Below are 57671 nucleotides of genomic sequence, written 5' to 3'. Positions count from 1 at the left end.
CGCATCGGCGCAAAGCGCGAACTGAAGTTCGCGCTGGAGTCCTACTGGAGAGGCGAGACCTCGCGCGATGCGCTCAAGGCACTGGGCGCCGAGTTGCGCCAACGCCACTGGGCCACGCAGCAAGACCTGGACTGGGTGCCCGTGGGTGACTTCGCGTTCTACGACCAGGTACTGGACATGAGCTTTACGCTGGGCAATCTGCCCGAACGGGTGCAAGGCTTCGAAGGCGATACGCTGGACAACTACTTTCGCGTGGCCCGTGGCCGCTCGGCGATCACGACCGAATCCCGCAGTACCGGCCACACCCGCTGCTGCGCTGGCGTCGCCGCGGGCGAGATGACCAAGTGGTTTGACACCAACTACCACTACATCGTGCCCGAGTTCAGCTCGACCACCGAATTCAAGCTTGATCCAGCGCGCCTGCTGGAGCAACTGGCCGAAGCCAGGGCCCAGGGCATAGCAGCCAAACCCGTACTCATCGGCCCCGTCACCTATCTGGCGCTGGGCAAGGCCAAGGACGGCACCAGCAAGCTGGAGCTGCTGCAGCGTCTGCTGCCCGTCTATGCCCAATTGCTGGATGCGCTGGCGACCCAAGGCGTGGAATGGGTGCAGATGGACGAGCCCATCCTGGTGACCGAGCTCGATGCCGACTGGCAACACGCATTCAACACCGCATACCACCACCTCAAAAGCTGCAGGATCAAGCTGCTGCTGGCCACGTATTTCGGTCAGTTGGCTGAAAACAAATATCTGGCAGCGAACCTGCCCGTAGCCGGCCTGCACATCGATGCCATCAACGGACAGGATGATGTGCAACAGTTGCTGGGGCTGCTGCCCGCGCACAAGGTGCTGTCGCTGGGCGTGATCAATGGCCGCAATATCTGGAAAACCGATCTGGCTGCCGTGCTGGACTGGGTGGAGCCGCTGGCCGAACGCCTAGGCGAGCGTCTCTGGATTGCGCCATCGTGCTCCTTGCTGCATGTACCCGTGGATCTGAACAGCGAACAAAAGCTGGATGCCGACATCAAATCATGGCTGGCTTATGCGCAGCAAAAGCTTGATGAGCTGCGCGTGCTGGGCGAGGCTCTGCGCCATGGCCGAGACTGCGTCAAGGCCGAGCTGGCCGACAACGCTGCCGCTCTGGCCACACGCCGTACATCGCCTCGCGTCCACAACCCTGCGGTGCAGGCCGCAGTCAGGCAGATCAGTGCCAGGCTGGGCCAGCGCCAGAGCAGCTACGAAGTACGCGCTGCCGAGCAAGCCCGAGTGCTGAAGCTGCCAGCCTTCCCGACCACCACCATTGGCTCTTTTCCCCAGACGGCAGAGATCCGCCAGGCGCGCAGCGAATTCAAGGCTGGTCGCCTCGACTTCTCCCTCTACCAAGGCGCCATGCGCGCCGAGATTGAACGCTGCGTGCAAGAGCAGGAGACTCTGGGACTGGACGTACTGGTGCATGGCGAGGCTGAACGCAACGACATGGTCGAATACTTTGGCGAGCAACTCGATGGCTATGCCTTCAGTCAGTTCGGCTGGGTGCAGTCCTATGGCTCACGCTGCGTCAAGCCCCCCATCCTGTTCGGCGACATCAACCGCCCCAAGGCGATGACGACGGAATGGATCCAGTACGCCCAATCCTTGACCCGCAAACCCATGAAAGGCATGCTGACAGGCCCGGTCACCATCCTGAACTGGTCATTCGTGCGCGATGACCAGCCACGCTCCACATCCTGCTATCAGCTGGCACTGGCTATTCGCGCAGAAGTGCTGGATCTGGAAAGAGCCGGCGTGCGCGTGATCCAGATCGACGAGGCAGCATTGCGTGAGGGCTTGCCATTGCGTCAATCACAATGGAAGGAATATCTGCACTGGGCCGTGGAAGCGTTTCGCATCAGTGCCAATGGCGTTGCCGATGCAACCCAGATTCACACCCATATGTGCTATTCGGAGTTCAACGACATCATTGCTTCGATTGCAGCCATGGACGCTGATGTGATCACCATAGAGACTGCACGCTCGGACATGGAGTTGCTGGAGGCCTTCGAGCACTTCGATTACCCCAATGAGATCGGCCCGGGCGTCTATGACATCCACTCTCCCAATATTCCCACCAAGGCAGACATCGTGGAGCTCATGCAAAAAGCCGCAAAACGCATTCCCACCGAACGCCTTTGGGTCAACCCCGACTGCGGCCTCAAGACACGTCAGTGGGCTGAAGTGATTCCTGCACTGCAGCACATGGTGGAGGCAGCCAAGACATTGCGTCAGAGCGTAAAGCTGGCCGAGCCCGTCTGAACGCAAGCGTCCCCCGTCCTTTCCGACTCGCCCAAGGCATTGCCCTGGGCTTTTTCATAGCGAAAGGACATCGCCTGCAGCAGCCCGAGTTGCATAGGGTGATGCAGATGTGGCCCTGGTCTCCAAGACTCGCCGGCACATGGGCACCTCAGCCTGCCGATACCAAGCGCACAAAGCAAAAAGCCCTGCAGACTTTCATCTGCAGGGCTTGTGCCACTAGTTTGGAGGCGCGAACCAGAGTCGAACTGGTCTAACCGGATTTGCAATCCGGGGCATAACCGCTTTGCTATCGCGCCGTTATCACAAAAATCTGGAGCGGGAAAACGGGTTCGAACCGTCGACCTATACCTTGGCAAGGTATCGCTCTACCAACTGAGCTATTCCCGCATTCAAAAAGCTTTCACTCTTTGATGCGAACCTGTATTGCTACAGGTTCTGAAAACCTGGAGCGGGAAAACGGGTTCGAACCGTCGACCTATACCTTGGCAAGGTATCGCTCTACCAACTGAGCTATTCCCGCATTCAAAGAGCCTTCACCCTTTGATGCGAACCTGTATTGCTACAGGCTCTGAAAACCTGGAGCGGGAAAACGGGTTCGAACCGTCGACCTATACCTTGGCAAGGTATCGCTCTACCAACTGAGCTATTCCCGCATTCAAAAAGCTTTCACTCTTTGATGCGAACCTGTATTGCTACAGGTTCTGAAAACCTGGAGCGGGAAAACGGGTTCGAACCGTCGACCTATACCTTGGCAAGGTATCGCTCTACCAACTGAGCTATTCCCGCATATCTACCGAAGCCCAACATTGTACAACGTTGTTTGCTGCGATGGATGAATTGTAGCGCAGTTCTGAGCCCTCTCAGAAAAAACGCCACAATTTTCACAAAACAAGCTTAGTGCTTGATGGCCGCCTCTACCGGCTTGACATCAGTGGACGCTACGGCCGCAACAGTTTCCTCAGTCAAAGGATCCGGCACACGCTCCAGAGCCACCTTGAGAACCTGATCGATCCACTTCACAGGAACGATTTCCAGACCGCTCTTCACATTATCGGGAATGTCTTGCAAATCCTTGGCATTCTCTTCAGGAATGAGCACGGTCTTGATGCCACCACGCAGAGCAGCCAGCAGCTTTTCCTTGAGGCCGCCGATCGCAGTGACTTCACCGCGCAAGGTGATTTCACCGGTCATGGCCACATCAGCTCGCACGGGAATGCCAGTGAGAGCCGAGACAAAAGCTGTCGTCATCGCAGCACCGGCGCTGGGGCCATCCTTGGGTGTAGCGCCATCAGGCACGTGCACATGGATGTCCTTTTTCTCGAAGGCTTCATCCTTGATGCCGAGCAGGCGAGCGCGGCTACGCACCACGGTGCGAGCAGCTTCGACCGACTCCTTCATCACATCACCCAGTGAACCGGTACGGGTGATGACCCCCTTGCCTGGCATGGTTGCAGCCTCGATGGTCAGCAGATCCCCTCCGACTTCGGTCCAGGCCAGACCCACAACCTGCCCCACCTGATTGGCATGCTCGGCACGGCCATAGCTGAACTTGCGCACGCCCAGATATTCATTGAGGTTGTCGGCATTCACCTCCACCTTGGGCTGAAGCTTGCCAAGTTGCAAGCCCTTGATCACCTTGCGGCAAATCTTGGACAGCTCGCGCTCAAGCGAACGCACGCCCGCCTCGCGGGTGTAGTAGCGCACGATGTCGCGAATCGCGGCTTCGGTCACTTCCAGCTCGCCATCCTTCACACCGTTGTTGGTGAGTTGCTTGGGCAGCAGGTAGCGCACGGCGATATTGGTCTTTTCGTCTTCGGTATAGCCCGACAGGCGAATCACCTCCATGCGATCCAGCAAGGCCGAAGGAATGTTCATGGAGTTGGAAGTCGCCACAAACATCACATCGGACAGGTCGAAGTCGACCTCCACGTAGTGGTCACCAAACTTGTTGTTCTGCTCAGGATCCAGCACCTCCAGCAGCGCACTCGAAGGATCGCCACGGAAGTCCATACCCAGCTTGTCGATTTCGTCCAGCAGGAACAGAGGATTGCGCGTACCAACCTTCTCCAGGCTCTGCAGCACCTTGCCGGGCATGGCGCCGATATAGGTACGGCGGTGACCGCGAATTTCCGCCTCATCTCGCATGCCGCCCAGTGCCATACGCACGTACTTGCGACCTGTGGCCTTGGCAATGGACTGTCCGAGCGAGGTCTTGCCCACGCCGGGAGGACCCACCAGGCACAGAATCGGAGCCTTGACCTTGTCCACACGCTGCTGCACAGCAAGATACTCAAGAATGCGGTCCTTGACCTTTTCCAGGCCAAAGTGATCTTCGTTCAGCACTTCCTCGGCATTCGCCAGGTTGTGCTTGATCTTGGTCTTCCTGCTCCAGGGTAGACCAGTCAGCACTTCGATGTAGTTGCGCACCACTGAAGCTTCAGCCGACATGGGTGACATCAGCTTGAGCTTCTTGAGCTCGGCCTCAGCCTTTTTGCGGGCCTCGGCTGGCATCTTGGCGAGCTTGATCTTTTTCTCGATCTCCTCGATGTCGGCACCGTCCTCACCTTCGCCCAGCTCCTTTTGAATGGCCTTGACCTGCTCATTCAGATAGAAGTCGCGTTGATTTTTCTCCATCTGGCGCTTCACGCGGCCACGGATGCGCTTGTCGACGTTGAGGATATCGACCTCGCGCTCGAGTTGCTCGAACAAGTTTTCCAGACGCTCCTTGATGTCCACCAGATCCAGCACAGCCTGCTTGCTCTCGAGTTTGAGAGGCAGGTGCGCCGCAATGGTGTCCGTCAGACGACCGGCATCGTCAATGCTGGCGATTGAGGTCAGGATTTCCTGCGGAATTTTCTTGTTGAGTTTGACGTACTGGTCAAACTGCTGGGTCACCGCACGGCGCAAAGCTTCGATTTCACTTTGCTCATGGGCAACGCCGTCGGGCTCCACAGGCGTCACAGATGCCGTGAAGTGAGACTCTTCGTCGGCGACCTGCTTGACCAGCGCGCGCTGCTGGCCCTCCACCAGCACCTTCACGGTGCCGTCGGGCAACTTGAGCATCTGCAAGATGGTGGAGACACAGCCCACATCAAACATGTCTTCCGCTGCAGGCTCGTCCTTGGAGGCCGTCTTCTGCGCCACCAGCATGATGCGGCGGTCGCCTTCCATGGCCAGCTCCAGAGCCTTGATGCTCTTGGCACGCCCCACGAACAGCGGAATCACCATATGCGGAAACACCACCACATCGCGCAGCGGCAGCAGTGGCAGGTCCAGCTCGGTAGAAGGCAAAGGGGTTTGTCCAGACATAGGTATCCTCGGTTTCTCAGCGGAAGATGGTCCGCTTACCGGTGTATTTCAACCCCCGGGGGCAAATTGTTTTTGCCGCCGCAGGGGCATTGCCTTTCAGCCACAGGCGACAAAGCGAGCCGATTGAGAGGTCGCCTTGCACGCAAGCACAGTATCAGGCCTTTTTGGCCGCTTCGCGGTAAACCAGCAGCGGCTCCTTGCCGTCTTCAATGGTGGCTTCTTCCACCACGACCTTTTCCACATTCTCGGCGGTCGGCAGCTCGAACATGGTGCTGATCAGTGCCTGCTCGACGATGGAGCGCAGGCCACGGGCACCGGTCTTGCGAGCCAGGGCCTTGCGGGCGATCGCCTTCAGGGCCGCAGGGCGGATCTCCAACTCCACACCCTCCATGGCCAGCAACTTGCTGTACTGCTTGACCAGCGCATTCTTGGGCTCGGTCAGGATCTGCACCAGCGCCTCTTCGCTGAGTTCGGCCAGCGCCGTCACCACGGGCATACGCCCCACCAGCTCGGGGATGATGCCGAACTTGATCAGATCCTCAGGCTCGATCTCGAGGAACATCTCCGAGATGGAACGCTGCTTCTTGCTCTTGACGGTAGCGCCAAAGCCAATGCCCGAAGCCTCGGTGCGGTTCTCGATGACTTTTTCCAATCCCGCGAACGCGCCGCTGCAGATAAACAGGATATTGGTGGTGTCAATCTGCAGAAAGTCCTGGTTGGGATGCTTGCGTCCACCCTGAGGAGGAATGCTGGCCATCGTGCCTTCAATCAGCTTGAGCAGAGCCTGCTGCACGCCCTCACCCGAGACGTCACGCGTGATGCTGGGGTTGTCCGACTTGCGCGAGATCTTGTCGATTTCATCGATGTAGACAATGCCGCGCTGAGCACGCTCGACGTCGTACTCGCAGCTTTGCAGCAGCTTCTGAATAATGTTCTCGACATCCTCGCCCACATAGCCGGCCTCGGTCAGCGTGGTGGCATCGGCCATCACGAATGGCACATTGAGCTGACGCGCCAGCGTTTGAGCCAGCAAGGTCTTGCCCGAACCCGTGGGACCGATCAGCAAGATATTGCTCTTGCTGAGCTCCACATCGTCCTTGCCTGCCTTGTCCTTGTGGTTCAGGCGCTTGTAGTGGTTGTAGACAGCCACGGCCAGCGTGCGCTTGGCCTGCTCCTGGCCGATCACATAGTTGTCGAGATTGGCCTTGATTTCAGCAGGCGTCGGCAGATCGCCGCGACCTTCCTTGGCATCGGCGGCAGGCTGTTCGTCGCGAATGATCTCATTGCACAAGTCGATGCACTCGTCGCAGATGAACACGGACGGGCCGGCGATCAGCTTCTTGACCTCGTGCTGGCTTTTGCCGCAGAAGGTGCAATACAAATTCTTTTCGGTGGAAGAGCCTTTTTTATCGGCCATGGGGGCTGTGCCTCGTTACGAAAAAACGAAAATTAATGATAACCAAAGACAAGGCGGCGTAGGCCATCAGGGACAAACGCCGCCGAGCAAGTCCTAAGAGCCAGTCAGCAGCTCCCAGGTTTTTCTGTGCAAGCACACGTAAGCCCAATCAGACATTGGACTCGGTGCTATGCATTTCAGGAACGCTTGCTGATTACCTGGTCAACCAGGCCGTATTCCTTAGCCTCATCGGCGGAAAGGAAATAATCACGCTCGGTGTCGTTCTGGATCTTTTCCAGAGGCTGGCCGGTACGCTCGGCAAGTATTTTGTTCAGACGCTCGCGTGTCTTGATGATTTCGCGGGCATGAATTTCGATTTCGGTCGCCTGACCACGTGCACCGCCCAGAGGCTGGTGAATCATGACCTGGGCATTGGGCAGTGCATAGCGCTTGCCCTTGGCTCCGGCCGACAGCAGGAACGCACCCATGCTTGCCGCCATACCGGTGCACAGCGTCGAGACGTCAGGCTTGATGAAATTCATGGTGTCAAAAATCGCCATACCTGCCGTCACGCTGCCGCCGGGGGAGTTGATATAGAAGGAAATATCCTTGTCGGGATTTTCGCTTTCCAGGAACAACAACTGGGCCACCACCAGGTTGGCAGTCTGATCGTTAACCTCGCCCACCAGGAAAATCACGCGCTCCTTGAGCAGACGCGAATAAATGTCATAGGAGCGCTCACCGCGACCCGACTGTTCAATGACCATGGGCACCATGCCCAAACCCAATGTATCCAATGCGCTCATGTTTTCTCCAGTGCTATGCGCCTACTGTAGCCGCATTCTGAAAAGAAAATGGGGCTTGCGCGCAAAAGCACAAGCCCCGCAATTTAACTTATCGGAACTCGCCTAGGGCAAGCACCGATAAAAGATCCAGCCCTTAGGCTTGACCCATCAGCTCGTCGAAGGAAACGGCCTTATCGGTCACCTTGGCCTTGCTCAGAACGAACTCGGTCACGTTGTTTTCGATCACAACGGCTTCCACTTCAGCCAGACGGTTGCGGTCGCCGAAGTACCAGCGCACCACGTCTTCGGGCTTCTCGTAGCTGGATGCCAGCTCTTCCACATGAGCCTTGATCTGCTCGGCAGTGGCTTGCAGGTTGTTGGTCTTGACCAGCTCGGCCACCACCAGGCCCAGGCGCACACGACGCTCGGCTTGGGGCAGGAAGATGTCTTCAGGGATTTCAGCCTTGGCCGCGTCCTTGATGCCGCGCTGTTCCAGCTCGGCGCGTGCGCCTTCCAGCAGGCGGCCCACTTCAGCTTGCACGGAAGCCTTGGGCAGATCCAGCTCGGCCACGGACACCAGGGCATCCATCACGGCTTGCTTGTTGCGGCCCTGAACGCGGAACTTCACTTCGCGCTCCAGGTTCTTCTTGATGTCGTCGCGCAGGGCTTCAACGGAGCCGCCGTCCACACCCAGAGTCTTGACGAACTCTTCATTCACTTCGGGCAGGTTGGGAGCTTCCACCTTCTTGACGGTCACCAGGAAGTCGGCGGTCTTGCCAGCCACATCGGCACCATGGTAGTCAGCGGGGAAGGCCAGGGGGAAAGTCTTGGACTCGCCAGCCTTCATGCCGCGGGTTGCGTCTTCGAATTCCTTGAGCATCTGGCCTTCGCCGACCAGGAACTGGAAGTCTTCAGCCTTGCCGCCGGAGAAAGTCTCGCCGTCGATCTTGCCTTCGAAGTCCACGGTCACGCGGTCGCCGTCCACGGCTGCTTCACCGGCTGCACGCTCGGTAAAGGTGCGACGCTGCTTGCGCAGAATGTCCACGGTCTTGTCGATGGCGGCGTCATCCACGCTGGTGGTCAGCTTTTCCACTTCAGCAGCGGTCAGGTCGCCGATCTTGACTTCGGGCATGACCTCAAACACGGCATCGAATTGTGCCTCGCCTTCGGGAGCGCCATCCTTCTCGGTGATCTTGGGCTGACCAGCAACGCGCAGATCGGCTTCATTCACGGCAGCGGCAAAAGCCTCGCCCACCTTGTCGTTCAGCACTTCGTATTGCACGGAGTAGCCATAACGCTGAGCCACAACGCTCATGGGCACCTTGCCAGGACGGAAGCCATCCATCTTCACAGTGCGCGCTACCTTTTTCAGGCGAGCATCAACTTCAGACTGGATCGCAGACAGGGGCACGCTCAGCGTGATCTTGCGCTCGAGCTTTTCAAGAGTTTCAACGTTAACGGCCATGATTTTTCCTAAGAGGGATGAGGACCGTGCAGATTGCCAAGCAACCCGCACCGTATTGCGCAAAGTCACAGTGCGCGCACACCCAACGACATGCGGCACCACAAATTTCCAGAGCCTGCCCCGGTCATTTGCCCCAGCGTCTGGCACCAGGCATTTGTTCAAATCAGGAACAGGCGAAGCCGACCATTATAACGAGGCGCTGCGCAGGCTCTGCCATCGCCCTACAGGGGTTTGCCTTAAAAGCTGACGCCGCACATACAAAGAAGGGGGCGGGAAAAGAAAAAGCCCGTAACGGCTTGTGGTTACGGGCTTGAGGCAGCAGGGACTGCCAATGTCTGGTGCGCGGAGCCGGACTCGAACCGGCACGGTGTTGCCACCGTCAGGACCTAAACCTGGTGCGTCTACCAATTTCGCCACCCGCGCGGTCAGCAATGCGCAAATTTACGCTTACTGAGGTCAAGACGCAGATTCTAGCCGCAAAACCGGCGCTCTTTCGCGCAAAACAGGCTCAGGCTGTGTCCTTTCTGATGCGAAAAGCTGCCGCATACATGGCGGGCAAGGCCAGCAAGGTCAGCACGGTCGCCACAATCAGACCGCCCATGATGGCCACAGCCATGGGGCCCCAGAACACGCTGCGCGACAGCGGGATCATGGCCAACACGGCAGCCGCCGCAGTCAGCACGATGGGACGCAGCCTGTGAACGGCAGCCTCCACAATCGCATCCCAGGCCGGCACACCCTGGGCACGTCCACTCTCGATCTGATCGATCAGGATGACCGAATTGCGCTGAATCATGCCCATCAAGGCCACGACCCCCAGCAGCGCCACAAAGCCGAAGGGGCGATTCAGCAGCAGCAAGGCCGCCGCCACGCCAGGGATGCCCAAGGGACCGGTGATAAACACCAGCAGCGAGCGGCTGACGCTGCGCAGTTGCAGCATGAGCAGCGTGAAAGTCAGGAACAGCAGCACCGGGACTCCGGCCACGATGGCACCTGAACCCTTGGAGCTTTCCTCCACGGCACCGGCCACTTCGATGCGATAGCCGGTGTCACCGGCAGCATGCCAGCCGGCCTCCATCTTGCGCAGTTGCGGCAACAGCTCGTTGGTCAGCGTGGCACCCTGCAGACCCTCACGCACATCGCCTTGAACGGTAATCGCGAAGTTGCGCTTTTCGCGCCACATCACACCCGGCTCCCAGACCATGACGGGCTTGGCAATCTGCGTGAGCGGAATGGACTGCCCGTTTGCCGTGGTGACATAGACAGCCGCGATATCAGTAATGGCATCACGGTCCTGCTTGGGCGGGCGCATCACGATATCGATCAGCTTGTCGCCTTCGCGAAACTGCCCCACGGTGGTGCCGCTGAAGTTCATGCCCGTGGCTTCGGCGATCGACTGGCTGGTCACACCCAGGGCACGCGCCTTGTCCTGGTCAACCTGCAGGCGTATGACCTTGATGGACTCGTTCCAGTTGTCGTTCACGCCACGCATATCTGCATTGGCCTGCATGAGCGCCTTGACTTCATCGGCGTAGGTGCGCAGCTTGGCAGGGTCCGAGCCCATCACACGGAACTGCACCGGATATTGCACGGGCGGCCCGTTGGGCAGCAGCTTGGAGCGCGCCCGCACCTCGGGGAATTCCTCGGCCATCAGCGCCGGCAACTGTTTGCGGATTTCCTCGCGTGCCTTCAGATCTTTGGCCACCAGAATGAACTGGGATACGTTGTTCTGCGGAAACACCTGGTCCAGCGGAAGATAAAAGCGCGGTGCTCCGGAGCCGATCCATTCGCTGACGGACTCCACACCGTCGAGCTGCAAAAAGCGCTTTTCCACGCGCAGCGTCACTTCCTTGTTGGCCTGCAGGGAAGTGCCCTCGGGGAACCATATATCGACCAGCACTTCGGGCCGGCTGGAGTCGGGGAAGAACTGCTGCTGCACCTTGCCCATGCCCGCCAGGCCCAGCACGAACACCAGCACCGTCGCGCCAATCGTCAGCCAGCGGTGCTGCACACACCAGTTCACTGTACGGCGAAAACGGTTGTAGAACGGCGTATCGAACAGCTCATGCTCACCTGCGTTGGTGTTGATGCCAGCTTCTTCGGCAGACACCTCACCGGACGCCACTTCGGGCGGTAGCTTGGCGGCATGTGGCGGCTTCTTGAGCAGCAGCAGGCCCAGGTAAGGCACGAAGTACACCGAGGCAAACCAGCTGAGCACCAGCGCAATCACCGTCACCGCGAAGATGGCGAAGGTGTATTCGCCTGTCATGGATTTGGCCATACCGATGGGCAGAAAGCCCGCTGCCGTGATCAGCGTGCCAGTCAGCATGGGCTTGGAGGTGATCTCATAGGCAAAGGTGGCGGCACGGTACTTGTCGTAGCCCTCCTCCATCTTGCGCACCATCATCTCCACGGCAATGATGGCGTCGTCCACGAGCAGGCCCAGCGCAATGATGAGCGAGCCCAGCGACACCTTGTGCAGACCGATATTCCAGTACCACATGGCCAGGAAGGTCGCGGCCAGCACCAGGGGAATGGTGATGCCCACCACCAGTCCGGGGCGCGGGTCGATGTACCAGCGCTTCCACAGCGGATGCTGCCCAGGACGCTTGTGCAGACCCAGGCTCAGAAAGCTCACGGCCAACACCACGACCACGGCTTCGACAAGTACCTGGAGAAACTCGCTGACCGAATCCGCCACCGCCTTGGGCTGGTTCTGCATATTGCTCAGCGTCACGCCCACGGGCAGGCTTTTGGCGATGCGCTCCGTAGCCTGCGTCAGCTCCTTGCCCAGGGCAATGATGTCGCCGCCCTTGACCATGGACACCCCCAGGGCCACCGTAGGCTCGCCCTGAAAACGCACCATGACATTGGCCGGATCGGCATAGCCACGGTGCACTTCGGCGATATCGCCCAACCTGAACTGCGCCCCACCCTGGCCGATGATGGGCATGGCACGCAATTGCTCCAGGTCGTTGAACTGGCCCTGCACACGCAACACAATGGTTTCGGCAGGCGTCTGCAAGGTACCGGCCGATGCCACAGCATTTTGCTGGTTGAGCTGATCCAGCACCTGCTTGAGGTTCAGCCCCATCTGCGTGGCGCGGTGCGACAGCTCTACATAGACCTTTTCGTCCTGCACGCCGAACTGCTCGACCTTGGCCACATCGGGCACCTGCAGCAGCTGCTGACGCACATCGTCGGCCAGGGTCTTGAGCTCGGCATAACTGAAGCCCTTGGCCTGCAGCGCATAGATCACGCCATAAACGTCGCCAAAGTCGTCATTGAAGAACGGCCCCTGCACGCCCTGCGGCAGGGTGTAGCGCATGTCCCCCACTTTCTTGCGCACCGTATACCAGAGCTGCGGCACTTCCTTGGGGGGAGAGTAGTCCTTGACTTGGAAGATGACTTGCGACTCGCCAGGTTTGGAATAGCTGCTGATCTTGTCGGCATAAGGCACTTCCTGCAGCGTGCGCTCGATCTTGTCCGTCACCTGCTGAGCCACCTGCTCGGCCGTCGCGCCAGGCCAGTAGGTACGAATGACCATGGCCCGGAAGGTGAACGGAGGGTCCTCATCCTGCCCCAGCTGAAAAAAGGCCGCAAAGCCCAGCAGCATCAGCACGACGATGAAATAGCGTGTCAGCGCCACATGATCGAGCGCCCAGCGGGAAAGATTGAAATGCGCGCCACCGGTCTTTTTGTGTCCAGTGCCGCTCATTTGCCCGACTCCGCAGAAACTGCAGGCTGAGACGCTCCAGATTCAGGAGCATTCTGCGCTTTATCCACCTGCGTTTGGGGTTGATTTGATACAGATTTCTGTGGCGACTTGGCATATTTATCGCGATACACCGTCACCTTCTGGCCAGGGGTCAGCACATGGGCGCCTGTGGCCACCACCTGCATTCCGGGTTGCAGACCCGAGGCAATCACCGCCTCGTTGCCGTCGGCGCTGGCAATCTGCACCGGCTGCAGCTTCACCGAGCTGCTGGCCGCGTCGTACAGCCAAACGGCCGTCCCCTGACCGCTATCGCCCTCCTGGCGCAAGGCCGTGGTTGGCAATTTGATGACCTGGCTGCCAACGGCTTCGCGGCTCACGCCCATGCCCTCGGGCATGACCTGTACGGTGGCGCCCAGTGCGGGCAGGTCCGTTCCCTGCAGGGCGGCCTTGACCACATAGGTGCGCGTGGCCGGATCGGCGCTGGCCGCCACCTCACGCACCAGGGCGTTGATCACGCGCGACTCATCCGACCAGGGCCTCACCTTCACGCCTTGCCCCGGCTTGATAGCGCTACGTCGGTCTTCCGGCACGTTGAACACCGCATCGCGCGCGCCATCCTGGGCAATCCGAACCACGGGTGTGCCGGCCGCAACCACCTGACCGGGTTCGGCCTCCACGCTGGTGACCACGCCATCGGCATCGGCCAGCAACTGGGTGTAGTTCTCCTGATTGGACTGGCTGGAGAGCTGGGCCCGCGCTTGATCGAGCGAGGCCTGGGCCGCCTTCAGATTGGCCTCGTAGCGTTCCATCTCAGCGGCGCTGATGAAGTTCTGTGCACGCAGGGTACGAAAACGCTTGGCATTGGCCTCGGCCAGATCGCGCTGCGTGGTGGCCGAGGCCAGTTGGGCACGAGCGGCATCGGCACTAAGCTGATAGTCACGCGCATCCAGGCGCGCCAGCACCTGTCCAGCCTTCACACGCTGGCCCAGTTCCACCTCGCGCCTGGTGATCTTGCCCGCCACGCGAAAGCCGAGGCGAGACTCCACACGGGCCCGCACATCGCCGGAATATTCCTGGGCAGATTCGATCTGCCCCTCACCCACGGTCACCAGCTTGACTGCGCGCACCGGCTCGGGCGCAGCCTCCTTCTTGGAACAGGCCGACAACATGACAGCAGCCGCCACTATGGACAGCGCAGCCAAGGGCACGGCAGGCCGGCGCGGCAAAGACAACATTGCAAAACGACGAGAAGACAAAACAGCCATGGTGTTCTGGGCTTGTAAAAAATAGGAAAAGCGCAGCCGCCGGGTAGGCCACTGCACCAAAGTCAGCGCTGATTGTGCACGCACGTGCGCTTTTGCGCCGTCTTTTTATGGGCTGCCGCAAGCAGGCAAGCCCACCCGGTCCACAATACGGGCGTGAACCATATGCCCCCAGCAAGCCCCGTCGCCAATGCGCCGGCCAGCATCACCCATTACGAAAATTTTCCCGTCGCCTCCTGGCTATGCCCGCCACGGCTGCGCGCGCCCATCGCCGCCATCTACCACTTTGCACGCACCGCTGACGACCTGGCCGACGAAGGCGAACACTGCGCAGAGAAGCGCCTGGCACAGTTGCAGCAATATGCCGCCGATCTGCAGCAGCTAGGCAGCGCTGGCGAAGCCGCCATGCTGATGCGAACCTCCTGGCCCCATGTCTTTGGCCCCCTGGCAGTTCAGGTTCAGGCCCATCGTCTACCCAAGCCATTGCTGGCAGACCTGCTCAGTGCCTTCGAGCAGGATGTGCGCATGACGGCCGCCCAGAGCCGCTACACCGACATGGCCCAGTTGCTGGATTACTGCCGCCGCTCGGCCAACCCGGTCGGCCGCCTGCTGCTGCATCTGTATGGCGTGGTCAACGCCAAGACACTGATTCAGAGCGACGCCATCTGCACCGCCCTGCAACTCATCAACTTCTGGCAGGATCTGAGCCAGGACTTGCCGCGCCAGCGCCACTACCTGCCGGATGCCGATCTGGCCCGCCACGGCCTTGTGCGCAGTGCCATCAAGCCGGAAGCAGCGGCATTGACACCCGAGCTGCGCTCTTTGCTCGGCGAGCTCAACCGCCAGGCCCGCAGCCTGATGATCCATGGGGCGCCTTTGGTGCATCAGCTACCCGGCCGAACAGGCTGGGAACTGCGCCTGGTCGTGCAAGGCGGTCTGCGCATTCTGGACAGACTGGACGCCATGCAGGGGCGCAACCTCTATCAGCGCATCAAGCTGAGCAAGCTCGATATGGTCGCCATGCTCTGGCGAGCCGTGCGCATGTGATCGAAAAGATAGCCCCGAACTCCTTATAGGCCTGTGCAAGGCGCTATTGAATTTGACATCCAACCAGGTGCATACCGCGCATTTCACTGTTGTGTCGGCCAACCGCCCGCGTCATGGGACAATGCTCCCCCTATGAATCCGGATCAGTACGTCCAAGACAAAGCCGCCTCTTCAGGCAGCAGCTTCTATTACGCCTTTCTCTTCTTGCCCAAGGAGCGCCGCGCCGCCATCACGGCTTTCTATGCCTTCTGCCGCGAAGTGGATGACGTGGTCGACGAGGTCACGGATCCCGGCGTGGCAGCCACCAAGCTGGCCTGGTGGAAGACCGAGGTACACAGGGCATTCACCAGTCAATCCGTCCACCCCGTGATGCAGGCACTGATGCCCCACGCCAAGACCTATGGCATCGAAGAGCGCCATCTGCAGGCCGTCATCGAAGGCTGCCAGATGGATCTGGATCAGACCCGCTATCTGGACTTTGCCGGCTTGCAGCGCTACTGCCACCTGGTCGCCGGCGTGGTCGGCGAGGTCGCCGCCCGCATCTTCGGCCAGACCGAGGAGCGCACCACCGAATACGCCCACACGCTGGGCCAGGCTCTGCAGCTGACCAACATCATCCGCGATGTGGGCGAAGACGCCATGCGCGGACGCATCTACCTGCCCATCAGCGAGCTGCAGCAGTTCGACGTCAAGGCCCACGAGATCAACAAGCGCGAGTACTCGGATCGCTTCACTGCACTGATGCGCTTTCAGGCCGAGCGTGCCCACAGCCTGTATGACAAGGCGCTGGGCCTGCTGCCGGACGCCGATCGTCACGCACAAAAGCCCGGCCTGATGATGGCGAGCATCTATCGCACCCTGCTGCGCGAAATCGAGTCCGAAAACTTCCAGGTGCTGCACCAGCGCATCAGCCTCACGCCGCTGCGCAAGTTCTGGCTGGTCTGGAAAATGCAGGCACTGGGCCGCATGTAAGCGCGCCATGCAAGTTGCCATCATCGGTGGCGGCTGGGCCGGCATGGCTGCCGCAGTACAGCTCTCGCTCAGTGGCCATCGGCCCACGGTTTTCGAAGCCGGCCGCCAGTTGGGTGGCCGGGCCCGCAATCTGGGGCTGCCAGGCGGCACCATCGCCGACAACGGCCAGCACATTCTGATCGGAGCCTATGCCGAATGCCTGAGGCTCATGCGCGTCGTGGGTGCAGCGCCAGAGCATGCCCTGCTGCGCAGGCCACTGGCCATGCGCTACGCCGATGGCAGCGGCCTGTCCTTCCCCAACCTACCAGCGCCGCTGGACGCACTCGTCGGCATTGCCAGCGCCAGCGGCTGGTCACTTCGCGAACGTACCGCCCTGCTGGCGCGCGCCCTGCGCTGGCGAATTCAGGGCTTTCGCTGCGCAGACCAGGCCACCGTGGCCGACATCTGCAACGGTCTGCCAAAGCGCCTGCTCGATGAGTTCATCGAACCTCTGTGCGTATCAGCCCTCAACCTGCCAGCCTCGCAGGCAAGTGGCAGCATCTTCTTGCGTGTGCTGCATGACGCCCTGTTCGCGGGCACAGGCGGCTCGCACTTTATGGTGCCACGCCGCGGCCTTGGCGATCTCTTTCCCGTCCCGGCTGCGCAATGGCTGCAAGGCCGCGGCCATGCGGTGCATACAGCCAGCCGCATTCAGGAGCTGATTCCACATGGCCGGCAATGGCTGCTGCGTGCATCCAACGCGGCACTGACACCAGCGCTTGAGCAATCGCGCTTCGATGCCGTGCTGCTGGCCTGCTCACCTCAGGAAGCGGCCCGCCTGGCCCTGCTGGCTGCCGAAGACCAGCGACTTCCCGCACGCGACGGCGTGCATTACCAGCACTGGGCACAGACCGCGCAGGCGCTGGAGCACACGGCCATTGCCACGGTCTATGCGCGCACCTGCCATCGCCTTGCAGCCGAGTTGCCTTGGCTTGCACTGCAGCCTGACGAGCAGGCTCCAGCCCAGTTTGTGTTTGACCGTGGGCATCTGCAGCCCTCCGATAACGTCCAGCAAGGTCTGATGGCTTTTGTCGTCAGCGACTGCCGCACGGACCGCGAAACACTGGAGCAGCAGGTACTGGATCAAGCCCGTCAACAGTTGGACTGGCAGGACATTCAAGCTGTGCTGACCGTGGTTGAAAAGCGCGCCACATTTGCCTGCAGACCCGACGTGAAGCGCCCTGGCATGGAACTTGGCCATGGCCTCTGGGCTTGCGGCGACTATGTGAATGGGCCCTACCCGGCGACGCTGGAAGGCGCGGTACGTTGCGGACTCGCGGCGGCTGAGGAGCTGGCCCGGATGGACCAAGGCTGAGCAGCTCTAGAGCAAACCCTATCAGCACAATCCTGATGTCTGGATAGTCCATCTGAACCGGGTTTGACAGCGATTTGACAGCCACAGTTGCAACCATGCTCGAAGAGGCAATCTCTCAGCCGCATAAAGCCAAAAGCAACGGAGACAACATGGCATCCACGTTCGACAAATCCACTCGCGAGATTCTAAGCATCTCGCGCCGCCATCTGCTAACCGGTGCCGGAGCCCTGGCCTGCAGCAGCCTGCTGCCTGGCATGGCCCGCGCTGCCGATGACAGCTGGCCCAACCGCCCGATTCGCTTTGTCGTGCCGTTTGCGCCCGGCGGCAGCTCTGAAATCGTGGCCCGCTCCACCGCCGCAGAGCTGTCCAAGACCATCGGTCAGAACGTATTCGTGGACAACAAGCCCGGCGCTGCGGGCAATATCGCCATGCAGGAAGTGGCTCGCGCCGACGACCAGAGCACGGTCATCCTCGGCCATATCGGCACCCTGGCCGTCAACCCCTATATTTTTGACAAGCTGCCCTGGGACCCGAAAAAGGACTTTGTGCCCGTGAGCCTGCTAGCCAAGGTGCCCAGTCTCTATGTGGTGCACCCCGATCTGCCCGTCAAAAACATTGCCGATCTGGTGGCCTATGCCAAGAAGAACCCCGGCAAGCTCAGCTATGGCTCGGCCGGCAACGGCAGCGCAGGTCATCTGGCCTTCGAATATCTGAAGATGACGGCCGACATCTTCATGCTCCACGTGCCTTATCGCGGCACCGGCCCCATGATGACCGACCTGCTCTCGGGCCGTCTTGATGCTGCCTCGGTCGGCGCCGCCGCGCTGCTGCCCTTCATCAAGGCCGGCAAGGTGCGCTGCATCGCCACCGGTTCGACCAAGCGCCTGCCACAGCTGCCTGATGTGCCCACGGTGGCCGAGCAGGGCTTTCCCGGCTTCGAGATGACCCAGTGGTACGGCATGCTTGCCCCTTCCAGCCTGCCTCGCGCCCATGTGGACAAGCTGGCCGCAGAATGCGCCAAAGCCGTCAAGGCACCCGATGCGCTCAAGCGCCTGCAAGGCGACGCGGCCGAACCCATTGGCAGCACGCCAGAACAGTTTGCCCAGTTCATCGCCACCGAGCAGAACCGCTGGCAAAAAGTGCTCAAGCGCGCGCAGGTGAAACCGGGTTGAACCCCGAGGTGCCGCACCTTCCCCCTTCGTTTCGGAAGGGGGGCAAGATCCTCAATGCAGGGCAGACCTTGCTCGATGTCCTGAGTCGGTCAGCCCTTATGGCGCACAGTTCGTGGCGCAGCTCAGTGGCTCTCTATCCACCACTGGATGATGATCTTGGCGATATAGCCAACAAAGCCCACGCCCAGGCCCAGGCAAATCACAAAGGTGCCGAACTTGCCTGCCTTGGACTGACGCGCCAGCTGCAGGATGATGAACACCATGAACAAGATGAAGGCACCCACGCCCCATGTCAGGAAAAAGTGGGCGATCTGCTCTTCCGTATAACCGAATATCACGACAACCAGGTCCTTACAGCCCTTGCCAGGCCCTGGTCGCGCAGCGCTCAGACGGCAGGCGCTATCGCGTCATCCCTGGCAGGGAATGCCGAGGCATCCACCAGGTCTCGATAGGCGTGCCAGCTGGCATGGCCCAGCAAGGGCATCACAACCACCAGCCCCAGCAGATAGCTGCCAAGGCCCAGCAAAGTCAACATCACAATCAGTGCCGCCCACAAGGCCATGGGGCCCGGGTTGGCCAGCACCACGGACCAACTGGTCAGCACGGCCTGGCGCACGGTCACTCGCCTGTCCAGCATCAGCGGCATCGCCACCACGCTGGACGCAAAAATCGGAGCAGCCAGAAAGCTGCCCAAAGCCATCCATTGCACAAACAGCTGACCGTCCCTGGCCAGCACCACATGCGCAATGAAATCCTGCAGGGTCTGCACCCGCACAGGTGACATCACAGTGATCAGCGATGCCGAAATCAGCACCCAGCCCGTGGCCGCCAGCGCCAGCATGGCGCCGAACCTGACCATGCACCAGTACCCGCCCCGCCCCGTGGCATGGCAGCTTTGCCATTGCGTCCAGGTGCGGCGGATCAGACCCCAGTCTGCCACCTCGCCGCGTTCGACGGCCCTGCTGATGGCGTAGAGGCTGGTGGCCACCAGAGGCCCCACCACCAGAAAGCCCGACAAGGCTCCTGCCATCAACCAGAAGCGATTGTGCCCCAGGGTCAGGATGGCTGCACCGATCAGGATCAAGGCCAGACCATGCGCCAGACTGATTAACGGAGCGTTAGAAATGTCCTGCAAGGCTCTGGACAGCCAAACCAGAGGCCGGCTCCAGGCAATGGTTCGCACAGGTGCCAGCGGAGGCGGCGTGAGAAGGCAGGCAGACAGACAGGTAGGCATAGGCGGTCCTTCTTCGCTGACCCGCAAAGCTTTCCCTCGTCCCGGTCAACGATCTGCCAGCCCCTGACACAACTGCCAAAGGCTGGCGACTGTGACGTGGGGTTCAGGACCCACGCAAGGCCATGCTACCTGCCCGCGGTTGAGCCAGACTGCGTGCATACCCGCATCCATGGCGCCCCGGGCATCCAGCTGCGCATCGTCGCCGATGTGCAGCACATGCTCGGGAGCCACGCCGGCCGCATCCGCTGCCGCCTGAAAAAAACGCGTCTCGGGCTTGGCCATGCCGGCTGCGCTGGCAGACAGCGAGGCGCGAAAATGCTCGCCGATACCCACCACATGCACATTCGCATTGCCATTGGACAGGGCCACCACAGGCCAGCGCTGCGAGAGAAACTGCAGCGCTGGCAAGGCATCGTCAAACAGCTCGACGCGCTGGCGAGCCGCAAAGAACTCCTCGAAGGCCGGTTCGGCCAAGGCGGGATCGTCACCGGCCCTGGTCAGCGCCAGTCGGATGGACTCGCGGCGCAGGCCGCTGAGATCGGCCTTCAGATCCGGGCGCAGTGCAACGATTTCATGACGCAAGGCGCGCACCTTGTCCGTATCGCCCAGGTGCTCGGCCGTACCGGGGGCATGCTGCGCGAGCCACTGCAGCAAAATGGCCTCTGCCTTGGCAATCGTGGGCCAGATGGGCCAGAGCGTGTCGTCCAGATCCAGGCTGATGGCGCGAATCTGGCCGCTGTGGCGCAGGCGCTGAAGAGTTTCAATGGCAAGGGCTGTGGTGTCTTGGGATTGCATGCCCGAAGAATAGCGGCCCGGCTAATGCCGCAAAGCGGCTGCGCCTATCCGATTAGCTGACACAATTGCGCCATGCCATCACGCTTTGCGCCCGAACCCCGCTTCCGCCACGATCAATCCGCACGCACCGGCATCCTGCTGTGCAATCTGGGCACGCCGGCCGCGCCCACGGCCGCCGCAGTGCGCCCCTATCTGGCGGAGTTTCTCGGTGACGATCGCGTGGTCGAGATTCCCAAGCTCGCCTGGTGGCCGATTCTGCACGGCATCATCCTGCGCACCCGCCCGGCCAAGTCGGCTGCCAAGTACGCTACCGTCTGGCATGAAAAGGACGGCTCCCCGCTGCTGCACTGGACCACGCGCCAGGCCACTTTGCTGCGCGGCTGGCTGGGCGAACGCGGCCACAATGTGCTGGTGCTGCCGGCCATGCGCTACGGCACGCCGTCCATTGCGGCCCAGTTGGATGCACTCAAGAAAGACGGAGTGACGCGCATCCTGATTCTGCCGCTGTACCCCCAGTACTCGGGCACGACCACGGCCAGCGTGTTCGACGCCGTCTACGACTGGGCCAGGACCCAGCGCCATATTCCCGAGCTGCGTTTCGTCAACCGCTACCACGACCATGCCGGCTATATCGAAGCGCTGGCACAGCGCATCGAAGCACACTGGCGCGGCCACGGCCGCGGGGACAAGCTGGTCATGAGTTTTCATGGCGTGCCCGAGCGCACCTTGCATCTGGGCGACCCCTATCACTGCGAATCGCACAAGACGGCACGCCTGCTGGCCGAACGGCTCAAGCTCGGCAACGAGCAGTATCTGGTGACCTTCCAGTCGCGCTTTGGCAAGGCCAAATGGCTGGAGCCCTATACCGAACCCTCGCTGATTGCCATGGCCCAGGCTGGCACCCGGCGCGTCGATGTGGTCTGCCCCGGCTTTACCAGCGACTGTCTGGAGACGTTGGAGGAAATCAAGCAGGAAGCGCGTGAAGCCTTTTTGCATGCGGGCGGCCAGCAGTTCGAGTACATAGACTGCCTCAACGACAGTGCACCCTGGATCACCGCACTCAGCGATATTGCCCAGCAGCATATGCAAGGCTGGCCCACCGGGCGCGAGGACGACGCCGAGCTCAAGGCCCGCGCCCAGCACGCCAAGGCGGCCGGCGCGCCGCAGTAGGCGGCCATCGAACGAACTGGCACGGCATATGCTGCCTCCGGCAGCATGCATATTCACGCCCGCTCCATTCGCTATTTCGACATGATTCGCCGCTGCGGCTCCATACGCGAGGCCGCGCGCCATCTGCATGTGGCGTCATCGGCGGTCAACCGCCAGCTGCTGCAACTCGAGGATGAAATCGGCAGCCCGCTGTTCGAGCGCCTGAGCTCGGGCCTGCGGCTCACGGCCGCTGGCGAAGTGTTTTCGCGCCATGTGATCACGGTGCTGCAGGACGAGCACCGCCTCAGCACCGAGCTGGAGCAGCTGCGCGGCGTGCGTCGTGGCTCGGTCAGCGTAGCGGCGGTAGAGGGCTTGAATGCCGACCTGATGCCGGCCGTGCTCACGCAGATGCACAGGCGCTATCCCACGATTCAGATTCATGTGCGCACCTGCGGCTCCCAGCAGGCGGCACAGGCCGTGATTCAGGGCGATGCGGACGTAGGCATAGGCTTTTCGGTCAAGCGCCACGACAATCTGCGCCAATGCACCATGGGCCGCTTCGCGCTGGGTGCCATCGTGCCGCCCAAGCACCCGATTGCCCAGCTGGAGCGCGTGGACTTTGCACAATGCGCGGCCTTTCCGCTGATTCTGCCAACGCCCGAACTCTCCATGCACGACTTGCTGCAGCCCTTGCTGGCGCACCACAAGCGTGCATTGCAGGTGTTGCTGGAAACCTCGTCCATCGAGCTGGCCAAGAGTCTTGCCGAACGCGGCGTGGGCATTTTCTTCCAGAGCCGCCTGGGGCTGGAGCGCGAGCTGCGCGAAGGCCGGCTGGTCCATGTGCCGCTGGATACCCCCACCACGCTGTACTCCGAACTTGGCGTCTATGTGCGTGCAGGACGCACGCTGCCATCGGCACTCGACGCCTTCAACCGCATCGCGGCCGATGCCATAGAAAGCCGCGAGGACGAGGAAAGTGTCGCCCTGCGTGAATGGGTGGCACGCACGCAGACCGCCGCTGCGGCGGCTTCCGCCACGAGCTGAGACCACCCTCGGCCTGTGCCTGCACCGGCATTGTGCGCATCGCTTCTCGCGAATGCACCAATGCCGTGCAAAGCTTTACCCATCAGCGCTTAGCGCTCACATTTTTAGATCACCCTGCAGCAAAAGCTGCGCTATCCAGCACGGACTGCGCTTCCTAAACTGACTCCAGTTCTTCAGTTTCTGGACGCCATTTGTGAGCACCTCTGCCCTCCCCCTCATCGACATCAGCGGCCTGCGCAGCCATGACCCTGTGGATCAGCACCTGGTGGCCGAGCAGCTGCGCCAGGCTTGCGAACAGCGCGGCTTCTTCTATATCACAGGCCATGGCATAGACCCGGCGCTGATCAGCAGCCTGTTTGCCGCCAGCCAGCGCTTCTTTGACCTGCCCATGACCGAAAAGCTGGCCGTGGACAAAAAGCTCTCCCGCTGCAATCGCGGCTATGAGCCGCTGCGCGCCCAGACGTTGGAGAGCGGCGCACCACCCGACCTCAAGGAAAGCTTCTACGCGGGCGCCGAGGTCGCGGCCAACGATGCGCGTGTGCTAGCCGGCCGCTTCAATACCGGCCCCAACCAATGGCCCGAAACCCTACCCGACTTCCGCGCCGTGATGCAGAACTATTACCAGGCGGCCTATGGCCTGGGCGCGACCATTGTGCGCGGCCTGGCCTTGTCGCTGGGCGTGCCGGTCAGCCACTTCGACGGCTATCTCAAGGACGCCGCCGCGACCCTGCGCCTGCTGCATTACCCGCCCCAGCCTGCCAATCCCGAACCCGGTGAGAAAGGCTGCGGCGAACACACGGACTTCGGCGGCGTGACCTTGCTGCTGCAGGACGAGGCCGGCGGGCTGCAGGTCTGGGACAAAGACCTCGGCAGCTGGATCGACGCCCCCCCCGTGGCCGGCGCCTTCGTCGTCAACATCGGCGATCTGTTCGCGCGCTGGACCAACGACCGCTATGTCTCCACCTTGCACCGGGTCATCAATGTCTCGGGGCGCGAACGCTACTCCGTACCCTTTTTCTTCACGGGCAATCTGCTGCACAAGGTGGAATGCATTCCCACCTGCCTGGACGAGGGCGAGCAGCCCAAGTACCCGGCCGTCACGGTGGAGCTGCACCAGATCGAATGCTATCGCCGCACCTACGGTTGACGGAGGCCACGATGAAAAGCTCACGCAATATGGTGCTGATCCACGGGGCCTGGCAAGGCAGCTGGGCTTTTGCCGCCTGGACGCCTCTGCTGCAGGCCCGGGGCTGGAAGGTGCTTGCCGTCAATCTGCCGGGCAACGATGCCGCCGCCGAAGATGACAGCTGCGCCAATCTCGACGGCTACACCGCCCATGTGCTGCGCGTGCTGGAGTCGCTGGACGGCCCTGCCGTGGTGGTAGGTCACAGCGGTGGCGGCATGACAGCGTCTCAGGTCGCCCAGGCCGCCCCCGAGCGGGTCAGCGCCCTGGTCTACCTGGCCGGAATGATGCTGCCCAGCGGCATGAGTTATAGCGATGTGATCGCGCAATGCCGCGCTGCCGATCCGGGCTTTGACTACCAGGGCATAGGCCCGCATCTGGCCTGGAACGAGCAGCGCAATGCCAGCAGCGTGCCGCTGGAAGCCGCCATGGCTTTGTTCCTGCATGACTGCCCTCCGACCGCAGCGCTCAAGGCGGCCAGCCGTTTCTGCGTCCAACCCGAAACGGGCCGGGCCATGGTGAATCGGCTCAGTGCCGACCGTTTTGGCCAGGTGCCACGCATCTATGTGGAATGTCGCCAGGACCGCTCCGTGACGCTGCCGCTGCAGCAGCGCATGCAGCAGCTCACGCCGGGCGCCAGGCGTATCAGCCTCGATTGCGGACATGTGCCCCAGCTGGCCTGCCCTCAGGCCCTGAACGACGCCTTGCTGCCTGCTATCAATGAAATTCAGTCAAAACCCTTTATGAGCTTGCGCATGCCGCTCATCAATGTATAGCAACCAATTACCCCGGACTCGTATTCTTCAGGAGTTATTCATGACGCGCCCCACCACCCACTTCAAACGCTCCGCCCTTTTCGCCGTGCTCGTCGCCTGTGGCGCTGCGGCCCAGGCGGCCGACAAGCTCACGGTACAGCTCGACTGGCTGCCCGGGGGCGACAAGTCCTTTGTCTATGTCGGCGTGCAGCAAGGCTTTTTCAAGGACGAAGGTCTGGACGTGAAGATCGTTCCCGGCCGAGGCTCGGCCGATGCCGTGACCAAGGTGGCCTCGGGCTCTGCCGATGTGGGTTTTGGCGGCATTTCGGCGCTGATGATGGCCGCTGCCGAAGGCAGGATTCCCGTCAAGGCCGTGATGTCGCTGTATTCCAAACAGCCCGATGCGCTGTTCACGCGCGCCGACAGCAAGATCAGGAACCTGAAGGACATGGAAGGCAAGACGGTGGCCATGCCCACCTTCTCCTCGTCGAATGCCCTGTGGCCCATCGTGCTGCAGAAGAACGGCGTGGACGCCAGCAAAATCAAGGTCATCAAGTCGGACCCGGCCACGCTGGCTCCCATGCTGGCCCAGGGCCGCGTGGACGCGACCATCAACTGGGTGACGGTGGCTCCGGCCTTCGGCGCCGTGCTCAAACAGGCCGGCAAGGAGCTGTCGGTCCTGCCCTGGACGCAGTTCGGTCTGGACGGCTATGGCTGGTCCGTCATGGCCAGTGACAAGACCATCAAGGAACGCCCCGAAGTGCTCAAGCGCTATGTGCGGGCACTGGGCAAGTCGCTGGAGTTCTCCATCCAGAACCCGCAAAAGGCGGCCGAGTCACTGAAGGCCCAGGTGCCCGAAGCCGACACTGCCGTGGTCAAGGCCGAATTTGAAGCCTCCATCCCGCTGCTCAGGAACGAGATCAGCCAACGCGACGGCCTGGGCAAATTCGAGCCCCGGCTGCTAGCTGCCACCTGGGGCTGGGTGGCCCAGTCCATGAGTTACGACCTCAAAAAGGTCGACCCGGAAACGCTGGTGGATCGCCGCTTTCTGAGTCAGTAAATCCCATGTGAGGGCGGCGCAGCGCCGCCCTCACGCTCCCGCCCTTGTCCTTCCTTGATCGCCTGCCATGCAATACGTAATCGATCTGAACGCGGTCACCCAGACCTTTGTCTCCAGCGATGGCAGCCCTGTCACGGCCCTGCAAGGCGTGGACCTGCATCTGCGCCGCCACGAATTCGTCTCCCTGATCGGCCCCTCGGGCTGCGGCAAGTCCACCATATTGCGCCTGATTGCGGGTCTGATCCGCCCCAGCAGCGGCGAGGTACGCATCTTCGATCTGCCCGTGACCGAACCACGCGACGAGATCGGCATGGTGTTCCAGAAGCCCACGCTGCTGCCCTGGCTCTCGGTGCTGGACAACATCACCTTCCCCATGCGCCACAAATACGGCCATGTGGAAATGAAGGAGGAGGCCCGCGCCCAGCAACTGCTGGAGATGATCGGCCTCAGGGACTTTGGCCACAAGCGGCCCCACGAACTCTCGGGCGGCATGCAGCAGCGCGTCGCGATTGCACGCTCGCTGCTGCATGACCCGGACATCTTGCTGATGGACGAGCCTTTTTCGGCGCTGGACGCACTCACACGCGACGAGATGAGCCTGGAGCTGCTGCGCATCTGGAACGAGCGCCCCAAGACCGTGGTCTTTGTGACCCACTCCATCCAGGAGGCCTTGCTGCTGTCCGACCGCATCGTGGTCATGAGCGCTCGCCCGGGCCGCGTGGCCGACATCATCGATGTGCCGCTGGCACGACCGCGCAGCATGGCCACCCTGGCCGATCCTGTGTTTACCGAAATGGCCAACGAGATTCGTCTCCAGGTCTTCAGCAAACACCCCGCACACGCCTGAAGATCCTCCCGCAGCCCCAAGAGGCCCTCTATGTCTGCCCTCATACAACGCCATGCTTCGCTGCTGGTCTTCCTCGCCGTCCTGCTGTTCTGGGAGGGCACCTGCCGCCTGGCGCATATCCCGGAATACATTTTTCCCGCTCCCAGCCAGATCTGGCTGGCTGCTTCCGAGATGGGGCTGCAGCGCTGGCTGGAGCATGTCACGGCCACCTTGCAGGTCGCGCTCATAGGCTATGCGCTGGCGATCGCGCTGGCCATTCCGCTGGCCATCGCCATCACGCGATCGCAGCTGCTCTCGAAAATCATCATGCCCTGGCTGGTGGTGATCCAGTCCACTCCCATCGTGGCCGTAGCCCCCATCATCGTCGTCACTCTGGGCGCCGGCCTGCTGCCCCGCGTGGTCATCACCACGCTGATTGCCTTTTTCCCGCTGGTGGTTTCCACCGCCCTGGGCCTGGCCTCGGTGCCGACTGAGCTGGTGGAGCTGTCGCGCTCGCTGCGCGCCACCACCAGCCGCCAGTACTGGCAGATTCGCATGCCGTTTGCCGTGCCCTATGTGTTTTCGGCCCTCAAGGTCTCCATCACGCTGGCCATTGTGGGAGCCGTGGTCGCCGAGTTCGTGGCTGCGGAAAAAGGCCTGGGCTATCTGATTCTGTTTGCCACCTCCTCCTTCAAGGTGCCCGTGGCCTTTGCAGCACTGGCACTGCTGGTGCTGTGCAGCCTGCTGCTCTATGGTGGCGTGCAGCAGTTGCACAAGCGCTTCTTTCCCTGGAGCCAGAGCACTCCAGCCTGATCAACACAAGGACCGCCACCATGACAGACAAGAACTTACCCCCTCAGGGCCTGACGCCCTCTGCCGAGCAAATCCAGCGCAATCTGCGTCGCGCCCAGGACGTGGCCCAGCGCGCCACCCAGATGGGCCACCACCCCTTCGGCGCCGTACTGGTGGGCCCCGACCAGGAGACCGTGCTCATGGAGCAGTGCAATATCGACACCGTCAACCACGCGGAATCGACCTTGGCGCGCATGGCGGCCACCAATTACACGGCCGAGTTTCTCTGGAGCTGCACGCTCTACACCAATGTGGAGCCCTGCTGCATGTGCGCCGGCACGGCCTACTGGGCCAATATCGGCCGCATCGTGTTCGGCATGACCGAGCACCGATTGCTGGAGTGCACGGGCAGCCATGGCGAGAATCCGACCATGAGCGTCTCGTCACGCTATGTCTTCGATCATTGCCAGAAGGCCGTGGAGCTGATCGGCCCCGTACCCGAGATGGAGGCCGAGATCGCCGCCCAGCAGCAAGCCTTCTGGGCGCGGCGCTGAGAACCACGCCAGCAGGACGCTGCCATGCTGCTAACCCATCCCTCGTCACCCCAGGCCGCGCAGGCCCTGGCCCGCAAGCTCGGCAATGCCGCCTGCTTCATCGCCGGGGGCACGCTGCTGCAGCAGTCATGGCCCGAGCCTCGTCTGGCCCCGTCGGCCACACATTTCATCAATGTGATGCACTGGCCCGAGATGCAGCAGATCAGCCTCGGCCCGCAATATCTGCACATCGGTGCAGGCATGCGGCTGGAGGCCGTCCGCCGTCACCCCTGGGTGCAGCAGCACGCGCCCGTGCTCGTCAAGGCCCTTGATCAGCTAGGGGCCATGGGAATACGCCGCCTGGGAACCCTGGGCGGCAATATAGGCTGGGGCGAAGGCGACTGCTGCCCGGTATTGCTGGCCATGGATGCGCAGGTCGAGTTGACGGACGGCAACCTGCAGTCGCTGGCGCAGACGCTGAAGCTCATGGACCGGCCCCTGATGCTGTCGTTCCTGCTGCCGCGCAGGGATGTGATGGAGCCCCGGCCTTTGGTATTCGAGAAAGTCGGCTATCGCGCGGCATTCTCCCCCGCGCGCCTGCGCATGGCCTTGCGCTGGAGCGATGCACAAAAGCGCCTGAGCCTGGACCGCATCGCCGTGGCGGCTCCCGGCATTGGCGTGCACCGCCTGCAAGCCACGGAAAAGCTGCTGAGCTATGCGCAGGAGCTGCAGATCCGACCCTCCCTCGGCGATATACGCACCACCTGCGAGCAAAGCCTGCCCCCCGACCTGGCCCGGATCGCCAGCCGCCTGATTGCCGGACATTGCGGGCTGCTGGCCTGAACCGCCATGGAATTTCTCACCACTCATCACATTCGCGATCTTGGCCTGGAGCCTTTGCCGATCCGACCCGACGCCGCAGTCAAGCTCGGCGGCAACCCGGGCTTTCTGAGCGACCGCATTCAGCCAGGTCAGCTGCGCGGAGCGATTCTCGGCAGCCCCCATCCCCATGCACGCATTCTGCGCATCGATACCAGCGCCGCCAAAGCTCTTGCGGGTGTCCATGCCGTGGTCACACATGCCGATATCCCGGGCTTCAAGTACTACGGCCTGCGCAAGGAGGATCGGCCCGTGCTCTGCATCGACAAAGTGCGCCATGTGGGCGACCCGGTCGCCGCCGTTGCGGCCGTGGACATGGAGACGACGCGCCAGGCTCTGGCGCTGATCCGCGTCGAATACGAACTCCTGCCCTCGGTCTGCGACCCGATCGCTGCCCTTGACGGCACGGTGGCCGCCAACCCACAGGTCCATCAGGACGGCAATCTGCTGCATGCCGCCAGCCACCGCCAGGGCGACATGTCTGCGGCCCAGGCAGCCACCGTACACAGGGTGCAGGACAGCTATGTCACGCCGCGCCAGATGCACGCCTTTCTCGAGACCGAAGGCGGGGTGGCCGAGCCAGATGGTGCGGGCGGCCTGCGCCTGTTCTTCGGCGGCCACAACCCTGCGCGCGACAAGCAGGTCATCGCCGATATGCTGGGCCTGGCGCATGACAGGGTGCATGCCGTAGGCTCGCCCGTGGGCGGCTCCTACGGCGGCAAGGACGAGCTGACGATTCAACCCATCGCGGCCCTGCTGGCCTGGAAGACGCAACGCCCCGTGCGGCTGCATCTGACACGTCCGCAATCGGTGGACCTGGGCGTCAAGCGCCATCCCATGCAGATCGCAATGCAGACCGGCTGCGATGCACAGGGCCGGCTTACCTACCACCAGGTGCAGATAGTGGCCGACACCGGAGCCTATGCCACGCATGGCCCCGAGGTGCTGGATGCCGCGCTCGAGCATGCCCCCGGCCCCTACCGGTATCAGGCACTGGACCTCAGTGCCAGGCTGGCCTATACGAACAACGGCATCGCGGGCGCGTTTCGCGGCTTTGGCGCCGTGCAGGTGCAATTTGCACTCGAGCAGCAGATGGACAGGCTGGCTGCGCTGGTCGGCATGACAGCTGACGCGTTTCGCGCCCTCAATCTCGCTGCTCCCGAAGCCCCCGGCCCGCTGGGCCAGCATGTCGTGCCGTTTGACGGCGCCCAACGCGCACTCGATGTCGCCCGCCGGCAAGCGCTGTGGCGCGGGCCGCATCGCTGGGCCAGCGCGGACGGCCGCCATCTGCACGGCGTGGGCCTCACGCTGATCCACCGCAGCGACGGCTTTGGCAAGGGAGGCCCCAGCGACTGCCGCATGGAGCTGGCCCTGGCCGCCGACGGAGCGATCGAGCTGCGCTGTGGCTTTACCGAGCTGGGACAGAACCTGGTCGGGACCATCCAGAGCCTCGGCGCCCGCTATCTGGGCTGCGCTGCCGATGCCATCCGGCCGGTACTGGGCGATACGCGGCTGACGCCCGACTCGGGCCCGGTGGCCGCCTCGCGCGGCACCACACTGGTATGGCGCGCCTTGCAGCAGGCAGTCCAGCCCTGGCAGCAAGCCTTGCTACTGACTGCCGCAAGACTGCGGCCCGATATTCCTCTGCGCTGCGGCGCACGAGGCCTGGAAAGCGATGCAGGCCTGTGCCTCAGCTATGCCGATCTGGCAAAGGCATCGGGCGAACAAGCGCCCTGTATCTCCATCGACCTGCGCGCAGAGGACCCGGAGGGCAACGCGCATGACACCCACTTCGTCTTCGGAGCCTGCGCCGCCATTGCCCAGGTACGCATCGACACCTGGAACGGCATGGTTCAGGTGCAGCGGCTGGTGATGTGCACGGCGCTGGGCCCCGTGGCATCGGCCCAGGGCTATCTGGGCCAGATGGAAGGCGGCGCCCTCATGGGTCTGGCCATGGGCACGCAGGAGGAGCTGGCTTGCCTGGACGGCCGCTACCAGGCGCGCAATCTCGACGGCTATCTGATCCCCACGCTGGCCGATGCCCCTGACATGCAGGTGCTGGCGATCGAGAACCTTCCCGAGGGCGACCCCATAGGCCCGCGCGGAGCCGGCGAGATCAGCGTCAACCTGGCCCTGCCTGCAGTGGCCAATGCTCTGGCCGCCGCACTTCAGCACCCCATCACGCAACTGCCCATGACCCCTGAGCGCGTGATCGCGCTGCTGGAAGCGGGCGCGGAGCCCTTCACACCATGACGACGACCCACATCCCGGATCACGGCGTAAAGCCGCTCGCAGCCAGCGCGAAGGAGGCCCCGGCTTTTGTGCTGCAGCTGAATCTGAACGGCCAGCCGGTCAGCGCCAGCTGCAGCCCCGATACCCGGCTGCTGACCTTGCTGCGCGAGCACTGGAACCTCACCGGAGCCAAGCCTGGCTGCGAAGTGGGACGCTGCGGAGCCTGCATGGTCTGGCTCAATGCGGAGCCCGTGAACGCCTGCCTGCTGATGGCCTATCAGATCCAGGGCCACACCGTGCGCACCATCGAGTCCGTGGCTCAGGACAGCGCCAGCGAACCCGTGCGCGACGCGCTGGCGCGCTGCGGCGGCGTGCAATGCGGCTATTGCACCTCCGGCATGGTCATGAGCATGAGCTGGCTGCACCAGCAGCAGCCCCGTCCCACGGCCGCCGAGGCCGAGGCCCAGATGTGCGGAAACCTTTGCCGCTGTACGGGCTATGGCGGTATCCGGCGTGCTGTGCATGAGCTGTTTCCAGCTGGGCAAATCGCATGATTTTTCTAAATCAATAGCTGCAATCTCTTACCTACAAAGCGATTCATCCACTTTTAACCACATTTATCAGAAACCACGCCGTTGGCTTGCCGGTTCATGACCCCAGGCAATAAGCAGACAAGTTTATCTTGGTTGGCCCTGTCGCGGCAAGACCGGACAATAGAGGCCCTGGGCATAGCCATGCCCCTGACGAATCGGCTTTGCCGACTCCTGCCATGAAAAACTCTCTGACACGCTATGCACTGGGTCTGGGCTTGAGCCTGGGTGCCAGCGCCTGGGCGCTCGCGGCCCAGCCCCTGCTCAGCCCCGAGCAACTGCAGCCGCTGCTCCAGCAGGCCGATATCCGCCTGATCGATATCCGCGACCCCAAAGCCTTCGAGGCCGGCCATATCGCCCAGGCCGCCAACGCCCCCTACGGTAAATGGCGCGGCCCGGCCACCAATCCTGGCGAGCTGCCCGACCAGGCCAAGCTGGTGGCGCTGATCCAGTCCCTGGGCCTGACGCCGACCACACATGCCATCGTGATCTCCAGCGGTGCCGATGCCACGGACTTCGGTGCCGCAGCGCGTGTGTACTGGACGCTCAAAAGCCTGGGCCTCAAGGAGCTGTCCATCGTCAACGGCGGCATGAAAGCCTGGGAAAGGGCAGGCAAGCCCCTGGGCAAGACCCAGACGCAGATTGCGCCCAGCAGCTACGCCCCGACTTTTGACGCCAGCTGGCTGGCCACCCAGCAGGACGTGGGCAAGCATATCGACCTCTCCAATGCGGCCCTGGTGGACTCGCGCCCCGACGCCTTCTATCTGGGCAAGACCCGCGCGCCGGCCGCCAAGCTCTCGGGCACCCTGCCCGGCGCACAGCAACTGGATTTCAACCAGTGGTTTGTTCCCGGGACTTCGCAGTTCGTGGATGCCGCCAAGGCCCGGGAAATCGCCGCCAAGATCGAGCGCCCGCAAGGCCAGGACATGGTGGCCTTTTGCAACACCGGTCACTGGGCGGCCACCGACTGGTTCGGCCTGTCCGAAATGGCGGGCCTGCCCAATGTGAAACTGTATGCAGGCTCCATGGTGGACTGGACGCAATCCAAGGACGCGCCGCGTATGGCCAACCAGCCGGGCCGCGCCCAGTCCTTGGCCTATGACGCCCAAAAATGGTGGGAAAAAACATTCAAGTAACCCCCTGAGTCGCTTCGCGCCTTCCCCAAGCCCGGCGCCCCCAAGGCACCCTTACTGCGAGGCGGCGGGGCCGCCCAGGACTTGCTTGGTGTCTCTGACTTGGTGTGTGGCGGTTTTACAAGCCTCGAACTCTTGAGGCACTGAATTAACACTAACAACATGAAACGACTTCCCATAACGGCCTTGCTGGCCGTTTTCTTTGGCTGGCTGCTGTGGTCGGTCTCGGTGCGTCAGGCGGCATTGTTTGCCGTGGGCATAGGCCTGGGCGCGGTGCTGGCCGGCAAGCGCTTTGGCTTCACCACGGGCTGGCGCATGCTGGTCGAGGAAAAAGACGGCAGCGGCATCTTCGGCCAGTTGCTGCTGCTGGCGCTGGCTGCGGCCCTGGCTATGCCTTTGCTGGGCCATTTCCCGGAGCTGACGGCAGCTCTGGGCCCACCCAGCATCAGCTTGCTGGTCGGTGCCTTTGTCTTCGGCCTGTGCATGCAGATCGCCGACGGCTGCGGCAGCGGCACCCTATACAAGGCTGGCATGGGCATCCCCATGAACACCGCCATACTGCCCTTGTTTGCGATCGGCAGCTTTCTGGGCAGCCTGCATCTGGGCTGGTGGCTGGACCTGGGCAATGCCGCCCCCGTGGGTCTGGTCACGCAATGGGGCTGGGCTCCAGCGCTGATCGCCACGCTGGTCGCACTGGCCGTGATCGCTGCAGGCGTGGCCCTGTATGTGAAAAAGGCCAATGCCGCCCTGAACCGCCCGGCCAAGCCGCTGCTGGTGCGCAAATGGCTGGTGGGTGCCGTGCTGCTGGCCATCCTGGCCACGCTCAACCTGATCATTGCGGGCCAGCCCTGGGGCGTGGTCTACGGCTTTGGTCTGTGGGCCGCCAAGATCGCCAACGCCACGGGCGCCGTCGATCTGGCCAGCAACTGGTTCTGGAGCCAGCCTGGCAATGCGGCGCGCCTGAACGAGACCGTGCTGCTGGACGTGACCAGCATCACCAATATCGGCATTCTGGGCGGCGCACTGTGGATTGCCGCCGGCAAGCCCACGGCGGCCAAGGCACTGACAGGCACGCAGTGGGTCGTGGCCCTGGTGGCAGGACTGGTGCTCGGCTATAGCTCTCGCCTGGCTTTCGGCTGCAACGTGGGTGCCATGCTCTCGGGCATCTCCACCGGCTCCATCCACGGCTGGATCTGGGTGCCACTGGCATTTGCGGGCACCATCTTCGGACTGCGCATCCGCCGCCATTTCGGCTTCTGAGCAAGGAACAACCATGACCTCACCTAGCACCTTGCGCACCGTATTCTGGGCCGTGCTGCTCGTCTTTCTGGCCTGGGACTTTCATACATCGCCAGCCATCGACCTGCGCTTCGAAGCGCCGCTGATTGCCGCGGGCTCCGGCCAGGCCGCACAGGGCGGGCATTGCTCCATGCCTGCCGGCAAGTAAGCGCTTCGACCCCACCCGCTGCCCTGCCCAGAGAATGGTCAGGGCATTTTTCTTTGGGGCCTGCTCAGGCCTCGGGCTTTTCCAGCTCGAACCCGGCCGCCTCCCAGGCCGTCAGGCCACCGGACAATGGGCGGACATTGTGAAATCCCGCACGCTGCAATTGCCTGGCCACACGCGCGGCGGAGATCTCGTCGGGGCAGTCGCAATACACGACCAGGCCATGCTCATGCCGCTCACGCGGCAGCAAGTGCTCGTAGGCCGCCCTGCCCTTGCCCTGATGCTCCAGCCAGGAGCTGGCACCGGGAATATGACTCTGACCGAAGAGCAGGGGTTCGCGCACATCGATCACCGTCGGCGTGATGCCCTGAGCGTTGAGCCCCGCCAGTTCCTCGACCGACATGCGCGGCATCTTCAGCGAACGCACCACGCGCTGCCTCTGCCACCACTTGCGCGCCACGAAAACTGAGAACGCCACACACAGCAGCAGCAGCCCCCATTTGCCCAGGGCCGTCAGCACATCGAGCAAATCCTGCACCGTGGAGCTGAACAGCGAGCCCAGAAACACGGCCGAGCCCACCCAGATCAGGGCCCCCAGCGTATCGAACAACACAAAGGTACGCAGCGGCGTGCCCACCACGCCGGCCAGCGCACTGGCAATGGAGGCAAAGCCCGGCACGAACTTGGCCACCAACAAAGACCTGGCTCCCCAGCGACCATAAACGGACTCGGTCTGACGGATGCAGGCATCGGGCGAGAGCGAAATGCGGCAGATACGTCCCAGCACCCTGTGCCCATAGGCTCGGCCTGCGTGGTACCAGAGCACATCGGCCATCAGCGCTGCGGCCACCGCAATCACGGTGAGCCAGCCAAGGCGTGCCAGGCTGCCGCCCTCCAGCGCTCCGGTCACCACCAGCACCGGATAAGCCGGGATGGGTGCGCCCAGCTGCTCCACGAGCACATTGAGAAAGACAATGCCGAAGCCGTATTCCCGAATCAGATCGACGACAAAACCCATGACCCACGCTCCTTACCCCGACCAGGGTGAGCCACCGATGCTAGCGAGACGCGAACATCCCCAGTGCTGCGAGGTTGTTGCGCTTCATGCCTGGTGCAGATGGGACAGAACGGCCTCGAAATGCGCACTCACATTGAGCGCCGGCGCATGGCCGCAATCCGGCACTTCCAGCCAGGTCAGCAGACCTCGGGCACCAGGGCCGCGCTGCTGCATTTGCTCAGCCACCGGCTTGAGCACCAGATCGGACTGCTCGCCGCGCAGCAACAGCACGGGCAGGTGCAGCGCGTCATAGTGATCCCATAGCAGATAGTCGTTGTCATGCTCGGTGAACTGCTCGATCATGCGCGGGTCGTAATGCGGGGTGACGCGGCCGTCATCGCAACGGCGCGTACTGGTCTCGGTGAGCTTGCGCCACTCGAAATCGCTGAGCCAGCCATAGGGCTTGTAGGCCGCGCGAAAAAAGCCTTCCAGCTCGGCGACGGTGTCAAACACCGGCGGCCGGCCGGCATAGCTCCTGATGCGGGCCAGCGCAGCCTCGGCCAGCTCGGGCGCATTGTCGTTGAGCGTGAGCGTGAGAATGCGCTGCCTGAGATCCGGTTCGAACAGGCCGGATGCGCAGACCGTACCTATCGCACCGCCCATGCTGGTGCCCACCCAGTGCACCTGCTGCAGTGCCAGCGCATCCATGAGCTCGCGCGCCAGACGGGCATAAAAGCGCAACTGATACTCCTCGCGCGGATTGCGGCTCCACTGGCTCAGGCCTCGACCCAGCGTATCCGGGCAGATGACGCGATAGCCTTGCGCCGCGAGAAACTGCGCCAGTGCATCCATGTCGCGACCCGTGCGTGCCAGGCCATGCCAGGCGATCACCGCAGCCTTGATCGGGCCTTGCGGCTGCCAGTCAAGGTAATGAATTTCGTAGCCAGCGCAGTTCGCATAGCGGGATGCCGGCACGGTGGCCGCAGAAGCGCAGTTGTTGGGCATGGCAGGTTTCAGCATCAAAAAGGCCTCTAGCGCATATGTGATGAGCGCTATCAGCTATCAACTTCGGTAGTCGGCCGGCAGCCGTAGCCGCAGGCCGGTCATACGTATCAGTCCGGCACGCGGATGGCTCCGGCACTGACCTCTATCCTGTCGGCCGCTGCTGGCGTGCCGGCAATCAGCGGCAGATTGGCCGGCTGTATGGCCGGTGCCTGGCCCGGGTTGCCACCACGCGGCACGGTGCGCACCACCTGGCTGGGCGGCAGCGCCTTGCCGCTGGCAAGGTGGTCATACATGGCATCGAGCGCGCGGTTCAGGTAGACATGCAGCGGGATGTAACGCGTGTCGTAACCCGGCAGCACGGTCGGCAGGCCGATGAAGCTGTCGAAATGCTGGGCATTTGTGACCTCCACATAGCTGAGCTTGCTGGCAGCGCCTTCCACCCTCCGGTTGAGCGCCACATAGGGCCGCGTCGTGTGGTTCACGGGCAGCAGCGCATCCGCACGGCCATGGACGATGATGGTCGGCTTGCCCTGCAAATTGCCGCTGCGTCTTGTCTCGTCGATACCAGCCTGTAGCGCCCTGGCGGAGCCATCGTTGCCGGTGACGAGATTGCGCAGGCACAGCGCACCCGGCGTGTTCCAGTCGGCCACGCCCGAGTTCATCGACACGGAGAGGAAATCGCGCGCGGCACCGAACTTGCCCTTGTTGTTGATGAGCTGCACGCCGCTCGATGGGGGCACGCCGTTGCCCGTGGAGAACATGCTGACCAGCGCCCCGGGGGCCAGCGGCGTCACTGCGCCAGCAGCCGTCGCACCGGCATAACTGTAGCCGCAGAGGTTGTCCTTCACGCTGGCGCGCGAGAGCGAGTTGGCAAAGGTGACCGACACGGCGGGCGCCACCTCAAAGGCGGCCAGCGAGGCATGCAGCTCGCTGGATTCCGGTTCCCAGCCATAGTCGCGCAGCCTCTGCAAAGCTTCTTCGGCCTGGGCCGCCGTGGTCATGGCGTTCAGCAAACCGGCAGTCCTGAGTGCCGCGCAGCGGTTGGGCGCAATCGGCAGAGCCGTGCTGGCAAAGCCCGCGGCAAACGCAGCCGCATAGGGCGAGCCGCTGATCGAAGCTGCCAGAGAGGCACAGGGCTGGTAGAGGTTGGCATAAGTCGTGAAGTCCACCAGCGTCTTGCCCACCACAGGCAGCGCCGTGCCGCCGCGCTGCACGGTCACGCCGGGGTTGGCGGGCAATTCAACCGCTGGCTCGGACACGGCTACGCCGTTGATCAGCCCTTGCGAGTCCTGTTCGGCGGCGGCAATCGCCGCGCCGCCGCCGTTGGAGATGCTTGATGCGATGACGATGGTGTTGCTCGGTTTGAGCGTCCGCAGACGTTCGCCCAGAATGTTGCGGTCCCCATAGCGCTCGTTGAGCACGTAGTAGGCGAACTCCACGGCCTGCAGCGTGGTACGGCCCCAGTCCTTCTCTGGGTTCTGGCCCGAGTGCGCATGCTTGAAGGCAAAGCGGTTGGGCGTGGCAGTGTTGAAGGAAGCCAGCTCGCCAGCCGTGAGTCCCGCATTGAATGCAGCCTGCTTGCCCGCTGCCGCAGCCGTGCTGCGCGTGCCGTCAATCAGAGGCACAGTGTCGTTCATGAGGTCATGTGGCGCGGCCCCCGTGCCCTTGTCGGAATAGGCCACCGCGCAGCCGCGCTTGAGCCCCCATTCACCCGTCGTGATGGCGCCGTACACGCCGCGCGATCCCGAAGCCGTGGCGGTGATGATGCAGGCCTTCCTTGGGTCAAAGCTGGCCGGCACCTGCACCATGAGCGTGACGTTCTTGCGGCCCGTTCCGTCGTCCGAAAACGCGATGTACTCGATGCCGGCAATCCTGCCTTCGCCGGCCGTCACCCGGCCCTGCACATCCACATTGGGGCCGTAGAGCGTGCCGTAGCCACCCGCAGCTGTCATGTCCAGCATGGCGCGGTAATTGGTGTAAATGGCCAGGCGGCGCAGTTCGGCCGCCGTGGGCTGGAGCGCAATGGCAAAGCCCGGTGCCGTGGCCGCAGCCAGGCCGCTCTTGCCCATGCCTGCGGTCAGCAGGTCATCGCTGCTGCCGTCATAGCTCTGTTGCCGCACCGTGCCCAGGTAGCCGGGTTTGGCATTGAGCTCGCCTCCATCGCCGCCCCCGCAGGCGGTCAGCACGGCAGCCGCCAGCACCGCTAGGGCTGCGGGCGGTAAGGCAATCGCATAGGTCTTCTGCATGGGCTTTGTCTCCTGTCGTAGTGAAAGCAGTCAGAGAAGGGATGCCAGTAAAAGATGTCAGGGTTTGCGCGCCGCAGCCGCGCGCAGCCGGCCAACCACGCCGGTAGGGAAGTAGTAGACCGACAGCACGAACAGCAGACCCAGCCACAGCAGCCAGCGGTCCGGCGACAGCAGGGCCGACAGCCATGGCAGGCTGACGGCGGCTTCGCTGCCTAGCCGCAGCAAATCCTGCAGATAGCTTTGCGCGACCAGAAAGATGACGGAGCCGATCACCGCGCCATAAATCGTGCCCATGCCGCCGATCACCACGATGAGCAGACAGTCCATCATGATCTCGAACGAGAGCGAGGTATCGGGCCCGTTGTAGCGCAGCCAGACGGCCAGCATGGCGCCGGCCACGCAGGCGAACAGGGCCGACAGCACGCTGGAGGTGGTGCGATAGATCACCACGCGGTAGCCAATGGCTTCAGCACGGAATTCGTTCTCGCGAATCGCCTGCAGCACGCGGCCGAAGGGCGAATTGACGATGCGCAGCAGCATCAGTACCAGAACCACGGCCACGGCAAACAGCAGGTAGTAGCTGATGATCCTGCCATCGATGAGGATGCCGAAGATCTCGTTCTCGAACGGCTCGAAGCTGGGCGACAGCCATTCGGGCATCTTGAAGGTCAGGCCGTCCTCGCCTCCCGTCCAGTCAGACAGCTGCGACGCCAGGGTCTGAAATGCAGCCGCCACCGCCAGCGTGATCATGGCAAAGAAGATGGCGCGCACACGCAGGGAGAACAGGCCGATGGCCAGGGACAGAACGAGCGACACCAGCAGCGCCGCGCCCAGCCCCAGGGCCAGCGCCCCCCAGCCCGGGCCCAGCTTGCCCGAGGCAATGGCCACGCCATAGGCGCCTATGCCGAAGAACATGGTGTGGGCAAAGCTGACGATGCCGGTATAGCCCAGCAACAGGTCAAAACTGGCCACCAGCACTACAAAGATCAGCACCTTGGCCGCCACATTGAGCGCCTTGACGCCGGGAAAGGCAAACGGTGCCACGGCAAGGCCGATGAAGATGAGCAGCAGCATCAGCGCCAGGATGCGGCTGCGCGGCAGATCACCCGAGAGCAAACGGTTGAGCATTCTGTTCTCCTTCAGCGGTTGGCGACCGGATAGATGCCTTGGGGACGCCAGAGCAGGATGGCGACCATCAGTGCAATATTGGAAAACAGCGCCACCTTGGGCACCAGAAAGCCAGCGTAGTTGGCCATCAGTCCCACAAGCAGCGCACCGATCAGCGCGCCGCCCGTGCTGCCCAGGCCACCGATGATGATGACGATGAAGATCAGCACATTGACCTGGGCGCCCATCTGCGCCACCACGTTCTGCTGGTACAGGCCCCACATTACGCCACCCAGCCCGGCCAGGGCCGAGCCTGCGACGAACACGGCCACAAACAATCGGCGCACGCGGTAGCCCAGGGACTCGACCATCTCGCGGTCCTGCACGCCGGCGCGGATCAGCAGACCGATCTTGGTACGCGCCAGCGTCCAGGCCAGCGCGGCGAACACGGCTGCGCCCACCAGCACGGCGAAGACCCGGTATTTCTCCACGGCCGCATCGCCCAGCAGCCAGGCGCCCTTCATGGCTTCGGGCAGCGGCAGCGGAATCTGCTGCGGACCCCAGATGACCTTGATCAACTCCTCGCCAATGATCATGCCGCCCATGGTGATGAGAATCTGCTTGAGGTGCTGGCCGTAGACGGGCCGCACGATGAAGCGCTCGAAGGCCAGACCCAAGGCACCCGCCACCAGCATGGCCATCACCATGGCGGGCAGCACGGCCACCAGGTTGCGCCACAGCTGCGCCGAGCCCGTCCAGTCGCCCATGGCACCGAGCACGCTTGTGGCAACGAAAGCCCCCAGAGCGATGAACACGCCATGGCCGAAGTTGAGCACGTCCATGAGGCCAAATACCAGGGTCAGCCCCGAGGCGATGATGAAGATGATCATGCCCATCGCCAAGCCCGCCACCGTCAGCGTGAGCCAGGTGCTGGGAGAGCCCACCAAGGGCAAGGTGGCCAGCGCCAGCAGCGGCACCAGCAGCAGCGGCTTGTAATCCAGGTCCTTGCGCATCATGTCTTCACCTCGGCGCGAACTTTCATATCCATAGCTGCCTGCGCTTGACCAGCAAGCGCTCGATTTGCTTTTTGTTTTGATTTTCGTGACCTCATAGCGCCAGCCCCAGCAGCGACTGCTGCAGTTCCTCGTCGGCCGCAAGATCGGCCATGCGGCCCGCGTGCACGACACTGCCGTTGTCCATGACGGCCACGCCGTCGCCCAGGCGCTTGGCGAAGGCAAGGTTCTGCTCGACCAGCAAAATGCTCACGCCGCTGGCCTTGAGCTGGGCGAAGGCTTCGATCATGTTGTTGATGATGGCCGGTGCCAGGCCTTTGCTTGGCTCATCCACAATGAGCAGATCGCGCGGCTCGACGATGGCGCGCGCCACGGCCACCATCTGCTTTTGCCCGCCGCTGAGCTTGCCGGCCGGGTAGTCCCAGAATTTCTGTACGGCCGGGAACAGCTCGTAGATCCAGTCCAGGCGCGAGCGGTCCATGCGCGCCGCATGCGAGGCCGAGCGTGCAGCCAGCAACAGGTTTTCCTTGACCGTGAGATCGGCAAAGATGCCCATGTTCTCGGGCACATAGGCGATGTTGAGCTGGGCAATCGCCGGCGTGGCCAGGCGCGTGATGTCCTTCTGGCCAAAGCGGATGCTGCCCTGGCTGACCTGCCACAGGCCCATGATGGTGCGCAGCGTGGTGGTCTTGCCCGCGCCATTGCGGCCCAGCAGCAGGGTGACCTCGCCGCGCGGCACAGCCAGGTCCACGCCGTGGAGGATGTGATAGGCGCCGATATGGGTGTGCACGCCCTGGAGCTCCAACAGTAGCTCGCTCATGGCTGTTCTCCTCGTCCCCCAGACGGGGGAAGACCGGGATGGGGGGGAGCGTCAATGCCGCCAACGGCATCCTGGGGCGTCAGACCCAGGTATGCCTGCTGCACCACGGGCGAGGCAATGACTTCGGCCGGTTTGCCGTCGGCCACCAGCGTGCCATTGGTCAGCACGATGATGCGGTCGGCCAGTTCGCGCACCACATCCATCTTGTGCTCCACCAGCAAAATGATCTTGCTGCGATCCTTCTTGAGTTCGCGTATCAGGTCCAGAATCACAGGCGCCTCGTCATGGCTCATGCCCGCCGTAGGCTCGTCGAACATATAGACCTGCGGCTCCAGCGCCATGAGCAGCGCCACCTCGAGCTTGCGCTGGTCGCCGTGCGGCAGGGCCGAAACCGGCTCATCGCGCCGCGCCCACAGCGCCACTTGCTCCAGGATTTGCTGCGCACGCGCCAGCAATGCGCGGTGGTCGCTCCAGATGCTCCAGAGGTTCATGCCGCGCCGGTGCGCGCCCTGGCGCGTGGCCTGCACCGCCAGGCGCACGTTCTCCAGCACCGACAGGGCCGGGAACAGATTCGTGAGCTGAAAGGCCCGCCCAAGGCCGGCACGCGTGCGTGCCGAAGGCGGCAGGCCCGTGAGGTCGCGCCCCTGCAACGACACCCTGCCCTCCGTGGCCCGCAGCTGCCCCGAGATCAGATTGAAGTAAGTGGTCTTGCCCGCGCCATTGGGGCCGACGATGGCCGTCAGCGTGCCCGGCTCGAAGGAGCAGGTCACGCTGTTGACCGCCACATGGCCGCCAAAGCGGATGGTGAGCTTGTCTGTGGTCAGCATGGATGAAAAGGAGAGATTCCGGGCATGGCGGCAGGCAGTCGCAAGAATTTCAGGCCAAAGGGGCCTCCAGCGCTTGGTGGACAAGCGCCATCAGCTTTCAAAGATGGAATGGGCACCCGCCGCATTGCGGGCCGCTCAGTCAGCGCCCGTTGCGCACGGGAACGTTCATTTCTTCAGGCTTGATCTCGCGCACCAGCTCGGGCACGCCCCAGGCCATGGCCGGATCGTTCTTGATCCTGAAGTGGTACATGCTCTGCATGGCCTGGTGATCTTCCTTGCGGAAGGTCATGACCCCCTTGGGGGTATCGAAGCTCATGCCTTCCAGAGCCTTGATCAAGGTGTTGGTCTTGGTGTCGCCGCCAGTCTTCTTGAGTGCTGTGACAATGGCCATGGCGGCCGAGAAACCGCCCGCCGTGAAGAAGTCGGGCGGAGCCTTGAACTGCTTGTAGCTCATGGAGACCATGGCTTCGTTCACCGGATTCTTGGGAATGCCGAAGTAATAGTAGGTGGCGCCCTCCATGCCCGGCATATTCTTGTAGGCGGCCATGGCGGGCAGTATGTTGCCGCCCGTGGCAATCTCGATGCCGTAGCGCTTGAGGTCCATGTCGACGATCTTGAAGGGGTTGCCGGCACCGGCCCAGACAATCCAGATCACCTTCTTGCCTGGAACATCCTTGAGCCTGTCGATCAGGCGCTGAGCCCCGGCCGTGAAATCGGTGGTGGCTGCGGGCAGATACTCCTCATGCACCAGCTTGCCCTTCTTGACCGCTTCCTTGAAGGCCTTGACGCCGTCACGGCCGAAGGCATTGTCCTGGGCCAGTGTCGCAATGGTCACGCCAGGCCTGTCGATGGCCACGGCATTGCTGATCGCGTCCTGGCTGGAGTTGCGGCCGGTGCGAAAAATGTACTTGTTCCACTTGTCGCCGGTGATGGAATCGGCCACGGCGGGCTCGACGATCAGGATCTTCTTGTACTCCTCTGCCACCGGCAGCATGGCCAGCGCCACGCCCGACGCGCTGGGACCGACAGCCAGATCGGCCTTGTCGTCCGAATAGGCGGCGGCCAGCAGGCTCTTGCCAAGGTCAGGCTTGCCCTGGTCGTCTTTCTCGATCACCACCAGCTTCTTGCCTGCCACCGTCATGCTGCCGCCCGTGGCGTATTCAAGCCCCATCAGCAGCCCGGCCTGCGTCTGCTTGCCATAGGCCTCCAACGGCCCGGTCTTGCTGTAGACATGGGCGATGCGGATTTCAGATTGCGCCAGGGCGCCGGGAACATAAACCACCATGGCCGCCAGAACGGCCGCCTGCAGCAGGCTGCGCTTGTGCATGTGTTGTCTCCTTGAGGATGGATGCGGTGTGTCCGCTTGTCTTTGTATGGTGTGCATCAAGCAGCCTTCGTGCCAGTCTGGTTTTCCTCTTAGTCTTGTTTCAGCCTGCATCCTGTTTGCCTGAAAATCAAACAGAAAATGTCTAAAAAAAAGACACTGCATGATTTCCATACATCTCTTCAGGCCTCGCCTCGGCCGAAGTTCAAGCACCATGAAAAAAGGATCACCGGGGTGATCCTTTGAGCTTTCATGCGGCATCGCGTTTTCTGTCCAGCTCCAACAGCCGCACGGCGTTGTCCTTGAGAATGCCGGGCATGACCTCGGGCTTGAAACCGGCGACTTCGAAGTCCTTCATCCAGCGCTCCGGCGTGATCAGCGGGAAGTCGCTGCCGAACAGCACACGGTCCTTGAGCAAGGTATTGGCATACTGCACCAGCTGCTTGGGGAAATACTTGGGGCTCCAGCCCGAAAGATCGATCCAGACATTGGGCTTGTGCAGCGCCACCGAGATCGCCTCGTCCTGCCAGGGAAAGCTGGGGTGAGCCATGACGATCTGCATATCGCCGAAATCCACGGCCACGTCGTCCAGCAGCATGGGGTTGCTGTAGGCTAGGCGCAGGCCGCCGCCGCACTTCATGCCGCTGCCGATGCCGCTGTGGCCGGTGTGGAAGATGGCAGGCAGCTTGTAGTGGTTGATGACCTCGTAGATGGGCCAGGCCATGCGGTCGTAGGGATGGAAGCCCTGCACCGTGGGATGGAACTTGAAGCCCTTGACGCCGCATTCGGTGATCAGACGCTCGGCCTCGCGCGCGCCCATCTTGCCCTTGTGCGGGTCGATGCTCGCGAACGCCACCATCATGTCGCTGTTCTCGCGCGCGGCATCGGCAATCTCTTCGTTGGGAATGCGGCGGCGGCCCAGTTGCGCCTCGCTGTCCACCGTGAACATCACCAGACCGATCTTGCGCTCGCGGTAATAAGCAATGGTTTCGGCGATCGTCGGGCGCAGCGAGCTGCCGAAGTATTTGTCGGCCGCGCGGTCGTACTCCTCGCCATAGCTGTCAAAGGGATTGCGGCAGCTGACTTCGGCATGGGTGTGGAAGTCGATGGCGATCAGATCTTGATGGTTCATGGGTGGGTCTGCTTTGGGTATTGAGTCAAATCAGCCTCAAGCGCTTGTCACGCCTGCGGCACCTTCTCTCGAAATTGAACAAAGAAATCAATGCTCGATGGATTGGCCATGGCATCGGGGCTGGCCACCTTGGCCGCGTCGGCACCCAGCAGCAGCTTGCGCACAGGCACTTCCATCTTCTTGCCGGTGAGGGTGCGCGGAATCTCGGCCACTTGCACCACCACATTGGGCACATGGCGTGCCGAAGCCTTGGTCTTGATGGCGTTCTTGATCTGGGCAGTCAGCTCGCCCGTCAATGCCTGGCCTTCGGCCAGGGTCACGAACAGCGGCATGAAGGAAGGTCGGCCCAGGTATTCGAGGTCGACCACCAGGCTGTCCTTGACGGCGTCGAGTTCCTCGACGACACGGTAAATCTCTGCCGTGCCCATGCGTATGCCGAAGCGGTTGATGGTGCTGTCCGAGCGCCCGTAGATCACAGCCGTTCCGCGCTCGCTGAATTCGATCCAGTCACCATGACGCCAGTAGCCGGCAAACACATCGAAATAGCTGTCGTGGTAGCGCGCGCCGCTCTCGTCGTTCCAGAAGAACACGGGCATGGAGGGCATGGGCTCGGTAATCACCAGCTCGCCGACTTCGGCAACCACCTTCTGGCCCTGTTCGTTGAAAGCGTGGGCCGCCACGCCCAGTTCGCGGCACTGAATCTCGCCCGCATTGACCGGCAGTATGGGAGCGCAGGCCACAAAGCCCGAGGCGATATCCGTGCCGCCGCTGATCGAGGCCAGCCACAGATCGCTTTTGACGTTCTCATAAACCCAGGCATAGGCCTCGAGAGGCAGCGGCGAGCCCGTGGAGTTGATGGCACGCAGCTTCTCGAACTGGCGCCCCTTCTTCGGCGAGACACCATCCTTCATGCTCTTGATGAGGAAGGCCGCACCGCAACCAAAGATACTGACCTGGTATTGGTCGATGAAATCCCAGAGCGCATCATCATGGGGCGCCGTCGGATTGCCGTCGGACAGCACCACGGTCGCGCCGGCCAGCAGGCTGCCTATCATCAGATTCCAGACAATCCAGCCCGTGCTGCCCAGGAACATGAAGCGATCGCCGGGCAACACATCGTGCTGCAGGCGATTGGTCTTGAGGTGGGTGAGCACGATGCCGCCATGGCTGTGCACCATGGCCTTGGGCAGGCCGGTGGTTCCCGAGGAGTACACCACCCACAGCGGATGGGAGAACGGCAGGCGCTCGAACTGCAGCGGCGCTGCATGACGCGTTGCCTCGTCCCAGCGCATGCAGTCACGCCAGGGCACGGCCGCATGTGCTGCATCGCTGCCGAACAAGGGCCCCGGCACATGAATCACCCGGGCGATATCGGGCAGACCCTGAAGCACTTCGTCCAGCACCTCACGGCGATCGAACTGCCTGCCTGCATAGGTATAGCTGTCGGTCGCGAAAATCAGCTTGGGCGCGATCTGCTGGAAGCGGTCCAGCACCACGGATACGCCCATCTCCGGCGCGCAACTGGACCAGATGGCGCCAATGCTGGCACAGGCCAGAAACGCCACCACGGTCTGCGGCACATTAGGCAGATAGGCCACCACACGATCGCCAGGCCCAATGCCCAGACCGCGCAGGCTTGCCGCCAAGGCTCCCACATCGCGCTGCAGTTGCTGCCAGGAGACTTCGACCGGGGTCTGGCCCTCGCAGCGCGCAATGATGGCCGGGCGCTGATCGCTGGCCTGGCGGAAGATATGCTCGGCATAGTTGAGCCGGGTGTCGGGAAACCACTGAGCACCCGGCATCTTGCGGCCGGCCAGCACCTGCGTCGGGTCACCATCGGCCTGAATCTCGAAGTAGTCCCAGATCGAGCGCCAAAAGCCTTCGATATCGGTTGCCGACCATTGCCACAGCGCCTCATAGTCGGAGCAGTCACGGCCACGGCTGTCGCGCAGCCAGTTCATGTAATGCCACAGGCCGCTTTGCTCCTGCTGTTGCTGCGTGGGCCTCCACAACTCCTGCCCTTGTACCAATGCCATGCTGTCTCCGGACTCAAATTAGATATTTTTTATAACTATAAAAACAAACCAAGTCCTGCCTACCAAGGGCAATCCCTAGCATGGCTCAGAAATTCAGCTTCTCGAGCCGGTCGTACAGCTTGGCCCGCGATATGCCGAGCGTCCTTGCCACTGCCAGCTTGTTGCCCCCATGGGCCTGCATCGCGGCCCTTATCGCGCGGGTTTCGAGATCCGCCATTTGCTCGGCAAGCGGTTTGAGCAGATCGCCCGTCGCAGCCACCGCAGCCATGGGCGCCTGAGTCAAGGGCAACAGATGTGGAACCTGTAGCTCCACCCCGGACGAGCGCAGCACCTGCGCCAGCAGGCCGGCATCGATGTGCGAGTCATCGCAGCGCATGGCGGCCTGCTCCAGCACATTGCGCAGCTCGCGAATATTGCCGCGCCAGGCCTGTGCGACCAGCAATTCCAGCGCTCCCTTTCCCAGCTCCGGCGGAACCATGTCGTTGCGCAGCGCCAGGTCCTCGCAGAGCACTTCCACCAGGGCCGGGATATCGCTGCTGCGCTCGCGCAGCGGCGGCACGCGCACGGGCAGCACATGCAGCCGATAGAACAGGTCTTCGCGGAAGCGCCCGTCACGCACCATCTGCAGCAGATCGCGAGAAGTGGCGGCCACCACGCGCACATCGAAATGCACGATCTGGTTGGAGCCCAGCGGCTCGATCTCGCCCTCCTGCAAGGCCCGCAGCAGCTTGGCCTGCAGGCTGGCGGGCATGTCGCCGATTTCGTCGAGAAACAGGGTTCCGCCATCGGCGAGCTTGAACTTGCCATCGCGCGTCTTGCGCTCGGCTCCGGTAAATGCGCCCGGTGCCACGCCGAAGAACTCGGCCTCCAGCAGCGTCTCGGGAATGGCCGCGATATTGACGCTCACAAAAGGGCCGGCAGAGCGCGCCGATGCGGCATGGATGGCATGGGCCAGCACCTCCTTGCCGGTACCGGTCTCGCCCAGCAGCAGCACCGGGCTCATGGACTGGGCCGCCCGCCGCGCCTGGCGCTTGACCTCGACTGCGGCCGGACTGCTGCCCACAAAGCTGGCAAAGCTGTATTTGCTGCGGCGCGACCCTTGTACGGACGCCTGCAAGCTGCGGCTGCGCTGGGCAGCCAGCTCGCGCCTCGCTTCATCGAGATCGCGCTGCAGCATCGCGAACTTGCTGATCAGCGGCTGCAAGGTCGTCTCGGGCTGATCGAACAGCACAATGCCGATGGCACCGATCACACCTCCTTCGTCGTCGTGCAGCGGCAGGCGGCTGACGACAAAGGTTCCGGCGCTATTGGTCAGCAGATCAATCAGGACTGGCTTGCCGGTCTCCAGCACACTGCGCATCTGCGTGTTGGGAATGACCTCCTCGACCATATGCCCGAGAAAATCGCCCACACCGGCCACGCCCAGGCGCGGCAAAAAGCGCTCGTAGCCTTTGTTGACCCAGACGATGCGCCCGCTTCTGTCGACCAGAAACATACCCTGGCTCATCGACGAGAACAGCTGAAACATGGACCGTGCCGCCAGGGCATAGATGCCGTCGGCATCTTCGGGCAGCTCGCATGCGAAATCGTGGGGTAGCAGTTGGCTCATTTCCATCGCGTCATGGTAGGGCGACATTCAAGCCCAACCATCAGCACAGACCTGTAGCCGCGCTCCTTGCGCCATCCATGCTTGAGCGGACAACGCATCCACGCTTCTGAACTGAGCCTGCCTCCATAAAAAAATCCCCTGTCCGGCTCACCGGACAGGGGATGTGAATGCAACGGGCTCCATGCGTGAAGCACCCGCAGCAGGCTAGGAAACCGGACTCAGGCGGTGCTTGCCTCCCGGGCATGCTTGGCCTGCGACAGGCGCTTGAGCACGCGAGGAATGATCAGCACGGCCAGCACAATGATGATCAGCGTCAGCGACATGGGACGCTGCAGGAAGATCCACCAGCTGCCCTCGCCGATCGAGACGGCGTTGCGCATCTGGGCTTCGGCCAGGGGGCCGAGGATCATGCCCACCACCACGGGTGCGGTGGGGAAGTCGAAGCGGCGCATGATCACGCCCAGCACGCCGATGCCGTAGAGCAGGAACAGATCGAATGCACTCTGGCGCATGCCGTAGGCACCGACGGTTGCAAAGATCAGGATGCCGGCATACAGCTGGGGACGCGGAATCTTCAAAAGCTTGACCCACAGGCCCACCATGGGCAGGTTCAGCACCAGCAGCATCACGTTGCCGATGTACAGCGAGGCGATCAGCGCCCAGACCAGGGCCGCCGAGCTGGTAAACAGCTGGGGGCCGGGGTTGATGCCGTAGTTCTGGAAAGCGCCCAGCAGCACGGCCGTGGTGTTGCTGGTGGGAATGCCCAGCGTCAGCAGCGGAATCAGAGCTGCGGTCACGGTCGCGTTGTTGGCGGCTTCCGGACCGGCCACGCCTTCGATGGCGCCCTTGCTGCCGAACTCGGCCTTGTCTTCGCCCTTGGCCAGCTTCTTTTCGGTCGCATAGCTCAGAAAGGTCGGGATCTCGGTGCCGCCGGCAGGAATGCAGCCGAACGGTGTGCCCAGCAGCGTGCCGCGCATCCAGGCGGGCCAGGAACGCTTCCAGTCACGCTTGGTCATGTGCACACGCGTCAGCTTGTTCTGCGATTCCTCGACCTTGCCTTCATACATGGCGGCATACAGCACTTCGGCCACGGCAAACAGCCCCACGGCCACCAGCACGATATCGATGCCGTCCAGCAGCTCCATCTTGCCGCCGGTATAACGCGCCGCACCGGAGATCTGGTCCATGCCGATGCAACCTGCAGCCAGGCCGACAAACAACGCCGTCATGCCGCGCAACGTGCTCTGGCCCAGCACGGCACTCACGGTGGTGAAGGCCAGCACCATCAGCATGAAGTATTCGGGCGGGCCCAGCTTCACGGCGAAGTCGGCCACGTAGGGAGCGAACAGGGTCACCACCACGGTGGCAAAGGTACCCGCGAAGAACGAGCCGATCGCGGCGGTTGCCAGCGCCGCCCCGGCACGGCCGCTCTTGGCCATCTTGTTGCCCTCCATGGCCGTGACCATGGATGCCGTCTCGCCGGGCGTATTGAGCAGAATCGAGGTGGTCGAGCCACCATACATGGCACCGTAGTAGATGCCGGCGAAAAAGATCATGGAGGCCGTCACATCCACCTTGGCGGTGATGGGCAGCAGCATGGCCACGGCCACGGCCGGGCCGATACCGGGCAGCACGCCCACGGCAGTACCGAGGGCACAGCCCACCAGAGCCCACAACAGATTGGCGGGCGTGATGGCCGTGGCAAAGCCAGCCATCAAAGCATTGAAAATATCCATTACAGCCACCCCGTTTCAGTCAGACCAGGCAGATTGATGGCCAGGAACTGGGTAAACATCCAGAACACCGGTGCCGCAATCAACAGCCCCGTGAGCACATCCTTGACCCAGGTGCCCGGTGCGGACGCCTGCGACTGATGCGCGGCTCGGCGCAAGCCCTGCACGGCCAGCACATAGCAGATGGTGCAGCTGAAAATAAAGCCCAGGGTACTGATCAAGGCCGCATTCACCAGCAGACCGGCCGAGACCCAGGCAAAGGGAAGGATGTCGGCCTTGGGCTGGCCGCCCGGGTCGGCCGCATGGCGAAAACCACCGCTGCGTGCTTCCCAGATCAGCAAGGCACCGCAGATACCCAGCACCACTGCGCAGACCCAGGGCAGGAAATTGGGGCCGACGCCGCCGTAGCCGGAATCCGAAGGAATTTGCAGTGCGCCAAAGGCCAGTCCCGCAGCGACCAGCAGCACGCCCGCGCCGACAATGGTTTGTGCTCTCTGGGACGGTACGTTGGGGCCCTGCGGCTCGTCGGGGTCTGCATAGGCCGAAACCTGTGCGGCCTCCGCTGCCCGGGCCAGATCTTGGAAGGAATCAGACATGATGAATGTGTGTGATTTCAGTGGTTTTCGGAACCCGCCAGAGCCGCCTTGCGTCAGCTCCCACGGCATCATGGGGTTGCACAAACCCTGGCTTGCGCCGTCAGGGGCAGGCCATCAATCAGTGCGGGGGAGAAACAGCAGGACACAATGTGATCAGGGCTGAAGTCGCCAGCCCTGTGCCATGTCCTGAAAAGGCCGCGGCAGAACGCAGCGGCCCGGTGATCGTCAGATCATGCCGGACTTGGCCATGGTGGCGCGCAGGCTGGCGAACTCGTCGTCCACGAACTTGCCGAAAGCATCACCGCCCAGCCAGGCAGGTGTCCAGTCGTTCTTCTGCAGGGCTTCGGCCCAGGCCTTGCTCTTGGTGGCTTTCTCGACCTGGGCGACCAGCTCGTCGCGCTGGGCCTTGGAAATGCCGGGCGCGCCGTACACACCGCGCCAGTTGCCGATTTCCACGTTGATACCCTGCTCCTTGAGCGTGGGAATGCTCGACGCCGCTCCCTTGAGGCGCTGGGCCGAGGTCACACCGATGGGCTTCATCTTGCCAGTCGCGATGTATTCGGCAAACTCGCTGAAGCCGCTGCCGCCCACGGTGACGTTGCCGCCCAGGATCGCGGAGATAGCCTCGCCGCCCCCACGGAAGGCCACGTAGTTGATCTTGGCGGGGTCCACGCCCACTTCACGCGCGATCATGGCCGCAGCAATGTGCTCGGTGGAGCCGCGCGAGCCGCCACCCCACTTGACGGAGCCGGGATCCTTCTTGAGCTGGGCCACCACTTCCGCCATGTTCTTGAACGGCGAATTGGCGGGCAGCACAAACACGTTGTATTCGCTGGTCAGGCGCGCCAGAGGCGTGGCCTGGCTCAGATTGACGGGAGGCTTGCCGGTAATGATGCCGCCCAGCATCACGGCGCCCATGACCATCATCGCATTGGGATCACCCTTGCTGCCGTTGACGAACTGGGCCAGGCCGATGGCACCGGCAGCACCGCCCTTGTTGTCATAGGTGACGGAAGAAGCCACACCTGCGTCCTGCAAGGCCTTGCCCAGGGCACGGCCTGTCGTGTCCCAGCCGCCACCCGGGTTGGCGGGCAGCATCATCTTGATGGCCGCCGCGGCCTGGGCCGACAGGGGCAAAGCACCGGCTGCCGCCAGGGCTGCCAGAGACTTCAGAAACGTATCACGACGCATGATGTACTCCTTATGTAGTTAGTGGGTGCAATCATGGACAGCCTGCCTGTCAAACAGCTGTCCAATCACCTAGGGCTATCCCTTAAGCAGCCCTGGTAGTTTCACGACTTGTCTGCGCATTCGCAGCGCAGTGCTATGTTCGGCAACATGCAATTACTGCTTGTTGAAGATGACTCCGCCATGCGCACCACGCTGCAGCGCACCCTGATGCGCCGCGGCCTGAATGTGGATGTGGCGGCCGACGGCCCCAGCGCCCTGGCCCATTGGCAGACCCGCGAACCCGATGCCGTGGTGCTGGACCTGAGTCTGCCCGGCCTCGACGGCCTGCAGGTGCTGGAGCGCGCCCGCGCACTGGGCCTGCGCACGCCGGTGCTGATCCTCACGGCACGTGGCACCGTGGGCGACCGCGTCATGGGGCTGAACGCCGGCGCCGATGACTATCTGGCCAAGCCCTTTGACCTCGACGAGCTCGAAGCACGCCTGCGCGCCCTGCTGCGCCGCAGCCAGGATAGTTTCACACCCAGATCGGCTTCTGAAGCTGTCACCCTGGGCGCATTGCGCTATGAGAAGGAGAGCGGCGCGATCTATCTCAACGACAAGGTACTTGAGCTGACCCCGCGCGAGCTGTCCATGATGCATGCGCTGCTGGCCCGCCCCGGTCATGCAGTCACCAAAGAGCGGCTGTTCAGCCTGGTCTTCCCCGGCGAGGTCGATGTGCAGTACGAGGCCGTGGAAGTCGTGGCCTACCGGCTGCGCAAAAAGCTGGGCGGCACCGGCGTGCAACTGGTCACGCTGCGCGGACTGGGCTATCTGGTCAAGGCCGAGGCGGCGACATGACAGCCAGTCCGGCCAGGACGCGGCCCAAGACAGCCTGGTCGCTGCGGCGCCTGCTGCTCACCGGCATTTTGCTGCCCGTGCTGGCGCTGATTGCCCTCAACGCCTGGAGCCTCTATCAGCAAACCCTGGCATCGCTGCACACGGCTTACGACAGAACCCTGCTGGCCTCGGCCAAGAGCATCAGCGAGCAGATCGGCGTCACTGGATACGACGAGCATGCACAGCTGCGCGCCATCGTCCCCTATTCGGCGCTGGAAATCTTCGAGGCCGACAACCAGAGCCGCATGTTCTACCGCGTCTCCACGCTGGACGGGCAGTTGATCTCTGGCTTCGAGGAACTGCCTGTCTGGAACGGCAAGATTGCCCAGCGCCCCCCCTATGCTGCGCTGGTGGACTTCTATGACGACGAGTTTCGTGGCCACCCCGTGCGCGTGGCAGTGCTGCTGCAGCCGGTTGCCAGTGCCGACGGACGCGGCATGGCCGTGATCCAGGTGGCCGAAACCCTGGAGCTGCGCGAATCCCTGGCCTTGCAGATTCTGCGTGACACCCTGATTCGTCAGGCCCTGCTGGTGCTGGTCGTCGCCCTGATCGTCATCATCGTGGTGCAACGCGCCACCCAACCCATACGCCAGCTCAGCCAGGATCTGCAGGGCCGTGCCCAGGGAGATCTGAGCCCGCTGGCGGCACCCGAGGCCCCGCGTGAAATCCAGCCTCTGCTGGAGGCTACCAACCAGACCATGCAGCGCCTGCAAGGTCTGCTGAGCAATCAGAAACGCTTTGTGCGCGACGCCTCGCACCAGCTGCGCACGCCGCTGGCCGTGCTCAAGGTCCAGGTGCAGTCGGCCAAGCGCGGCGATATCCCCCCGGCCCAGGCCTTTGCCGAAATTGACGACACGGTGGATCGCGCCACCCGCGTCGCCAACCAGATGCTGGCCCTGGCCAAGGTCGAGCAGTTGCGTCAGGAGGACAGCAACCAGAACAGCGCCATGCTCGCCCAGCTCGACCACATCGTGCGCGACGTGGCGCTGGAGCTATCGCCGCTGATTGCCGATCACGACATGGACTTCGGCATCGAAACCCAGGCCTGTTGCGTGGCCGCCCATGAATGGATGCTGCGCGAGCTGACCCGCAACCTGCTGCACAACGCCATACGCCACACCCCCAGGCACGGGAGTCTGCAAATCGATGTGCGCGCGCACGGCGGCATGGCGCAGCTGAGTATCGAAGACAGCGGCAGCGGCATCGACGATGAACTGGCCCAGAGGCTGTTTCAGCCCTTTTCGGCGGGCAACACGCGCAGCGGCTCGGGCCTGGGCCTGGCCATCTGCCAGGAGATCGTGCAAACCCTGGGCGGCCAGATCGAGCTGCGCAATCTGCACGACGAACTCGGCCTCGTGCGTGGCCTGCAGGCGCTGATTCAGTTGCCCCTGCACAATGGCGATGCCCAGGACATGGATACTGCTCTGACTTGAATCGCCATCCCTTCACGCCGCAAAATACCGATATGAGTGAAACCGAATCCATGCGTCTGGACAAATGGCTGTGGTGCGCGCGGTTCTACAAGACCCGCAGCCTGGCTGTGGAGGAAATTGGCAAAGGCCGGGTCACGGTCAACAACGCCAATGCCAAGGCCTCGCGTGAAATCCGCCCGGGCGACCACATCCACCTGCGCCAGGGCAATATTCCCCGGGAAGTCATAGTGCGCGGGCTCAGCGGCATGCGCGGCCCTGCACCCGTGGCCCAGCAGCTCTACGAGGAAACAGCGCAAAGCATTGCCCAGCGCGAACAACTGGCCGAGCAGCGCCGCCTGGCACCTGAGCCTGCCGATGCACTGGCGGCCCAGCACACCGGCCGTCCCACCAAGCGTGACCGCCGCGAAATCGACCGCGTGCAACGCAGCAGCGGCTGGGGCGACCGCTGGAGCGCCTCCATCGATGACTGAAAACCTTCGCCCATGAAGCGCAGGCGGCTGATCTGCACACTCTCCACCCTGGCAGTTGCGGCAACCGGCGCCTTGAGCTGGTCGTGGCTGCGCAAGCGTCAGGGCAGTACCGAACGTCGATCCATGATCCAGACGGTCTTCAGCCAGGCACTGCCGCCACTGAGCGCCCAGCATCTGCAGCTGATCCGCCTTCTGCGTGTGCAGTGGATGCCCATAGAGTCGGGGGCACCCGGCTTCGATCCCGTGCAGCCCTTTGGCGGCAATCTGTCCACCCTCGACACTGCCCAGCAAGTGCTGCGCATTCGCAATCCTGCCCTGGCCACCCAGCTCCTGGCCGAGGTCTGCCTTTGGCTGCCGCAGTTTGTGGCAAGCGCCACCTTGGCACCCGGTCGCTATACCTTGCCGCCCGACTTCCCAGGTCAGGCGTCAGACAGCAGCTTCGACTTTCGTCCCGAACACCTGACACTGCTGCATGCCGCCCTGTGGCGAGAAGTCGGTACCGATGAACTGCCTTATGTTTTGGCCAACGAGGAAGACGGCCAGGCAATCTGGCCCTTGCCCTATATCGACGGCAAGCGGCCGTATGGCGACCGCAGCTACTACCAGATCGATATGGCCGAAATTCTGGGCAAGCCCTATGCCAGGAACGCACAGGGCCGGTACATTTTGCCGCCCCAGAAAGATGAGGCGCTCAAGCAGCTGCATCTGCAAACCCAAGCCGCACTGCAGATTCTGCTCATGCATGGAACGCCCTCGGGGACTCGCAGCTTGGCGACATGAGCCGGGACAAGGCCGTGGCAAAGTCCACCTTTCATAAAATATGAGCACTTAGCGCTTTACCACAAAGCTTTTCAGGAAACTTTTACCTTGAAAAGCTTTCAAATATTGCGCAAGCAGCTCTTATTTGAGTAGCAATCAATCACCCTCAATGTTGGCAGGACTCGCTCTTGCGCCTGGGCTGCTCGCACTTTTTTCATCTCCCCCGGCCTTCTTCGCTCATGTCCTCCACTTTTTCAGCACCGCTTTCCTCTTCTTGCTCACGAATCCCGCTATGGCTGCACCATGCCGGTATCGCAATGCTGGTCATCAGCAGCGTGGCCTGCTCTGCCAAGATGCCTGCGCCCTCGGCAGCGACCAGCCCCGCATCGCTCATCCAGGTCAGCAACCCCACGCGCAGCACCCAGGGCTTTGAGCAATGCCCGCAGTTCTTTGCCAACGGCAAGGCACCCGTGCTCAGCGATCAGCCCAAGCTGCGGGCCCTGTGCTATGACGCGTTTGCCGTGCTGCACAGCGGCCAGAGCAAGACTCCCGTCTTCGTCGCCCAACGTCTGAACAAGGCCCTGGTCGCCGACGCCGACGAAAAGCGCACCAACAAGTTCTACAGCGACGCCCGCCTGCCCCGCGATGAACGCGCCGAGCTGGACGACTACAAGCGCTCCGGCTACTCACGCGGCCACATGGCTCCCGCTGGCGACATGCCGACCGCACAGGCCATGGCCCAGAGCTTCTCGCTGGCCAATATGGTGCCCCAGTCCATCAAGCAAAACGGCGGCCCCTGGGCCCGCATCGAGAAAGACACGCGCAGCTATGCGCAACGGGCTCAGGGCGATGTCTACGTCATCACCGGCCCGGTCTTTGATGCCGGCGCCGCCTCCGTCGGCCACAACCAGGTGCGTGTGCCCAGCTTTCTCTACAAGCTGGTTTACGACGCTCAGAGCCAGCGAGCCTGGGCGCACTGGCAGGCCAATGATGACGCAGCCCGCGTCACCGAGCCCATCAGCTACGCGGAACTGGTTCGCCGCACCGGCATCGAATTCCTGCCCGGCGCTGCGCTGCAAACCTACGGCAAGCTCCAGCAGGCATCCGCGCCCGTCATTCAACGGCGCTGAGTTCCCATACCGCCCATGAAAAAGCCTGCTGGCGCAAGCCAGCAGGCTTTTTATCTTGCTCGGTTTTATTTGCCCGGCTTGAACAGATCCAGCTCCTGCGCCGTCAGCCAGCGCCATTGGCCAGGCTCCAGCTCTGCGGGTAACTCCATGCCGCCGATTCTTCTGCGGTGCAGACCTTCAACCCGGTTGCTCACGGCCGCAATCATGCGCTTGACCTGGTGATACTTGCCCTCGGTCAGCGTCAGATCCAGCACATGGCTGTCCACCTGCTCGCAGGCAGCAGCCTTGACGGGCTTGGGATCATCGTCGAGAACGACGCCATCCAGTAGCCGCTGTATCTGCTTGGCATCCACCGGATGCTTGCAAGTCACCCGGTAAACCTTGGAGACATGCTTTTTGGGCGACGACATGCGGTGGATGAACTGGCCATCGTCGCTGAGCAGCAGCATGCCCGTCGTATCCTGGTCCAGACGGCCCACTGCCTGAACACCTTGCACCGCCCCTTTGTTGGGTCGTTGACGCAGCGGAGGCGGCAGCAAGGTATAGATGCTGGGATAGGCCGATGGCTTTTGCGAGCATTCGGTGCCGGCTGGCTTGTTCAGCAGCACATAACCCAGCTCGTGATACTCCCACTCCACGCCTTGCACCCTGAAACGCAGACCTTCGGGATCCACCTGCTGGGTGGAATCCAGAACCTTCTCCCAGTCGGAAGTCTGCTGGTTCCATAGCTCCACCCAGCCTTGCTGCACCAAGCCGGAGCACACACGGCGAATGCCAAAGCCCTGTGAATACAACATGTCCTGCAGCTGCATGCTCATCCTTTCCATGTCCGCTACTGCGCAAGCGATATCAACAATACCGATTGATCAAATAAAAAACCCCGTAATCTTTCGACTACGGGGTTTTCACTGTAAGAGCCTGACGATGACCTACTTTCACACGGGAA

General features: G+C 62.5%; 48 protein-coding genes and 6 tRNA genes (1 of these 54 running past the window's edge). 24 read left to right on the top strand and 30 right to left on the bottom strand.

The annotated features are described in order from the left end of the window. On the top strand, nt 1–2292 hold the 3' portion of the coding sequence (metE, locus tag AC1RTQ_RS20340; RefSeq protein ID WP_492878385.1) for a 5-methyltetrahydropteroyltriglutamate--homocysteine S-methyltransferase. Its footprint begins 30 nt before the window's first position; only the last 2292 of its 2322 coding nucleotides appear in the window; the start codon falls outside the window, past its left edge; its stop codon occupies nt 2290–2292. Between the two features lie 222 nt (nt 2293–2514). On the opposite strand, the gene AC1RTQ_RS20335 is transcribed toward metE, so the two are convergent. The 12 genes from AC1RTQ_RS20335 to AC1RTQ_RS20280 all read right to left on the bottom strand — a co-directional run bounded on the left by AC1RTQ_RS20335 (nt 2515) and on the right by AC1RTQ_RS20280 (nt 14200). Further along, nucleotides 2515–2588, bottom strand: a tRNA-Cys gene (locus AC1RTQ_RS20335). A 15-nt stretch (nt 2589–2603) separates the two neighbouring features. Next, nucleotides 2604–2679 (bottom strand) — tRNA-Gly (locus tag AC1RTQ_RS20330). 57 nt (nt 2680–2736) lie between these two features. Then, nucleotides 2737–2812 (bottom strand) — tRNA-Gly (locus AC1RTQ_RS20325). A 57-nt stretch (nt 2813–2869) separates the two neighbouring features. Beyond that, a tRNA-Gly gene (locus AC1RTQ_RS20320) sits at nt 2870–2945 on the bottom strand. 57 nt (nt 2946–3002) lie between these two features. Continuing rightward, nucleotides 3003–3078, bottom strand: a tRNA-Gly gene (locus tag AC1RTQ_RS20315). A 108-nt stretch (nt 3079–3186) separates the two neighbouring features. Further along, on the bottom strand, nt 3187–5601 hold the full coding sequence (gene lon / locus AC1RTQ_RS20310; RefSeq protein ID WP_492878383.1) for an endopeptidase La: 2415 nt from the start codon (nt 5599–5601) through the stop codon (nt 3187–3189). A gap of 154 nt (nt 5602–5755) precedes the next feature. After that, on the bottom strand, nt 5756–7018 hold the full coding sequence (gene clpX / locus AC1RTQ_RS20305) for an ATP-dependent Clp protease ATP-binding subunit ClpX (protein WP_003057503.1): 1263 nt from the start codon (nt 7016–7018) through the stop codon (nt 5756–5758). Between the two features lie 176 nt (nt 7019–7194). Then, nucleotides 7195–7803, bottom strand: a complete 609-nt coding sequence (gene clpP, locus AC1RTQ_RS20300; RefSeq protein WP_003068910.1) for an ATP-dependent Clp endopeptidase proteolytic subunit ClpP — start codon at nt 7801–7803, stop codon at nt 7195–7197. Nucleotides 7804–7936: 133 nt separating this feature from the next. Continuing rightward, nucleotides 7937–9247 (bottom strand): trigger factor, encoded by a 1311-nt coding sequence (gene tig / locus AC1RTQ_RS20295; protein WP_302091771.1) that lies wholly within the window; start codon nt 9245–9247, stop codon nt 7937–7939. 336 nt (nt 9248–9583) lie between these two features. Continuing rightward, nucleotides 9584–9670, bottom strand: a tRNA-Leu gene (locus AC1RTQ_RS20290). 85 nt (nt 9671–9755) lie between these two features. Beyond that, nucleotides 9756–12965 (bottom strand): efflux RND transporter permease subunit, encoded by a 3210-nt coding sequence (locus AC1RTQ_RS20285; protein ID WP_492878380.1) that lies wholly within the window; start codon nt 12963–12965, stop codon nt 9756–9758. Then, nucleotides 12962–14200 (bottom strand): efflux RND transporter periplasmic adaptor subunit, encoded by a 1239-nt coding sequence (locus tag AC1RTQ_RS20280; RefSeq protein ID WP_492878378.1) that lies wholly within the window; start codon nt 14198–14200, stop codon nt 12962–12964. The genes AC1RTQ_RS20285 and AC1RTQ_RS20280 overlap by 4 nt, the downstream gene beginning before the upstream one ends. Before the next feature lie 192 nt (nt 14201–14392). Between AC1RTQ_RS20280 and hpnC the strand changes: the two genes are divergently transcribed. From hpnC to AC1RTQ_RS20260, 4 genes are all read left to right on the top strand, one after another. Continuing rightward, complete coding sequence (gene hpnC, locus AC1RTQ_RS20275) at nt 14393–15274, top strand: squalene synthase HpnC (protein WP_492878376.1); 882 nt, start codon at nt 14393–14395, stop codon at nt 15272–15274. Between the two features lie 132 nt (nt 15275–15406). Continuing rightward, the gene (hpnD, locus tag AC1RTQ_RS20270) at nt 15407–16246 is read left to right on the top strand and encodes a presqualene diphosphate synthase HpnD (RefSeq protein WP_302091773.1); all 840 of its coding nucleotides are present in this window, start codon (nt 15407–15409) and stop codon (nt 16244–16246) included. Nucleotides 16247–16253: 7 nt separating this feature from the next. Beyond that, entirely contained in the window at nt 16254–17600 is a 1347-nt protein-coding gene (gene hpnE, locus AC1RTQ_RS20265; RefSeq protein WP_492878374.1) for a hydroxysqualene dehydroxylase HpnE, read from the top strand. A gap of 149 nt (nt 17601–17749) precedes the next feature. Continuing rightward, nucleotides 17750–18772 carry a Bug family tripartite tricarboxylate transporter substrate binding protein gene (locus tag AC1RTQ_RS20260; protein WP_087086057.1) on the top strand — a complete coding sequence of 341 codons (1023 nt, stop codon included), beginning with the start codon at nt 17750–17752 and terminating at the stop codon, nt 18770–18772. A gap of 122 nt (nt 18773–18894) precedes the next feature. Here the strand turns inward: AC1RTQ_RS20260 and AC1RTQ_RS20255 are convergent, their stop codons facing one another. From AC1RTQ_RS20255 to AC1RTQ_RS20245, 3 genes are read right to left on the bottom strand one after another with little or no spacing between them, the layout of a single operon-like run. Then, on the bottom strand, nt 18895–19110 hold the full coding sequence (locus AC1RTQ_RS20255) for a DUF2788 domain-containing protein (RefSeq protein WP_003078455.1): 216 nt from the start codon (nt 19108–19110) through the stop codon (nt 18895–18897). Nucleotides 19111–19157: 47 nt separating this feature from the next. Then, complete coding sequence (locus tag AC1RTQ_RS20250) at nt 19158–20006, bottom strand: DUF2189 domain-containing protein (RefSeq protein ID WP_492878372.1); 849 nt, start codon at nt 20004–20006, stop codon at nt 19158–19160. A 45-nt stretch (nt 20007–20051) separates the two neighbouring features. Beyond that, nucleotides 20052–20801 carry an HAD family hydrolase gene (locus AC1RTQ_RS20245; protein WP_302091776.1) on the bottom strand — a complete coding sequence of 250 codons (750 nt, stop codon included), beginning with the start codon at nt 20799–20801 and terminating at the stop codon, nt 20052–20054. 72 nt (nt 20802–20873) lie between these two features. On the opposite strand from AC1RTQ_RS20245, the gene hemH reads away from it, so the two are divergent. The 14 genes from hemH to AC1RTQ_RS20175 all read left to right on the top strand — a co-directional run bounded on the left by hemH (nt 20874) and on the right by AC1RTQ_RS20175 (nt 34424). Then, nucleotides 20874–21971, top strand: coding sequence for a ferrochelatase (gene hemH, locus AC1RTQ_RS20240; RefSeq protein ID WP_304351091.1), 1098 nt, complete (start codon nt 20874–20876; stop codon nt 21969–21971). A 45-nt stretch (nt 21972–22016) separates the two neighbouring features. After that, a complete protein-coding gene (locus AC1RTQ_RS20235) occupies nt 22017–22994 on the top strand; it encodes a LysR family transcriptional regulator (protein WP_492878369.1) in 978 nt (325 codons plus the stop codon). Nucleotides 22995–23187: 193 nt separating this feature from the next. Next, the gene (locus AC1RTQ_RS20230; protein WP_492878367.1) at nt 23188–24141 is read left to right on the top strand and encodes an isopenicillin N synthase family dioxygenase; all 954 of its coding nucleotides are present in this window, start codon (nt 23188–23190) and stop codon (nt 24139–24141) included. Between the two features lie 11 nt (nt 24142–24152). After that, nucleotides 24153–24953 carry an alpha/beta fold hydrolase gene (locus AC1RTQ_RS20225; RefSeq protein ID WP_492878365.1) on the top strand — a complete coding sequence of 267 codons (801 nt, stop codon included), beginning with the start codon at nt 24153–24155 and terminating at the stop codon, nt 24951–24953. Between the two features lie 40 nt (nt 24954–24993). After that, nucleotides 24994–25992, top strand: a complete 999-nt coding sequence (locus tag AC1RTQ_RS20220; RefSeq protein WP_492878363.1) for an ABC transporter substrate-binding protein — start codon at nt 24994–24996, stop codon at nt 25990–25992. A 67-nt stretch (nt 25993–26059) separates the two neighbouring features. After that, a complete protein-coding gene (locus AC1RTQ_RS20215; protein WP_003078463.1) occupies nt 26060–26839 on the top strand; it encodes an ABC transporter ATP-binding protein in 780 nt (259 codons plus the stop codon). 30 nt (nt 26840–26869) lie between these two features. Continuing rightward, nucleotides 26870–27631 carry an ABC transporter permease gene (locus AC1RTQ_RS20210; RefSeq protein ID WP_492878361.1) on the top strand — a complete coding sequence of 254 codons (762 nt, stop codon included), beginning with the start codon at nt 26870–26872 and terminating at the stop codon, nt 27629–27631. Nucleotides 27632–27651: 20 nt separating this feature from the next. After that, nucleotides 27652–28164 carry a nucleoside deaminase gene (locus AC1RTQ_RS20205; RefSeq protein WP_492878359.1) on the top strand — a complete coding sequence of 171 codons (513 nt, stop codon included), beginning with the start codon at nt 27652–27654 and terminating at the stop codon, nt 28162–28164. Nucleotides 28165–28188: 24 nt separating this feature from the next. After that, the gene (locus tag AC1RTQ_RS20200) at nt 28189–28986 is read left to right on the top strand and encodes an FAD binding domain-containing protein (protein ID WP_492878357.1); all 798 of its coding nucleotides are present in this window, start codon (nt 28189–28191) and stop codon (nt 28984–28986) included. Nucleotides 28987–28992: 6 nt separating this feature from the next. Then, complete coding sequence (locus AC1RTQ_RS20195) at nt 28993–31275, top strand: xanthine dehydrogenase family protein molybdopterin-binding subunit (protein ID WP_492878355.1); 2283 nt, start codon at nt 28993–28995, stop codon at nt 31273–31275. Beyond that, a complete protein-coding gene (locus AC1RTQ_RS20190) occupies nt 31272–31808 on the top strand; it encodes a (2Fe-2S)-binding protein (RefSeq protein WP_492878353.1) in 537 nt (178 codons plus the stop codon). The genes AC1RTQ_RS20195 and AC1RTQ_RS20190 overlap by 4 nt, the downstream gene beginning before the upstream one ends. Before the next feature lie 215 nt (nt 31809–32023). After that, a complete protein-coding gene (locus AC1RTQ_RS20185; RefSeq protein WP_492878351.1) occupies nt 32024–32980 on the top strand; it encodes a sulfurtransferase in 957 nt (318 codons plus the stop codon). A gap of 159 nt (nt 32981–33139) precedes the next feature. Continuing rightward, a complete protein-coding gene (locus AC1RTQ_RS20180) occupies nt 33140–34237 on the top strand; it encodes a YeeE/YedE thiosulfate transporter family protein (RefSeq protein ID WP_492878349.1) in 1098 nt (365 codons plus the stop codon). A 13-nt stretch (nt 34238–34250) separates the two neighbouring features. Further along, a complete protein-coding gene (locus AC1RTQ_RS20175) occupies nt 34251–34424 on the top strand; it encodes a hypothetical protein (RefSeq protein ID WP_003057543.1) in 174 nt (57 codons plus the stop codon). 64 nt (nt 34425–34488) lie between these two features. Here the strand turns inward: AC1RTQ_RS20175 and AC1RTQ_RS20170 are convergent, their stop codons facing one another. From AC1RTQ_RS20170 to AC1RTQ_RS20105, 14 genes are all read right to left on the bottom strand, one after another. Further along, on the bottom strand, nt 34489–35439 hold the full coding sequence (locus AC1RTQ_RS20170; protein WP_302091790.1) for a rhodanese-like domain-containing protein: 951 nt from the start codon (nt 35437–35439) through the stop codon (nt 34489–34491). 84 nt (nt 35440–35523) lie between these two features. Then, complete coding sequence (locus AC1RTQ_RS20165; RefSeq protein ID WP_492878346.1) at nt 35524–36438, bottom strand: alpha/beta fold hydrolase; 915 nt, start codon at nt 36436–36438, stop codon at nt 35524–35526. A gap of 92 nt (nt 36439–36530) precedes the next feature. Further along, entirely contained in the window at nt 36531–38669 is a 2139-nt protein-coding gene (locus AC1RTQ_RS20160; RefSeq protein WP_492878344.1) for a D-(-)-3-hydroxybutyrate oligomer hydrolase, read from the bottom strand. A gap of 57 nt (nt 38670–38726) precedes the next feature. Next, nucleotides 38727–39797 (bottom strand): branched-chain amino acid ABC transporter permease, encoded by a 1071-nt coding sequence (locus AC1RTQ_RS20155; protein ID WP_492878342.1) that lies wholly within the window; start codon nt 39795–39797, stop codon nt 38727–38729. Between the two features lie 11 nt (nt 39798–39808). Continuing rightward, nucleotides 39809–40792 (bottom strand): branched-chain amino acid ABC transporter permease, encoded by a 984-nt coding sequence (locus AC1RTQ_RS20150; RefSeq protein ID WP_492878341.1) that lies wholly within the window; start codon nt 40790–40792, stop codon nt 39809–39811. Between the two features lie 91 nt (nt 40793–40883). After that, on the bottom strand, nt 40884–41609 hold the full coding sequence (locus AC1RTQ_RS20145) for an ABC transporter ATP-binding protein (RefSeq protein WP_492878339.1): 726 nt from the start codon (nt 41607–41609) through the stop codon (nt 40884–40886). Next, a complete protein-coding gene (locus AC1RTQ_RS20140; protein ID WP_409813129.1) occupies nt 41606–42436 on the bottom strand; it encodes an ABC transporter ATP-binding protein in 831 nt (276 codons plus the stop codon). The genes AC1RTQ_RS20145 and AC1RTQ_RS20140 overlap by 4 nt, the downstream gene beginning before the upstream one ends. 139 nt (nt 42437–42575) lie before the next feature. After that, on the bottom strand, nt 42576–43763 hold the full coding sequence (locus AC1RTQ_RS20135; protein WP_304351106.1) for a substrate-binding domain-containing protein: 1188 nt from the start codon (nt 43761–43763) through the stop codon (nt 42576–42578). Nucleotides 43764–44010: 247 nt separating this feature from the next. Beyond that, the gene (locus AC1RTQ_RS20130) at nt 44011–44892 is read right to left on the bottom strand and encodes an amidohydrolase family protein (RefSeq protein ID WP_034357944.1); all 882 of its coding nucleotides are present in this window, start codon (nt 44890–44892) and stop codon (nt 44011–44013) included. Between the two features lie 47 nt (nt 44893–44939). Beyond that, entirely contained in the window at nt 44940–46928 is a 1989-nt protein-coding gene (locus AC1RTQ_RS20125; protein WP_492878336.1) for an acetoacetate--CoA ligase, read from the bottom strand. Nucleotides 46929–47013: 85 nt separating this feature from the next. Continuing rightward, entirely contained in the window at nt 47014–48537 is a 1524-nt protein-coding gene (locus AC1RTQ_RS20120) for a sigma-54 interaction domain-containing protein (protein WP_492878334.1), read from the bottom strand. Nucleotides 48538–48755: 218 nt separating this feature from the next. Next, nucleotides 48756–50273 carry a tripartite tricarboxylate transporter permease gene (locus AC1RTQ_RS20115; RefSeq protein ID WP_492878333.1) on the bottom strand — a complete coding sequence of 506 codons (1518 nt, stop codon included), beginning with the start codon at nt 50271–50273 and terminating at the stop codon, nt 48756–48758. Next, entirely contained in the window at nt 50273–50866 is a 594-nt protein-coding gene (locus AC1RTQ_RS20110; RefSeq protein ID WP_492878331.1) for a tripartite tricarboxylate transporter TctB family protein, read from the bottom strand. Before AC1RTQ_RS20110 ends, AC1RTQ_RS20115 begins: the two co-directional genes overlap by 1 nt. A gap of 225 nt (nt 50867–51091) precedes the next feature. Next, nucleotides 51092–52057 carry a Bug family tripartite tricarboxylate transporter substrate binding protein gene (locus AC1RTQ_RS20105; RefSeq protein ID WP_492878329.1) on the bottom strand — a complete coding sequence of 322 codons (966 nt, stop codon included), beginning with the start codon at nt 52055–52057 and terminating at the stop codon, nt 51092–51094. Between the two features lie 135 nt (nt 52058–52192). Between AC1RTQ_RS20105 and AC1RTQ_RS20100 the strand changes: the two genes are divergently transcribed. From AC1RTQ_RS20100 to AC1RTQ_RS20080, 5 genes are all read left to right on the top strand, one after another. Further along, on the top strand, nt 52193–52894 hold the full coding sequence (locus tag AC1RTQ_RS20100; protein WP_492878327.1) for a response regulator: 702 nt from the start codon (nt 52193–52195) through the stop codon (nt 52892–52894). After that, a complete protein-coding gene (locus AC1RTQ_RS20095) occupies nt 52891–54366 on the top strand; it encodes a sensor histidine kinase (protein ID WP_492878325.1) in 1476 nt (491 codons plus the stop codon). Before AC1RTQ_RS20100 ends, AC1RTQ_RS20095 begins: the two co-directional genes overlap by 4 nt. Before the next feature lie 32 nt (nt 54367–54398). Further along, nucleotides 54399–54836: an RNA-binding S4 domain-containing protein gene (locus AC1RTQ_RS20090; protein ID WP_302091805.1), complete on the top strand. Its 438-nt coding sequence runs from the start codon at nt 54399–54401 to the stop codon at nt 54834–54836. A 12-nt stretch (nt 54837–54848) separates the two neighbouring features. Continuing rightward, nucleotides 54849–55616 (top strand): hypothetical protein, encoded by a 768-nt coding sequence (locus tag AC1RTQ_RS20085; protein WP_492878323.1) that lies wholly within the window; start codon nt 54849–54851, stop codon nt 55614–55616. A 296-nt stretch (nt 55617–55912) separates the two neighbouring features. Further along, the gene (locus AC1RTQ_RS20080) at nt 55913–56725 is read left to right on the top strand and encodes a DNA/RNA non-specific endonuclease (RefSeq protein WP_492878614.1); all 813 of its coding nucleotides are present in this window, start codon (nt 55913–55915) and stop codon (nt 56723–56725) included. A 65-nt stretch (nt 56726–56790) separates the two neighbouring features. Here the strand turns inward: AC1RTQ_RS20080 and AC1RTQ_RS20075 are convergent, their stop codons facing one another. Beyond that, nucleotides 56791–57537: a 16S rRNA pseudouridine(516) synthase gene (locus AC1RTQ_RS20075; RefSeq protein WP_492878321.1), complete on the bottom strand. Its 747-nt coding sequence runs from the start codon at nt 57535–57537 to the stop codon at nt 56791–56793. Between the last annotated feature and the right edge of the window lie 134 nt (nt 57538–57671).

The sequence above is a fragment of the Comamonas sp. GW821-FHT11H03 genome (assembly GCF_058807955.1).
Note: the sequence above shows the minus strand (reverse complement) of the source record. Positions and strands in the feature narration are given on the sequence as shown.

Bases quoted from the DNA above. Each gene is read 5' to 3' on its own strand.
- lon (WP_492878383.1), bottom strand. From the start codon at position 5,601: ATGTCTGGACAAACCCCTTTGCCTTCTACCGAGCTGGACCTGCCACTG.
- clpX (WP_003057503.1), bottom strand. From the start codon at position 7,018: ATGGCCGATAAAAAAGGCTCTTCCACCGAAAAGAATTTGTATTGCACC.
- clpP (WP_003068910.1), bottom strand. From the start codon at position 7,803: ATGAGCGCATTGGATACATTGGGTTTGGGCATGGTGCCCATGGTCATT.
- tig (WP_302091771.1), bottom strand. From the start codon at position 9,247: ATGGCCGTTAACGTTGAAACTCTTGAAAAGCTCGAGCGCAAGATCACG.
- AC1RTQ_RS20285 (WP_492878380.1), bottom strand. From the start codon at position 12,965: ATGAGCGGCACTGGACACAAAAAGACCGGTGGCGCGCATTTCAATCTT.
- AC1RTQ_RS20280 (WP_492878378.1), bottom strand. From the start codon at position 14,200: ATGTTGTCTTTGCCGCGCCGGCCTGCCGTGCCCTTGGCTGCGCTGTCC.
- hpnC (WP_492878376.1), top strand. From the start codon at position 14,393: ATGCCCCCAGCAAGCCCCGTCGCCAATGCGCCGGCCAGCATCACCCAT.
- hpnD (WP_302091773.1), top strand. From the start codon at position 15,407: ATGAATCCGGATCAGTACGTCCAAGACAAAGCCGCCTCTTCAGGCAGC.
- hpnE (WP_492878374.1), top strand. From the start codon at position 16,254: ATGCAAGTTGCCATCATCGGTGGCGGCTGGGCCGGCATGGCTGCCGCA.
- AC1RTQ_RS20260 (WP_087086057.1), top strand. From the start codon at position 17,750: ATGGCATCCACGTTCGACAAATCCACTCGCGAGATTCTAAGCATCTCG.
- AC1RTQ_RS20250 (WP_492878372.1), bottom strand. From the start codon at position 20,006: ATGCCTACCTGTCTGTCTGCCTGCCTTCTCACGCCGCCTCCGCTGGCA.
- AC1RTQ_RS20245 (WP_302091776.1), bottom strand. From the start codon at position 20,801: ATGCAATCCCAAGACACCACAGCCCTTGCCATTGAAACTCTTCAGCGC.
- hemH (WP_304351091.1), top strand. From the start codon at position 20,874: ATGCCATCACGCTTTGCGCCCGAACCCCGCTTCCGCCACGATCAATCC.
- AC1RTQ_RS20235 (WP_492878369.1), top strand. From the start codon at position 22,017: ATGCATATTCACGCCCGCTCCATTCGCTATTTCGACATGATTCGCCGC.
- AC1RTQ_RS20225 (WP_492878365.1), top strand. From the start codon at position 24,153: ATGAAAAGCTCACGCAATATGGTGCTGATCCACGGGGCCTGGCAAGGC.
- AC1RTQ_RS20220 (WP_492878363.1), top strand. From the start codon at position 24,994: ATGACGCGCCCCACCACCCACTTCAAACGCTCCGCCCTTTTCGCCGTG.
- AC1RTQ_RS20215 (WP_003078463.1), top strand. From the start codon at position 26,060: ATGCAATACGTAATCGATCTGAACGCGGTCACCCAGACCTTTGTCTCC.
- AC1RTQ_RS20210 (WP_492878361.1), top strand. From the start codon at position 26,870: ATGTCTGCCCTCATACAACGCCATGCTTCGCTGCTGGTCTTCCTCGCC.
- AC1RTQ_RS20205 (WP_492878359.1), top strand. From the start codon at position 27,652: ATGACAGACAAGAACTTACCCCCTCAGGGCCTGACGCCCTCTGCCGAG.
- AC1RTQ_RS20200 (WP_492878357.1), top strand. From the start codon at position 28,189: ATGCTGCTAACCCATCCCTCGTCACCCCAGGCCGCGCAGGCCCTGGCC.
- AC1RTQ_RS20195 (WP_492878355.1), top strand. From the start codon at position 28,993: ATGGAATTTCTCACCACTCATCACATTCGCGATCTTGGCCTGGAGCCT.
- AC1RTQ_RS20190 (WP_492878353.1), top strand. From the start codon at position 31,272: ATGACGACGACCCACATCCCGGATCACGGCGTAAAGCCGCTCGCAGCC.
- AC1RTQ_RS20185 (WP_492878351.1), top strand. From the start codon at position 32,024: ATGAAAAACTCTCTGACACGCTATGCACTGGGTCTGGGCTTGAGCCTG.
- AC1RTQ_RS20180 (WP_492878349.1), top strand. From the start codon at position 33,140: ATGAAACGACTTCCCATAACGGCCTTGCTGGCCGTTTTCTTTGGCTGG.
- AC1RTQ_RS20175 (WP_003057543.1), top strand. From the start codon at position 34,251: ATGACCTCACCTAGCACCTTGCGCACCGTATTCTGGGCCGTGCTGCTC.
- AC1RTQ_RS20170 (WP_302091790.1), bottom strand. From the start codon at position 35,439: ATGGGTTTTGTCGTCGATCTGATTCGGGAATACGGCTTCGGCATTGTC.
- AC1RTQ_RS20165 (WP_492878346.1), bottom strand. From the start codon at position 36,438: ATGCTGAAACCTGCCATGCCCAACAACTGCGCTTCTGCGGCCACCGTG.
- AC1RTQ_RS20160 (WP_492878344.1), bottom strand. From the start codon at position 38,669: ATGCAGAAGACCTATGCGATTGCCTTACCGCCCGCAGCCCTAGCGGTG.
- AC1RTQ_RS20155 (WP_492878342.1), bottom strand. From the start codon at position 39,797: ATGCTCAACCGTTTGCTCTCGGGTGATCTGCCGCGCAGCCGCATCCTG.
- AC1RTQ_RS20150 (WP_492878341.1), bottom strand. From the start codon at position 40,792: ATGATGCGCAAGGACCTGGATTACAAGCCGCTGCTGCTGGTGCCGCTG.
- AC1RTQ_RS20145 (WP_492878339.1), bottom strand. From the start codon at position 41,609: ATGAGCGAGCTACTGTTGGAGCTCCAGGGCGTGCACACCCATATCGGC.
- AC1RTQ_RS20140 (WP_409813129.1), bottom strand. From the start codon at position 42,436: ATGCTGACCACAGACAAGCTCACCATCCGCTTTGGCGGCCATGTGGCG.
- AC1RTQ_RS20135 (WP_304351106.1), bottom strand. From the start codon at position 43,763: ATGCACAAGCGCAGCCTGCTGCAGGCGGCCGTTCTGGCGGCCATGGTG.
- AC1RTQ_RS20130 (WP_034357944.1), bottom strand. From the start codon at position 44,892: ATGAACCATCAAGATCTGATCGCCATCGACTTCCACACCCATGCCGAA.
- AC1RTQ_RS20125 (WP_492878336.1), bottom strand. From the start codon at position 46,928: ATGGCATTGGTACAAGGGCAGGAGTTGTGGAGGCCCACGCAGCAACAG.
- AC1RTQ_RS20120 (WP_492878334.1), bottom strand. From the start codon at position 48,537: ATGAGCCAACTGCTACCCCACGATTTCGCATGCGAGCTGCCCGAAGAT.
- AC1RTQ_RS20115 (WP_492878333.1), bottom strand. From the start codon at position 50,273: ATGGATATTTTCAATGCTTTGATGGCTGGCTTTGCCACGGCCATCACG.
- AC1RTQ_RS20110 (WP_492878331.1), bottom strand. From the start codon at position 50,866: ATGTCTGATTCCTTCCAAGATCTGGCCCGGGCAGCGGAGGCCGCACAG.
- AC1RTQ_RS20105 (WP_492878329.1), bottom strand. From the start codon at position 52,057: ATGCGTCGTGATACGTTTCTGAAGTCTCTGGCAGCCCTGGCGGCAGCC.
- AC1RTQ_RS20100 (WP_492878327.1), top strand. From the start codon at position 52,193: ATGTTCGGCAACATGCAATTACTGCTTGTTGAAGATGACTCCGCCATG.
- AC1RTQ_RS20095 (WP_492878325.1), top strand. From the start codon at position 52,891: ATGACAGCCAGTCCGGCCAGGACGCGGCCCAAGACAGCCTGGTCGCTG.
- AC1RTQ_RS20090 (WP_302091805.1), top strand. From the start codon at position 54,399: ATGAGTGAAACCGAATCCATGCGTCTGGACAAATGGCTGTGGTGCGCG.
- AC1RTQ_RS20085 (WP_492878323.1), top strand. From the start codon at position 54,849: ATGAAGCGCAGGCGGCTGATCTGCACACTCTCCACCCTGGCAGTTGCG.
- AC1RTQ_RS20080 (WP_492878614.1), top strand. From the start codon at position 55,913: ATGCTGGTCATCAGCAGCGTGGCCTGCTCTGCCAAGATGCCTGCGCCC.
- AC1RTQ_RS20075 (WP_492878321.1), bottom strand. From the start codon at position 57,537: ATGCAGCTGCAGGACATGTTGTATTCACAGGGCTTTGGCATTCGCCGT.